Origin of the sequence: Actinacidiphila paucisporea (genome assembly GCF_900142575.1) — a bacterium.
In the GTDB taxonomy this organism is placed as follows: Bacteria; Actinomycetota; Actinomycetes; order Streptomycetales; family Streptomycetaceae; genus Actinacidiphila; species Actinacidiphila paucisporea.
Genome location: NZ_FRBI01000012.1, coordinates 1 through 54,598, shown reverse-complemented (window position 1 = coordinate 54,598; position 54,598 = coordinate 1). Strand labels below are relative to the sequence as shown.

Below are 54,598 nucleotides of genomic sequence, written 5' to 3'. Positions count from 1 at the left end.
AGCCGTGGGCGGCGCGACGGCGCTGCGGCTGGCCCGCACCATCGCCAGGCAGCGCGTCCGCGGTGAGGGCGACGGCAGCAGCTGGCACTTCCTGCTGTGCATCGACCCGGACGGCGCGGCGCTCAACGAGCCGTGGCTGTCGGGTCCGTACACCCTGCGCGACCACTACGAGCATTTCTTCCGGCCCTGCACGGCCGAGCAGCCCGAGTGGCTGCCGCACGACGGCGACGGCCGCTGCCCGGCGCTGCCGGAGACCCGGGCCCTGGTCGGCGTGCTCGACAGGCTGCGGCCCGTGCTCCAGTGCTCGCTGCACGCCATCGACGTCGGCGGCAGCTTCGTCCAGCTCACCAGCGAGGTGCCAGGGGTGCCGGAGCGGATCGGCAAGTCGGCCGCCGAGCTGGACATCCCGCTGGAAAGCGGCTCGTCGGACGCCTTCCAGTGGCCGAGCCCCGGTCCCGGCGTCTACGTCATGCCGCCCCGCGGGGACCCGGCGGCCGGCGACGGTGCCCACTCCACCTGGGTGCACGCCAGGCGCTACGACGGGGTGACGGCGGTCGTGGAGGTCCCCATGTGGGCCTGCGACCGCAGCGCCGACACCACACCGCACCCCGACCCCGACCGCGCCCTGCGCACCGCGGGCGCCGCCCTGCGCCGCGACCTGCCCACCGTGGCGCGGCTACTGGACGCGGTACGCCCGCAGCTCAAGGGCACGGACTGCGCCCTGCTGCGCACCGTGCGCGAACTGGTCGGGCTCGGCCCGGCACTCACCGCTGACTGGGACCCCGCCGTCCGCGTGCCGGGCGCCGCGCCGCTGCCCGACATGACCACCGCCCTGGTGACCAGCATCGAGGTCTACGCCCAGCGCATCCCGCTGCGGGCCGCCGCGATGCTCCGCCAGGTCGCCGACGTCCCCCTGATCGCCCGGCTGGTCGACAGGTGGTGCGAGGCCTACGAGCGCGCCTACCGCCCGCGCTGGGTGCCGGTCACCGACCAGGTCGAGCAGCAGGCCCGCAGCGTGATGGCCGTCTACGAGGAATTGCGCGCCTGACCGCGCCTAACACCCGCCCTCACCCGTACGGAGCAGTATCCGCAGGCACCCGGCGCCCTTCCCGGGGATCATGAGCCGCACGGAGACGGGCAGCCGACAGCAGGAGGGCGTCATGACTTCCGAAAAAGCCACCGGCCGCGGCCTGCGCGACCGGCTGACACCGGGCAGGGTCGTCGTCCTGGTGCTCGGCGCGCTCGCGCTGGTCTTCATCTTCGAGAACACCCAGGACGTCCGCATCCGGCTGCTGGTCCCCGAGGTGACCATGCCGCTGTGGCTCGCCCTGCTCGCCACCTTCGTCGTCGGCTGGCTGTGCGGGCGCTTCCTGCGCGGCTCCCGGCGGCGCTAGCAGGACTCAGTCCTGCGGGTCCACCAGCGACTTGCCCAGGCACACGCTGAGGTCCTGGTCGCGGTAGTAGCCGAACTTCTTCACCGGCCGATAGCCGCACGACTCGTAGAGGGATATCGCCTCGGGCTGCCGCAGCCCGGTCTCCAGCACCATCCTGGTCCGCCCGGCCGCCGCCGCGCTCGCCTCCAGCTCCGCCAGGATCGCCCTGGCCAGCCCCCGCCCGCGGGCCTCACGCACTACGAACATCCGCTTGACCTCCGCGTCGCCGTCGTCGTGCCCCTCCGGCGAGGCGTCCTGGGCGCGCCAGCCGCCGCTGGCGACCGGTTCGCCGTCGGCGTCGTAGGCCACCAGATACAGCCCGTGCGGCGGGTCGAAGTGGTCGGCGGCCATCGGGGTGGCGTCCCCGTCGCCGTACCGCTCGACGTACTCCCGCTGCACCAGGTCGTTCAGCCGCACCGCGGCCGGCTCGTTGTACCGCGTCTTCCTGATCTCCACGCCGTCATTCTACGTGGTCACCACACTTAAACCTCGCACTTGTGTGCGATACGAGTTCCTGCCACGGCGCCACTGCGGGTATCGTCCCTGCGGTGCTGACCGTGACCTCCGTGAACGTGAACGGGCTGCGGGCCGCTGCGAAGAAGGGCTTCCTGCCCTGGCTGGCGGCGACCGCGGCCGACGTCGTATGCCTGCAGGAAGTCCGCGCAGAACCGGACCAGCTCCCCGACGAGCTGCGCGACCCCGACGGCTGGCACGCCTACCACGCCCCGGCCGCCACCAAGGGCCGCGCCGGCGTCTCCATCTACTCCCGGCAAGCGCCCACCGCGGTGCGCGTCGGCTTCGGCTCGACCGAATACGACGCGTCCGGCCGCTACATCGAGGTCGACCTGCCGGGCGACGGCAAGGCCGCCGGGCTCACCGTCGGCAGCCTCTACCTGCCCACCGGCGAGGCGGAAACCGAGCGCCAGACCGCGAAATACCGCTTCATGGCCGAATTCCGCGCCCACCTCGACGCCCTGCGCGAGCGGGTCGAGGGCGGCGCAGGCGGCCACGCGCTTGTGTGCGGCGACTGGAACATCGCCCACCAGGAAGCCGATCTGCGCAACTGGCGCGGCAATCTGAAGTCCTCCGGCTTCCTGCCCGAGGAGCGTGCCTGGCTCACCGACCTCCTCGACTCCGCGACCGGCTGGACCGACGTCGTCCGCCGCCTGCACCCGGGAGTGGACGGTCCCTACTCGTGGTGGTCCTACCGCGGCAAGGCGTTCGACAACGACACGGGCTGGCGCATCGACTACCACATGGCCACGGCGAAGCTCGCCGCCGCGGCCGCCACCGCCGTGGTCGAGCGCGCCCCCACGTACGCCGCCCGCTGGTCCGACCACGCGCCGGTCACGGTGACCTACACCACCTGAGGCCCGCGGCGATCGCGCGGCCGGCCATCAGGACGCGCGGACGAACGAAGAGCGGCAGGTGCCGGGCTGCTGGCATTGTGACGCCGTGACCCGACCAGAAGTGACCGTCAAGATCCCGGCGGAACTGCACTTGTTCGTCCCCGCCGACCGCCGCGCCGCCTCGTCGACGCTGACCACGGACGGCTCCTCCTCCCTCGGCCACGTCGTGGAATCGCTGGGTATCCCGCTGACCGAGGTCGGCGGGCTGGCCGTCGACGGCCGCGACGTGCCGCCGGGGCACGTACCCGCCTCCGGCGAGGTCGTGGAGGTCCGCGCGGTGTCCCGGCCGCAGGCCGTCCCCGGCGCGCCGCTGCGCTTCCTGCTCGACGTTCACCTCGGCACGCTCGCCCGCCGCCTGCGCCTGCTCGGCGTCGACGCCGCGTACGAGAGCGAGGACATCGGCGACGCGGCACTCGCCGCCCGGTCGGCGAAGGAGCGCCGGGTGCTGCTGTCCCGCGACCGCGGCCTGCTGCGCCGCCGCGAGCTGTGGGCGGGCGGCTACGTCTACAGCGACCAGCCGGAGGAGCAGTTGCAGGACGTGCTGAGCCGGTTCGCGCCCGCACTGGCCCCGTGGACCCGCTGCGTCGCCTGCAACGGCCCGCTCGCGGACGCCGACAAGGAATCCGTGAGGGACAGGCTCGCGGACGGCACCAGCAAGACCTACGACGTCTTCGCCGAGTGCGCCGACTGCGGCCGCGTCTACTGGCGGGGCGCCCACCACACCCGTCTCGCCACCATGGTGGACCAGGTCATGCGCGACTACGGGGAGCGCCGCCGGTACATCGCCGACTGACCGGCTCACGGCCCTTCCCGTTCCACCGACTCAGCGACTCGCCGACAAGTTTTGTCCCCTGGACAAGAAAAGTTTTCGGTGGGAGGGTGGGGCCATGTTGGACGTGAGCGTGATCGAGGACGCCGAGGCGGCCGCCGTCTCCCTTGACCCGATACGGGCCCGGCTGCTCGCCGAGCTGGCCGCGGGGCCCGCCTCCGCGGCGATGCTGGCAGGGCGGGTGGGCCTGCCCCGGCAGAAGGTGAACTACCACCTCAAGGCGCTGGAGAAGCACGGCCTGGTCGAGCTGGCCGGCGAGCGCAGGAAGGGCAATGTCACCGAGCGGCTCATGCAGGCCACCGCGGCCTCGTACGTCATCTCGCCGCTGGCGCTGGCCGCCGTGCAACCCGACCCGGCCCGCTTCCGCGACCAGCTGTCCGCGCGCTGGCTGCTGGCGGTCGCCGCCCGGCTGGTCAGGGACACCGGCGCGCTGATCACCGGCGCCGACCGGGCAGGAAAGCGGATCGCCACCTACGCGCTGGACGGCGAGGTCCGCTTCGCCTCCGCCGCGCAACGGGCCGCCTTCGTCGAGGAGCTGACCCGAGGCGTCAGCGGACTCATCGCCAAATACCACGACGAGGACGCGGAGGGCGGACGGCCGCACCGGATCGTCGTCGCGCTGCATCCCACGGTGAAGCGGACGACCGCGGTGGCGGAGGCCCGCCCCGAACTGTCCGACCAGCAGACCGCGCAGACCGCGCAGACCGCGCAGACCGCACAGACCGCACCGGCCGCCAGTGCCGACGAGAACGAGGAGCAGCCGTCATGAGGAAGCTGATCGTCAGTGAGTTCCTGACCGCGGACGGCGTCATGGAGGCGCCCAACGAGTGGCACGGGCCGTACTTCGACGACGACATGGCCCGTACGGTCAGCGCGCAGATGGCGGCCACCGACGCGCTGCTGCTCGGCCGCGTCACCTACGAGGGCTTCGCCGCCGCATGGCCGGAGATGATCGACGAGCCCGGTGGCGCGCACATGAACGGCGTCGCAAAGTACGTCGTCTCCCGCACGCTCGACAAGGCCGAGTGGAACAACTCCACGGTCATCGGCGCCGACCCGGTCGAGGCCATCACCCGGCTCAAGGAGCAGGACGGCGCGGACATCACCGTGGCGGGCAGTGCCACCCTCGTCCAGTGGCTGCTGGGCAAGGGCCTGGTGGACGAGGTCGAGCTGCTGATCGACCCGGTCGTGGTCGGCCGCGGCAAGCGGCTGTTCCAGGACGGCCTGCCCACCACCGCGCTGAAGGTCGTCAGCTCCGAGATGTTCGGCTCCGGTGTCCACCACGTCGTCTACGCCCCCCAGCACGCCTGACCCCGAGGAAGAGTGGTCCGTCATGTCGAAGCCGTTCGAGATCATCCGCGAGTTCGAGGTCGAGTCGGCCCCTGAGGAGGTCTTCGCCGCCCTCACCACCGGCGCCGCCGGCTGGCTGTGGCCTTCGGAGTACGAACCGAAGACGGGTGGCGCCGCGCCCTTCGGCGCCACCATCACCGCGTGGGACCCGCCGACCCGGCTGACCGCGCGCGCCGAGATGCCCGACGGCGTGCACGGGCAGACCCTCAACCAGCTCGACCACCTCATCGAGCCCCGGGACGGCGGCGGTTCATGGGTGCGCTATGTGCACAGCGGAATCTTCGTCGACGACTGGGACAACCAGTACGACGGCGCCAACCGCCACACCGACTTCTACCTGCACACCCTCGGCCAGTACCTGGCGCACTTCAACGGCCGCGCCGCCGCCTACGCCTCGGTGACCGGGCCGGCCGGGTCCGGCACCCCCGATGCCCTCGAGCGGTCCTGGCTGGCGCTCGGCCTGCCGGCCGGCGCGACCCGGGGTGCGGCGGTCGACGTCGACCTGCCCGGCGCCGGCCGTGTTCCGGCCGTGGTCGACTACCGGGACGAGTATTTCTTCGGTCTGCGCACCGGCGACGCGATGTACCGCTTCTTCGGCCGCAACCACTGGGGCGGCACAGTCGGCGTGGCCGTCCACGACTTCGCCGCTGGTGCGGACGGCGACCGCATCGGGGCCGACTGGAGCGGCTGGCTCGGCCGGGTGTACACATGACGGGCCCGGCTCGCGCCCGCCCGCGCGCAAGCGCGCTACGGTCTGGGTCATGGCGACGTACATCCTCGTACCGGGTGCCGACGGCACCGCCTGGTATTGGCATCTGGTAGTACCGGAGCTCCGCGACCGCGGCCACACGGTGGTCACCGTCGACCTGCCGAGCGACGACTCCGCGGGGCTCGACGCGTTCGCGGACGCGATCGTCGACGCCGTGCGCACCACGGCACCCGACCCGCAAGGCCCCGTCGTCCTGGTCGCCCAGTCGCTCGGCGGCTTCTCCGCGCCCCTGATCTGCGACCGCGTCCCCGTCGACCGGATCGTGCTCGTCAACGCGATGGTGCCGCGTCCCGGTGAGACCGCGGGGGACTGGTGGGGCGTCACCGGGCAGGCAGCGGCCAGATCCGCGTACGCGGAGGCGATCGGCCGCGGCGCGGACGCCGAGTTCGACCCGCGCACGGACTTCTTCCACGACGTGCCGGCCGATGTCACCGACGAGGCACTGGCGGCCCCCCAGGCCGGGCCGCCCGCTGCCCTCTTCGCCCAGCCTTGGCCCCTGAAGGCCTGGCCGGACCTGCCCACCCGCTTCCTCCAGGGCCGCGACGACCGCTTCTTCCCGCTGGAATTCCAGCGGGAAGTCGTGCGCGAAAGGCTCGGCATCGACGTCGAGGTGCTGCCCGGCGGCCACCTGCTGGCGCTCAGCCGTCCGCGCGAAGTCGCCGCGGAACTGCTCAAGGAGGCGTGAATCCGACGCGGTGGGCGTCGCCCGCCGCTCTTACGAGGCATACGAAATGCGGATGTGCGGGATGAATCGGGCGTCTGTGGGGGCTGGGTGACGGATGAGAACCGGGTGTTTGCGAGGATCATGCCGATGAGTGCCACACCCTCCGACGCATATGCCGACCGCAGGCCGACACCGGCGAACGGTCCCGACGCCGACGGCGGCCGCGACCGCGACGCCGAAGGGCGCGACCGCAACCGGCACCGCCGGCCCCGCCGCAGGCGGCGCACGATGGCCCTGGTGGCGGTCGGCGTGGCCGGGCTCGCGATGGTGGGCGCCGGCTACGCGGTCGTGGCCCGGCACAGCGGCACCGCTGCCGCGGACACCGCGGGCCGTGCGAACGCCGGTGCGCCGGGCGCTTCCGCACCGCCCGGCGCTGCCGCGGCGCACGCGAACCAGGCCGCCCCCGACGGCTCGTCGGCGACGATCGCCGGTCTCGGCCCCAGGACCCGCGCGGCGATCCCCGCCACCACCCGCCAGGTGCTCGTCGCCTCTGGCAAGGCGAAGAATTCCTCCGACACCGTGGTGACCCTGTGGACCAGGACCGGTACCGGCCGCTGGCGTCCGGGCACGGCCTGGGCCGCGCACAACGCGCTGCGCGGCTGGACGGCCGGGCACCACGTGGGCGACCTGCACAGCCCCATCGGGGTGTACACGCTCAGCGACGCGGGCGGTTTCGACCCCGACCCCGGCGCGAAGCTGCCGTACCATCAATCCGCCGACTTCCGGGCGGGCGGCGTCGGCTTCGACGGCGAACCCCTCGACGAAGCCTTCGACTACGTCATCGCGATCGACTACAACCGCGTCCCCGGCAGGTCGCCGCTCGACAGTACGCAGCCGCTGGGCGCGGGCCGCGGCGGAGGCATCTGGGTGCACGTGGACCACGGCGGCCCGACCCACGGCTGCGTCAGCATCTCGGCCGCCCACATGGTCGACCTGCTGCACACCCTTCTGCCCGCCGACCACCCGGTGATCGTCATGGGCGACCGCGGCTCGCTGGCGACCTGAGCCCGCCGTCGCGGGGCGCGCACCGGCCGTTACTCCCGGGGGAGTACGCCATCAGGGTGCCGGCGCTGACCGCGGGAGTAGGCGGAAGACCTACCGCAGGTCGATGTCACATCCGTGCCGTTGCGGGAGTCTAGAGGGCAAGAGGGATCGTCCGACTCTCCCCGCGTGCAATGGAGGCAACGGCATGGACGACGACCGGGGGCTGGCCGACTTCGCGCGGCGGTGGACCGAAGCCGAGCGGCTGGGCGACGTCGCCGCACTGGACGCGCTGCTCACCGACGACTTCACCGCGGTGGGTCCGCACGGCTTCGTCCTGGACAAGAAGCAGTGGATCGACCGCTATGCCTCCGGCGCGCTCATACACGACGACTTCACCTGGGAAGAGGTCACGGTCCGCAGGCACGGGCGGGCGGCGATCGCGGTGGGTGTGCAGGGCCAGCAGAGCATCTACGACGGGCGGGACGCGGACGGCCACTTCCGCGTCACCCAGATGATCGTCGCGGACGGCGCCGACTGGAAGCTCGCGGCGGTGCACCTCAGCCCGACCGCCTGCCGGCCGGGCCCCGAGGCGTAGCCCCGGCGGAGCCGGCCGGGCCCGCGGTCCCGCCGCCCGCGTGCGGATCGGCCCGTGCGCCCCGCGGCGGACCGACCACCGCGGGGCGCTGTCAGGGGCGGCGAATCGCCGGATGGCCGGCTCAGCCGCGCGGCAGCACCAGCGACTGGACCTGGGGCAGGCCCTTCCAGTCGTTGGAGGCCACGGTGGCGTGTGCCTTGGCGAGTTGCGCGACCCTGGCCTGGGCGTCGGCCGGCGCGGGGTTCACGTCGTCCAGGGCGGGCGCCACGTTCTGCGAGTCCGTCATGAAGAGCAGGTAGTGGTGGGTGTCGTACCAGCCCGTGTCGATACTGCCGTTCAGATACGTGGCGGCGTCGCCGTCGAAGGCCACGAACCACGGCCGCAGGGAGGTGTCCGAGTAGCGCGTCCTGGGGTCACCCGCCTGGGCGTTGTGCACCGACGGGAAGACGTTCGCCTGCGCGGTCTTCCCCTGGTTGTGCAGGTCCCGCAAGTAGCCCGCGTATTCGCTGTCGGTCCACAGCGAGTCGGTGGGGTTGGCCTCCTCGACCGTGCCGGGGATGACCTCGAGTAGCACCTTGCCCGCGAGCTGGGCGCGGGTGGGCCAGTTGCCGGCGCTCGCGGCCGCGTCGAGGGTGGCGTACTGCCCGCCGCCCGGCTTGTTGAGCAGGTCGTTCGGCTTGAACACCAGGGTGCCCAGATGGGCGCTGATGGACTGGTCGAGCTTGGCCGGGCTCATCCCGAAGGTGGCCTGGAAGCCCGCCTTCATCTCCAGCTTGATGATCAGCGGGCCGTGCCCGGGATGCGCGCCGAGCCACACCCGCACGTCGTCGAGGCAGCTCTCGAGGTTCTTGTTCGCCCCGCCGGTGTAGAGCTGGGCCGCGGAGGAGGCGTTGACGCAGTTGTTGCTGTTCCCGGTCGGGTTGGAGTGGCTGACCTTCCATTCCTGGGTCAGGAAGTCGTCCCACACGTCCAGTTCGATCATGGATGTGCCCGAGTCCAGGGCCTGCGCCAGGTAGCTGAACGCGGCGGGGTCGTAGGTGTTGTGCAGCCCGGACGTGGTGGTGCCGGAAAACGGCAGCGCGCCGGTGTCGGCAGCCGACGCGCTGCCGGGGCCGGCCACGGTGAAGGCGAGGCATGCGGCGAGCGCGCCGAGCGCGGCGGTGCGCGCGATGGCGCGCGGGCGGAACGTCGAACGGCGGGTCAGCGGACCGGTCACGGGTGTCCTCCTGTGGGGGTGGCTCTCCGTCAGGACGGTGACGTCCGCGTATGAAGCGACGGAGACATGACACGTAACACGGCCTGCATTCCTGCTGTCACCTCTGAGTTCGGCCACCTTGCCGCCGATCCCGCGGCCCGCGGGTTCAGGGCATGCCGAGCAGCCGCAGAGCGGCCGTGGTCGCCGCCGCGGCGAGGACCACCACGAGGAAGGGGGCCTTGCGCCAGGCGCACAGCGCACCGACCGCCACTCCGGCGGGCCGGGCGGGTCCTGCGAAGCTGTGCGCGTCGGTCAGTGCCGAGGTGGCGACCAGGGCGGCGAGCAGCACCACCACCGCGACCGTGAGCAACCGCTCCGCGCGGGCGGGCAGCGCCACCCGCGAGCGCAGCACGGGACCCGCGAAGCGGAAGGCGAAGGTGCCCGCGCCCAGGACCGCGGTGGCGACGACCAGGTCGGTTCCGCTGCTCATTGCGGGCTCCCGGCGGCGACCGACTGCCCGTCGCGCTCCGCCCCGGCCACCGCGACGCCGGCCAACGCGAGCAGTACGGGCAGGCCGGCGGGCAGGAAGGGGGTCACGGCCAGCGCGATCAGTGCCCCCGCGAGTGCCGCCCGCCGGGTCCGCGGCGTCCCCAGCGACGGCAGCAGCAACGCGAGCAGCACCGCGGGGAAGGCCGCGTCGAGACCGAGGGCGTCGGTGTCGCCCACCGCCTGCCCGCCATAGGTGCCCAGCACCACGCCGGCATTCCAGCTGAGGAACAGCCCGGTCCCGCAGAGCCAGTACGCCGTACGCCGGCGCGCCGGCTCGTGCTGCGCCAGCGTGAAGGCCACTGTCTCGTCGACCATCAGGTGGCTGCCGACGATCCGCCGCAGCCATCCCGTGCCGAACACGTCGCCCACTGCGAAGCCGAACGGCACATGACGGGCGTTGACCAGCAAGCCGGCGGCGACAGCGGCGATCGGACTGCCGCCCGCGGCCACCAGGCCGACGAAGAGGAACTGCGCGGCCCCGGCGAAGACAACCACCGACATCAGCATCGGCAGCCAGGGGGGCAGGCCGAGCCCGACTGCGATGGCGCCGAAGGAGGCGCCGACCACCGCGTCGGCGGCGCACACCAGGGCAACATCCGGCGTCAGTCCGTACATTGACGCTCTTTTTGTTCGCCATATCGAACGCATCGCCGCCTATACTGAACACCGAGGAAGTCGTTCGTCAAGACGAACACATCGACTTCTGTGGCGAACGAAGGAGCGGGTGTGGCACACGACGAGAACTCTCCCGGCGGACCCCCGCGTGCCGTCATAGCCGCCTCGCTCCAACGCGAACGGCGGCGCGCGGGCCTGTCGCTCGCCGAGGTCGCCCGCCGCGCAGGCATCGCCAAGTCGACACTTTCGCAACTCGAATCCGGCACCGGCAATCCGAGCGTGGAGACGCTGTGGGCGCTCAGCGTCACCCTCGACGTCCCGTTCGCCCAGCTCGTGGAACCACCGCGGCCCCGGGTGCAGATCATCAGGGCCGGCGAAGGCCCCGCCTTCAGGGCGGAACGCGCCGATTACGTCGCCACCCTCCTCGCCTCGTCCCCGCCCCACACCCGGCGCGACATCTACCTGGTGTCCGCCGAGCCCGGCACCGCCCGCGAGTCGGACCCGCACATGCCCGGAGTCGTCGAGCACGTGGTGCTCAGCACCGGCCGCGCGCTGGTCGGCATCGCGGAGGACCCGGTCGAACTCGCCCCCGGCGACTACGTCGCCTATCCGGGCGACCTCGCCCACGTCTTCCGGGCGCTGGAGCCGGACACCCTCGCGGTGCTCGTCTCGGAGCACCGCTGATCCGCAGGCCGGACGGAGCCGCCACCATGCCGCAACCATCCCAGCCGCGGGACGGCCGTGGGCCGACCGTGCGGACCGTGCGCAAGGGCGCGGTGACCACCGTCGTGCTGTCCCGGCCCGCGGCCCGCAACGCCGTGGACGGCCCCACCGCACGGGCGCTCGCCGACGCCTTCCGCGCCTTCGACGCCGACGACGAAGCGGCCGTCGCGGTGCTCTGGGGCGAGGGCGGCACCTTCTGTGCGGGCGCGGACCTCAAGGCCATCGGCACCGACCGCGGCAACCGCGTCACCGACATCGCTGCCGCGGACACCCTGGGCTCGGTACATAGCGGAGCCTCAGCGTATGGCGAAGGCTCGGTCCATAGCGAAGACTTGGCACATGGTCACGCGGCGGCACACGGGGGTAACGTGGCGGATGGCGACGGTCCGATGGGGCCGACCAGGATGCGCCTCGGGAAGCCGGTCATCGCCGCCGTGTCGGGCCACGCCGTGGCGGGCGGCCTCGAACTGGCCCTGTGGTGCGACCTGCGGGTCGCGGAGGAGTCCGCGATCTTCGGCGTCTTCTGCCGCCGCTGGGGCGTCCCGCTGATCGACGGCGGCACCGTACGGCTGCCGCGGCTGATCGGGGCGGGCCGCGCCATGGACCTGGTCCTCACCGGCCGCCCGGTCGACGCGGCTGAGGCACTGGCCATCGGTCTCGCCGACCGCGTCGTCCCCACGGGCACCGCCCGTGCCGCCGCCGAGCAGCTCGCCGCGCAGATCGCCGCCTTCCCGCAGACCTGTCTGCGGCACGACCGCCTGGCCCTGCTCGAAGGGCAGGGCCTGCCCGAGGACGCCGCCCTGGCCGTGGAATTGGCCCACGGCCGTATCTCGCTGGCCGAGGCGGCCAGGGGTGCGGCCCGTTTCGCCGCCGGCGAGGGACGGCACGGCGCCTACGGCGGCTGACGGGGCCGGGCCGCGGCCTGGTCAGTGCCGGAAGAGCCGCAGCCTGGTGTGCGCCAGGGCGATGCCGTGCTCGCGGCAGGCCTCCGCCACGTCACCCGAACGGATGGATCCGCCGGGCTCGGCGATCCAGCGCACCCCGTGGCGGGCCGCGTGGTCGACGTTGTCGCGGAAGGGCAGGGCCCCGTCGGACGCGAAGGCCACACCGGTCAGCCGGGCGCCCCATTCCCGGCGCTGCGCGTCGGTGAGGGGGTCGGCGGGGGCCACCAGCGCCCGGTCGAAACGGATGCGCTCGTCGTCGGTCATGTCCCCCTCGATGAAGCGCACGTGCCAGTTGACGCGGTCCTGGCGGCGTATACCGGGCGCGAAGTCCAGGGCCGAAACCGCCGGATGCCGTCGCAGCCACCAGCTGTCGGCCTTCAGCCCCGCCAGCCGTGTGCAGTCCACCCGCGCCTGCTGCCCGGCTCCTATGCCCAGCGTGACGCCGTCACGGACGTAGCACACCGAGTTGGACTGGGTGTAGCGCACCACGGCGAGCCCCAGCAGCAGGTCCTCCACGGCGGCCTCGGGCAGCGGTCCGCCGCACACCACGTCATCGAGCAGCGACGCGTGCAGCGGTACGTCGTCGCGCTGCTGGGTCAGCCGCAGCCCGTGCACCTCGCGGTCCTCCTGCGTCGGCGCCACGAACTGCGGGTCCGCCTCCAGCACCAGGAAGCGGCCCTTCTTCTTCCGGCTGAGGGCGGCCACCGTGCCCGGCGCATAGCCCGGCGCGACGACGCCGTCGCAGACCACATGGGCCAGCAGCGCGGCCAGTTCCTCGTCCACCGGGTGCGACACGGCGGCGAAGTCACCGTAGGACGACTTCGGGTCGGCGTCCCTGGCGCGTACGTAGGCGCTGGTCAGCGGGCCGGCATCGGGATCGGCGCGGTAGAGGGCGGCGGTGGCGGGGTCGAGCGGGCCGGCGAGCGCGGCTCCCGCCGGCGAGACGTGCTTGAACGACGCCGCCGCGGGCCGCCCCAGCGCCCCGGCCGCCTCCCTGACCAGCTGCCAGCCGCTCAGCGCGTCCAGCAGGTTGATGTACGACGGCTCGCCGTTGAGCACCCGGACCGGCCATGCGCCCGCGCTCACCGGCGCGGCGCTCGCCGTGTGCTGCTGAGGGTTGGTTCCGTACCGCAGTTCCACGTCCCGGCCTCCTCGGTCCGAGCCCGCGGCCCCGCAAGGACGGGGCGGACGGGCTGCGCTGACGGGAGGCGCCCAGGCGGTCGACGCTCACGGATGCGGACGGCCGCTCCCCGGTGGTGGTCCACCCTCGCCAGTCGCGACCGCCACCGACTCTAGCGGAGCCGGCGCGCGACGGCGTGTCACGCGCGACCACTGGCGCCCGCCGCCCGCAGTGCCCACGCCAGGCAGCCGAGCGCGCCGGTGGTGACGAGCGTCCGCGCGATGTTCCAGTGCACCCAGGCGGACTCGAACTGCGCGCGTACAGCCGCTGGATCGTGGATGCGCTCCAGTGCTCCCGCGTCCGCCAGGCGGTTGTTGAGCGGCACGCTGAAGCCCATCGTGATCACCAGCGAGGCGGTGTAGAGCACCACGCCGGCGATGATCCACGGCAGGGCGGGCCGCCCCTCCCCGCCGCGGTGCAGCACCGCCGCGAGCACACCCAGCACCAGGGCGCCGCCGAAGGCGAGGGTGAACCAGCCGTTCAGGATCGCCACGTTGACCCGCTGCATCGTCTCGATGAAGGCGCGGTCGCCGGCCCGCGCGAGACCGGGCATCACGGCCACGGAGAAGGCGAAGTACAGCCCGGCCATCAGGCCGGTCGTGAGCGTGGCGGCAAGCAGCACCAGGCTGCGGAGATCGCCGTTCATGGCACTTCCTCGGATCGGGCGGTGTGCGGGATGCGGTGCCGGGACGTAGGGGCCGGGGGCGAGGGGTGCGGGAGGCGTCTGCTGCGTCATGGGCTCAGTGAATCCGTGCGGCGCGCGGCTCGGCCATCGCTGAAAAGCTCATCCCCATATGCGGGCGTCCACGCCTAGGCTGTGGTCCATGGACGCATTGGCCGACCTGCTCGACGGTCCGCGGGCACGTGGCGCGTTCCTGCTGCGGTCGGTCCTCGCTCCGCCCTGGTCGGTCAGGATCGCCGACCTGGCGCCGCTGACACTGGTGTACATGGTCAGGGGCGACGCCTGGATCCGGACCGACGACGGCCGGGCGCGACCGGTGCGCCCCGGCGACATCGCGGTGATCCGGGGGCCGGAGCCGTACGTCGTGGCCGGCGACCGGGAGACCGAGCCGCGGATCGTCATCAGGCCGGGTCAGGTCTCCACGGACGTCGGCGGCACCGAATTGTGCGACGAGATGGACCTCGGTGTGCGGACCTGGGGGACGACCCCGACGCGGTGGTCGCACCCGGCGCCGGGACCGACCGCGGATCGCCCGCGTCCGCCGTGATGATCAGCGGGACCTACCAGATGCGTGGCGAGATCAGCAGCCGGCTGCTGTCGGCGCTGCCGCCCGTCCTGGTGCTGGCGGGCGACGCCTGGTCCAGCCCGCTGCCCGCGCTGTTGAGCGACGAGATCGTCCGGGACGAGCCTGGCCAGGAGGTGGTGCTCGACCGGCTGCTCGACCTGCTGCTGATCGCCGTGCTGCGGACCTGGTTCGCCCGGCCGGAGGCCGCCGCCCCCGGCTGGTATGCCGCGCAGGCCGACCCGGTCGTGGGTCCGGCCCTGCGGCTGCTGCACGACGACCCCGCGCACCCCTGGACCGTCGCGGACCCGGCCGCCAGGACCGGCGTGTCGCGGGCCGCGCTCGGCCGGCGGTTCACCGACCTGGTCGGCGAACCGCCGATGGCCTACCTGACCGGCTGGCGCCTGTCCCTGGCCGCCGACTTGCTGCGGGAGCCCGACGCCACCGTCGCCTCCGTCGCCCGCAAGGTCGGCTATGGCAGCCCCTTCGCGCTCAGCGCGGCCTTCAAGCGTGTCCGAGGGGTGAGCCCGCAGCAGCACCGGGAGCGCGCCGCGGCGGCTTGCTGACGGCAGTGCGTCTCTCGCATAGGGAGAACGTTCGGCCGGTAAATGTTTAGGCTGGCTGCATGAAGGATTGGGACCTCCGCAAACTGCAGATCCTGCGCGCACTGCACGACACGGGCACCGTCACGGCCGCGGCGGGTGCGCTGCGAATGACCCCGTCGGCCGTGTCGCAGCAGCTGGCCGCGCTGTCCAAGCAGGTCGGCACACCCGTCATCGAGGCGCGCGGCCGGGGCGTGCGGCTCACCGGAGCCGCCCACGTCCTGCTGCGGCACGCCGAGATCGTCTTCGCGCAGCTCGAACGCGCCGGGGCCGAGATTGACGGCTGGGTGCAGGGCGAGGCGGGCGTGGTGCGGATCGGGACCATCGCCACCGCGATCACCCGGCTGGTGGTGCCCGCCGTGGCGCTGCTGCGCCGCAGCTCGCCCGGCATCACCGTGTCGGTGCGGGAGGCGGAGGCCGCCGAGGTCTACGAGCAACTGGCCGCCGGCGACGTCGATCTGGCGCTGTCGCTCGCGGTCGACGCGCCCACCGCGGGGGACCCGCGCTTCGTGGTCTTCCCGCTGCTCACCGACCCGCTCGACATCGCGCTGCCGCCCGGCCACCCGCTGGCCGCCGCGCCCGCGCTGCGGCTGGCGCAGCTCGCGGAGGAGCCGTGGATCTTCGGCAGTCGCGGGCCGTGGCGCGACCTGACCCTCGCGGCCTGTGCCGACGCCGGATTCGTGCCCGAGCAGGCACATGCGGCGGCTGACTGGCCTGCCATCTTCTCGCTGGTCGCGGCGGGTATGGGAATCGCACTGGTGCCGCGGATGGCGACCGCGGGCGGCCTGCGGCAGGAGGTGGTGGTCCGGGCGCTGGAGGCGGACCGGCCGCGGCGCCGGATCGTCGGGGCGGTACGCGGCGGAGCCCAGGACGCGCCGCTGCTGCGTCGGACGCTGGACGCGCTACGGCAGGCCGCCGACCTCGACCCATTGTATAGCTCAACTGAAAGTTCTGTTCAGTAAGTTTCGATGGACGTGAACGATCGTGGGAGCGGAGAGTTGAGGCAGAACGGATCGGAGCACGCGAGAGAGAGGCGGACAGGCGATGACGAGCACAGGGGCGAGCACAGCGGTGGTTGCGGGTGCGAGCGCGGGGGGCGCCGGTGTGGGGGCGGCGTTCACGGCGCTGACGAGTTTCACGGGGGATGCGCCTCCCTACGCGGGGGGCAATCCGTTCGCCGACTACCGAAGTACGGACCTGGGCGCGGCAGGGCTCGCCGGACTTTCGGACCTGGCCGACCGCCGGCTCGGTGCGGGGGTGATCGCGGCCAATGACGAGTTCTTCGCCGAGCGGGAGAATCTTCTCGTGCGGGGCCTCGCGGTCTTCGATCCCGAGCGCTTCGGGCACAAGGGCAAGATCATGGACGGCTGGGAGACCAGGCGGCGGCGCGGCGCGTCCGCGGAGGTCCCGCACCCCGCCCCGACCGACCACGACTGGGCGCTGATCCGGCTGGGGACGCCCGGGGTGATCCGTGCGATCGTGGTCGACACCGCCCACTTCCGGGGGAATTACCCGCATGCGGTGTCGGTGGAGGCGGTGGCCGCGTCACCGTCGGCCTCCCCGGAGGAACTGCTGGATCCGGCGCTGCCCTGGACCGAGGTGATAGCGCGCAGCCCGGTCGGCGGCCATGCGCAGAATGCCTTCGCGGTGCATGTGGAGCGCCGCTTCACGCATGTGAGGCTTCGGCAGCATCCCGACGGGGGCATAGCGCGGCTGCGGGTGCTGGGCGAGGTGGTCCCGGACCCCGCGTGGCTGGCAGGGCTCGGGACGTTCGACCTGGTCGCGCTGGAGAACGGCGGGGCGGTGGAGGACGCCTCCGACCGCTTCTACTCACCGCCCGAGCACACCATCCTGCCGGGCCGCTCGCAGAAGATGGACGAGGGCTGGGAGACCAGGCGGCGCCGCGACAGCGGGCACGACTGGATCAGCTACCGGCTGGTGGAGCAGGGCGAGATCCGCGCCGTCGAGATCGACACCGGATATCTCAAGGGCAATGCGGCGGGCTGGGCGGAGCTGTGGACCCGGGACGGCGCGGCAGTCGCGGAGGGCGGCGCGACCGACGGCGCGGAGCCGGCAGGAAGCGGGCAGCGCGCGGGAGATGGCACGGGCTGGGTCCGGCTGCTGGACCGGGTGCGGCTGCAGCCCGACACGGTCCATCGGTTCCTGGTCGATGCCCGGCCGGCCACCCACGTCAGGATCGACATCTTCCCCGACGGGGGAATAGCGCGGCTGCGGCTCCACGGTTCGCTGACCGAGCGGGGTGCGGACAGGCTCGCCCGCCGCGCCGCGGACATAGCCTGACCGGACGTCATGTCCCGCTCGGCCCGGAGAGGGTCACCCGATGCGGAAAAGGGTGAGCAGGTCGTCCTTGCCGAACAGCCGGGCCGCGTCGACGGCGGACGGAGCGCCGGCAGTCGGGTCGGCGCCGGCCTCGACCAGGGCGCTGATCACGTCCCGGTGGCCCTTGAAGACCGCACCGGCCAGCGGGGTCTGACCGTGGTCGTTGGCCCGGTCGGTCTCCGCGCCGCGCTGGAGCAGTGACCTGACGGTGTCGGTGTGTCCGTGGTAGGCGGCAAGCATCAGCAGCGTGTCGCCGCTGTCGTTGGCCAGATTCGCCGGGACGCCGGCGTCGATGTAGGCGGCGAGTTTCGCGGTGTCGCCCTCGCGGGCGAGATCGAAGACCTGCCCCGCCAGTTGCAGCACCTCGGGGTCATGGGCGGGCTCTTGCTCGTCGTCGGGCTCGGGACGCTGCCCAGGGGTCGGCTCGGTCATAGGCCCACCCTATGCAGGGCACCGGCCGTCGAAGAAGGAGATCACCACTCGCTGCGGCGCGGCGTCACCCACCCGGATGTCCAGCGGCACGCACGCCCTGCCGTCACCCGCCACGAAGAAGGCGCCGAGATAGGAGGTCGCCGCATCGGCACACGCGTAGAAGGTCACCGCGGGCGCGGGAGCCATGCTCTGGCTGCCGCCGAATTCCAGACCTGCCCGGGCGCGCTGCTCGGCTCCGATCGTGACGGTCACCGCCCCGCCGTCACGGACGGATGCGGCGATCAGATAGTGCCAGCCATCGGCATTGTGCACGCCATGGGCGTCCTGGTCGCCACCGGACAGGCCGCGCAGGCCCTCCAGCGTCAGCGGGCCGACCGTGACGTCGTTGTGCCCCGCGCCGGCCGACGGCGAGGCGGGCGGCGACCAGGGGCGGCCGGCGGTGGCGGTCGGGTCGTTCGGCTGGGCCGGCTCGGTGATCCGGCTCGGCGGCGGAGTCGCACCGTCCGTGCAGTCGACGGGACGGGGGTGTTCGATGCTGCCGACCGGTGGGCCGGGGGCTTCGGTGGGATCGGCGTATGCCGGCGGGTCCTTGTGGCCGCCCCAGGCACAGCCCGCAACCAACAGCAGAGCCCCACCCGTCACACCGGCCGCTTGCCACGCTCGACCTGACATGGGCATCACCCCTTTATCAGGACGGTACGTCCTCAGTCGACCGGCGGCCAGACCACCAACTGCCGTACGAGGGCTGCGTCCCCGGTCACCCGCAGGGTCCCGCCGTCCCAGGGCGCCCGGCGGTAGAGGGCGAGCAGCAGATCGCTCGCCGGGGCCGACACGGTCGCGTCGGCCTCGGGCCGGCCCTCGCCCGCGGCGCTGCGGACGGCGGAGGCGCCGGTCGCGTCCAGGATCAGCGTCCAGGACCGGCCCTCGTCCGCGACCAGCGCGACCCGGGCGGGGGAGTGCGGCCAACCGTCCATCGAGCCGAAACCGATGTGGAGGAATTCATCGACAGCATCCATCGCCAGTCCGGACGGCAGCGGTTCGGGGACGCCTGTGGCGTCCTGGACGTCCCTGACATGGACCGCGACCTCCTGCACGTGGTGCCGGGCGACCGCGCCCGCCGTGGAGGCGTTGCCCGAGTCCGCCCACCAGGTCCAGCACGGCGAGTCCGCACCCGCGGCGCGCAACGAGGCGAGCAGCGCCGCTGTGGACTGCGCCGACCACTCCAGCACCTCACCGGTCGGCGTCCGGTCCGGCACCTGGCCGTCCGACGGCGGTCGGGTCGCGGGGCCGGCCGCGACGGCGGCGGCCCAGAAGCGCTGGATCCCGCCGACGTAGGCCAGCAGGTCCGGCACCGTCCAGTCCGGACAGGCCGGGATCCTGGCGTCGGAGGGCGCCTTACGCGCGGCGGAGCGCAGTGCGGCGGACCGCTCGGCTATCAAGTCCAGCCACTCATCGAACCGCGGCGCCGGCGAAGTCGTCATGGGCTCCGTTGTAGCAGCGAACACCGACAACCAACCCGGTCGCGGGCGAGTCCGACAAGCCGGCTGCCATGGTGACCGATTACGGCAGTTTTGCCCAACCCTGACTGAGGCGGGGCCTGTTCAGAGCGCGTCGGAGGCTGTTCCATGGTGATCGTCAGAACCGTCAGTCCCGCACCCCCGACGACGGCCCGCCGCACACCGCGGCGGCCGGCCCGTACCCGACGAACCGGATGAGGTGGCCTTGGCTACGACCGTGCGCAGTACGAAGGTGAGCATTCCGGCCGCCCCGCTCGGACCGGAGAATCCGCTGCCCGCGCTGCGCCCGCAGGGCGAACTGCACCGGCTCGACCCGGCCGACCTGGAGGGGCTGCCGGCCGACATGGTGCGGCAGATCGGGTACGCACCGTTGCGGACGGTCCTCCCGGCGCGGCTGCTCGACGGCTACGGGCGGGACCGCGAGCCCGCCGCGCTCGACGCGCTGGTGATCGAGAACAGCCGGCTGCGCGCCACCGTGCTGCCGGGCCTCGGCGGCCGGCTGTACTCGTTGTTCCACAAGCCGACCGGGCGCGAACTGCTCTACCGCAACCCGGTCTTCCAGCCCGCGGACTTCGCGCTGGCCGGCGCCTGGTTCTCCGGCGGGGTCGAGTGGAATCTCGGCGCCACCGGGCATGCCGCGCACACCTGCGCCCCGCTGCACGCCGGCCGGGTGCCGGCGCCCGACGGCGGCGAGATGCTGCGGTTGTGGGAATGGGAGCGGCTGCGCGACCTGGCCTTCCAGATCGACCTGTGGCTCCCGGAGGACTCCGACTTCCTCTACGTCGGCATCCGGGTCCGCAATCCGCACGACCGCACCGTCCCCGCCTACTGGTGGTCCAACACCGCGGTTCCCGAGACCGACGCGACCCGCGTGCTGGCGCCCGCGCAGGCCGCCTGGCACTTCGGACACCAGCGTGCGCTGCGCCAGGTCGGGCTGCCGGTCCCGGTGGCCGGCGGGCCCGACGTCAGCTATCCGGCCGGGTCGCAGCACCCCGCCGACTACTTCCTCGACATCCGTGGCGACGACCGCCGCTGGATCGCCGCACTGGACGGCGCCGGGCACGGCCTGGTCCAGACGTCCACCGACCTGCTGCGCGGGCGGAAGGTCTTCTGGTGGGGCCGGGGCAGCGGCGGCCGGCGCTGGCAGGAGTGGCTCACCGAGCCGGGCACCGGCGGCTATCTGGAGATCCAGGCGGGCCTGGCGCGCACCCAGTTCGAGCACATCCCGATGCCCGCGGACACCGACCTGTCCTGGCTGGAGGCCTACGGCCCGCTCAGCGCGGATCCGGAGCTGGTGCACGCCGAGGACTGGGCCGCGGCCCGCGCGGAGGCCGCCGGCCGGCTGGAGGCGGCGCTGCCGCGCGCGGCCGTCGACACCGCCTATGCCGACTGGCTCGCACAGGCCGACGCCGAGCCCAAGGACATCCTGGCCACCGGCTCCGGCTGGGGCGCCCTGGAGGCCGAGCGCGGCCACATCCGGCTCCCGGGCACCCCCTTCGAGGCGACCACCCTCGGCGACCAGCAGAAGCCCTGGCTGGAGCTGCTGCTGGCCGGCGTCTTCCCCCGGCCCGCCGCGGGCTCCCCGCCGGGCCCGTGCCTGGTCTCACCGCAGTGGCGCGAGCTACTGGAGTCCGCCGACACCTACCCGGGCAACGAGTGGTTCCTCGACTACTACCTCGGCATCGCCCAGTGGGCCGCCGACGACCGTGCGCAGGCAGTGCGCAGCTGGGAGCGTTCGCTCGCCGCCCACCCCTCGCCCTGGTGCCACCGGGCGCTGGCCGTCGCCGACAGCGTCGCGGGCAGGGTCGAGCAGGCCGCCGAGCACTACGTCGCGGCGTGGGAGAGCCTGCGGGCCGCCACCGCGGAGTACGGGCAGCAGGCGCGGACCGTCCAGCGCGCCTTGCTGGTCGAGGCGGTGCCCGTGCTGCTGGAGGCGGGCCGGGCCGAGGAGGCCGCGCGCCTGCTGGCCGTGCCGCTCGACGACGGACGCGTCCGGCTGCTGCGCGCCCGTACGGCGCTGGCGCAGGGGGACGCGGCCGCCGCCCGCGCCCTACTGGACGCCGGGATCGTCGTCGCCGACCTGCGGGAGGGAGCGGAGGAGCTGAGCGAGACCTGGCACGCCGTGGCCGAGCGGCTGGTGGCCGGCGACGGCGAGATCACCGACGCGGTGCGGGCCGCGGCCAGGGCCGAGCACCCGCTGCCCGCCCGCTACGACTTCCTGATGCGGCCCGACACCATAGGCCCGGCCGGCTGAACGAGCCGGCCGCGGGGCGGATCAAACCGGTGGCCCGGCCTGTGCGCTTGCCGCCACAGTGGTGCCGCGCCCCTGGTCACGGGGGTGGTCACGGGACCGACGGGGGAGTCGGGGGAAGGGGACAGCCATGTCCACGCTGCGGGTGACAGCCGAGCAGCTGACCGTTGTGGAGCACCCGAACGCCGATGCGCTGGAGCTGGCACAGGTCGGCCTGTATCGCGCGGTGGTCGCCAAGGGGGCCTACCGCACGGGGGAGTTCGCGGTGTACATCCCCGAGCAGGCGGTGCTGCCCGACCCGCTGATCGCCGAGTTGGGCCTGACCGGTCGGCTCGCGGGCGGCGCGGCCAACCGCGTGCGGGCGGTACGGCTGCGCGGGGAGCTGTCCCAGGGCATCGTGTGCCGCCCGGCCGCGCTCGACGGCACCGACCTGGCGAGCGCGTCGGCCGCCGACGAGGACTTCGCCGAACGCCTCGGCATCACCAAATGGGTGCCGCCGGTGCCCATCTCGATGAGCGGCGACGTCGAGTCCGCGCCCGACCTGCTGCCGTGGATCGACATCGAGAACCTCAAACGCCACCCGGACATCTTCGCGGCCGGCGACCTGGTCACCGTCACCGAGAAGCTGCACGGCACCGCCTGCTGCCTGACCTACCACGCCGGCACCGGCGCGATCCACGTCACGTCCAAGGGCCTGGGCTCGCAGCGGCTGGCCCTCATCGAGTCGCCCGGGAATCTCTACTGGCGTGCCGTGCGCGGCTACGGCCTGCCGCGGCTCGCCGCGGACCTGGCCGGCACGCTCGGCGCGACCAGGGTCGGCATCTACGGCGAGGTCTACGGCGGCGGTGTGCAGGACCTCGGCTACGGTGTCGACGCCCGCCGCGACCTACCCGGCTACGCCGCCTTCGACGTGTGCGCGGAGATCGGCGGCCGGCTCAGCTGGCTCGACCCGGCCGACCTGCCGGTCGGCGATCTGCCGCTGGTGCCGCGCCTCCACCACGGCCCCTTCGACCTGGACCGGATACTCGATCTGGCACAGGGCCGCGAGACCGTCTCCGGCCGGGGCGCGCACATCCGCGAGGGGGTCGTCGTCCGCACCGCCGACGGCACCTACAGCCCGGTCATCGGCGGCCGGGCCATCGCCAAGGTCGTCGGCGACGCGTATCTGACCCGTAAGGGCGGCACGGAATACGAGTGACGGGCCCGACGGCATGGACCGGCGAGGGCTGGGCAGGCGCGGGGTTCAGCGAACCGAGACCGTATTCGCGCGACGAGCCCCCGCGGCGAGAGGACACAGAAGCGATGACCGACGACATCAGTCCCAACGGCGCGCTGCCCCCCGCGCAGCGCGCGCTGCACGAGATCGCGAACGGCAGTGAGAACGTCATCGCGCTCAGCACCCTCGCGGTCAGCGAGGTGCTGCTGCCGGTGCCGGCCGTCGACGACCTCCCCGAAACGGTGGACGGCACCGAGCCGACCCCGGAGATCCAGCTGCCGGTCTTCGAGCAGGAGGACGGCAGGCAGCTGGTGCCGGTCTTCACCTCCGAGACGCGGATGGCGGAGGCGCTGCCGACGACCCGCCGCTACCGGCTGGTGCAGCTGGCCGCGCTCAGCGGCGCCTGGCCGTCCGACGAGCTGATCCTCTCGATCGACACCGGCAACGAGGACTCGCTGAGCATCTCCGGCGAAGGCGTACGCGCTCTGGCCGGGCTGGTCGGCGGCACCAACTGATCCGTTGCCGGCCTGGGGTCGGCGGCACCAACCGGTCCCAGGCCGGCTCGCGTGCCCTCAGCGCGGCCCGCGGTAGACCACGAGTCCGCCGGCCGCCTTGTCGAGCAGCAGCTCCCGTGGCGCGGGCGCCACCTCGCCGTCGCAGGCCAGGTGGACGCCCGTGCCCGGCACGCGCACCCGCAGCCGCGGCACCTCCGCCGTCTCGTAGACCGGAGACCTGGTCAGCACCCCGGTCAGTGCCGCGCCCAGCAGCCGGGTCCTGGCGAACGGGCCGCCGTCCACGATCCGCACGTCGAGCCGGCCGTCGGCGAGGTCGCGGCGCCGCACCGGCGCCAGGCCCACGCTCGAATAGCGGCAGTTCCCCGCGAAGAGCAGCCACACCGAGCGCGGCCTGCCGTTGATCTCGATGTCCACCGGTTCGCAGGTGCGCAGCACGTGCACCGCCGCCAGCATGCTCGCCGGCCACGACCCGACCCGCCGCGACCAGCGCTCCCGCACCCGCACCAGGTCCGGGTAGGAACCGATGCTGAACGTGTTGAGGAACGGCTCCGCAGCTCCGTCCGGCGTGTCGAGCACGGTGGTGCGGGCGACGTCCACCCCGGCGGCCCGCCGGTCGAGCACCGCCCGCGCGGTGTCCTCGACGGTGCGCAGGCCCAGGTCGAGCGCGAAGTGGTTGCGCGTCCCGCCGGGGAAGACCGCGAGCGGCAGCCCGTGCCGCATCGCGACCGCCGCCGCGAGCCGCACGGTCCCGTCGCCGCCGCACACTCCCAGCGCGCCGCCCACCTCGACCGCGGTACGCGCCGCCTTCTCCATCAGCTCCGCGAGGTCGTCGTCCTCCGTGCACTCGGTGACCTCGGCCTGCGGCAGCGCCGCGGCGATCCGCACCTCCGGCGGGGTCAGCAGCGGCGGCGGCCCCGAGGCGGCGTTCACCACCACCTGGAGCCCGCGCCCCTCCGGCAGCGACGGTGCCGGCGCCACCGGACCCGACCGCGGAACACCCGGTGCGGGAGGCAGCAGCGCCCGGATCGTCAGCGCCGCGCCCACCCCCAGCGCGCAGCCCACCAGCACATCGCTCGGGTAGTGCACCCCTGTGTAGACCCGGGAAAAGGCCACGCTGGCAGCCAGCGGCGCCACCGCCGCACCCCAGCCCGCCGACTCCAGGGCCGCGCCGACCGCGAAGGCCGCGGCGGAGGCGGAGTGGCCGGAGGGGAAGGACGAGGTGACCGGCTGCCGCTGCAGCCGCCGTATGACCGGCACGGCGTCCAGCAGCGGCCTGGCCCGGCGGACCGCGCCCTTGCCCACGGTGTTGACCGTCAGCGACGCGAGCGCCAGCGAGCCCATGCCGCGCAGGGCGGCCCGCCGCCCGTCCCTGCCGCCCGCCACCGCCATGCCGGCGGCGACCGCGCACCACAGCCGCCCGTGGTTCGCCGCCCGGCTCAGCCGCGGCAGCACCGGCTCCGCGCCGGGCCAGTTCCGACCCGCCACCTCGGCGAAAAGCGCCGCGTCCCAGCTCTTCCAGGGGTATGCCATGCCTGCCGGTTACCCTGTGCCGGGCCGTGCAAGCTCGCTGTACGCTCGCCGGGTGAACGCCACCCGTCCCGAGCCCCCCGACCTGGTCGTCTTCGACTGCGACGGCGTCCTGGTCGACAGCGAGAAGATCGCCGTCGCGATCGACGTGCGGATGCTCGCCGAACTGGGCTGGCCGCTGTCGCAGGACGAGGTCGTGGAGCGCTTCGTCGGCCGTTCCTTCGCCGACATGGGCGCGGAGATCGCCGCCCACCTCGGGCGGCCGCTTCCCGACGACTGGGACGCCCGCTACCGGCAGCTCTACCGCGACGCCTTCGAGGCGGCCCTCACCCCGGTCGACGGCGTCGTCGAGGCACTCGACGCGCTCACCGTGCCGGTCTGCGTCGCGTCCAGCACCAGCCACCGCGGGTTGCGGCACACCCTCGGCCTGACCGGGCTGTACGACCGCTTCGCCGGCCGGATCTTCAGCGCCGAGGACGTCACCCGCGGCAAGCCCGCGCCCGACCTGTTCCTGCACGCGGCCCGCACCCTGGGCGTGGACCCGGCGCGCTGCGCGGTGGTCGAGGACAGCCCGTACGGTGTCGCCGCGGCCCGCGCGGCGGGCATGCGCGCCTACGGCTACTGCGGCGGCCTCACCCCGGCGCACCGCCTGGAAGGCCCCGGCACCACGGTCTTCGACGACATGCGCAAACTCCCCGCCCTGCTCCAGGGCTGACCGCCGCGCGGGCTGCTGGTGCGGGAAGGCCCGCGGCGGGGGAAGGTGGGCGTAAGAGGGCGCCCATCAGCGGAGGTGCGCAATGCCGATCAACCTGCCGCACGACGTGAGGCCGGAGCCCGGCCTTCCGGTGCCCGCGTACTGGCACGCCCACCTGTCCGCGGTCGCGCCCGGCACCGAACCCGCGGGCGGCGGGCCGCGGTTGCTGGAGGCCGCCTGCGGCTACTTCACCCGGCGCGGCATGTGGAGCGGGCCGGGCCAGGTGCTCGCCGCCCCCGGCGCGGAACCGCTGCTGCTCGCGCTGCTCGCCGCGTCCGGCGGCGACCCGGTGCTCGCCCGGCCGGCCCCCGCCTGGCAGGCGCCGGTCGCGGCCCTGGTCGACCGGCCCGTGCACGCGGTGCGCAGCGCGCCCGAGGGCGGCGGCGTGCCCGACCCGTTCGCGCTGCTGGAGACGGTCCGCAGGGCCAGGGCGGCAGGCGCCGATCCGCGGCTGCTCGTGCTGTCGGCCGCCGACGACCCGACCGGCACGGTGACCGCGCCCGAACTGCTGCACGAGACCTGCGAGGCCGCCGCCGAGGCCGGGCTGCAGATCGTCTCCGACGAGACCTACTCCGACACCCTGCACCACCGCGCCACCGTGCTGCTCAGCCCCGCCGAGATGCTGCCCGACCACACGGTCGTCCTCACCGACCTCGGCGCGACCCTGGTGCCCGCGGCCGTGCCCGTCGCGATCGCCCGCTTCCCCGCGACCGCCCACGGCACCGCGTGGCGGCAGCGCACCGCGGCGGCACTGGCCGCGCTGCGCGCCGTCCTGCCCACGCCGGTCGCCGCCGCCACCGCATACGTCCTCACCGAGCCCGCCGAGGTCGTGGAGCGCGCCGCCGCCGCGAACCGCCTGCACGCCAGGACGGCCGCCGCCGCCTACCGGGCCGTCACCGGCACCGGGGCGGTGTGCCGCCCGCCGCAGGCCGGCTTCCAGCTCTACCCGACGCTGCGTACCCCGGACCTCGACGCGGCCGCCCTGGAGGAGCGCCTCAGCGCCGCGCTCGGCAGGACCGTGCCCGGCGGGCACCGCTTCGGCGACGACCCGGCCGAGCCCCGGGTGCGGATCGCCACCGGAGCCCTGCACGGCGGCACCGAGGCCGAACGCCGTATCACCCTGGCCGCCGCCGACCCGCTCGCCGTCCCCCATGTGGCCGCCGCACTGGACGCCCTCACGGCCGCCTTCGCCGCGCTGACCGGCCCTGATGTGGTCAGCGGTTCGGCCGACCTGGGATCGCGGGGCGCGGCGGGCTGACTTACGTTCGAGGCGTCGCCCCCTGACCCGCGATCTCCCGGCCGGTCGCAGCACAGGCCGTACGGACCGCACGGACGGAGCCCCGATGACCGATCAGAGCGAACGGACCCTGGCCGCGCCCCGCCCGCCCGGTGAGCACCGCGTCTGGCCCCGGTCCTTCGCCGACCGGCTCACCGAACCGCTGCCGGGGCTGCGCACCCTCGTGCGGGCCGTCCGCGAGTGCGTCGTCCGCCCGCCCGCGTACACTCTGCGACAGGTGCCGCTGCTGCCCGTCGAGCCGGGCCCGCTGCCCGAGTCCGGGCCGGGCGCGATCGGCGTCACCTGGGCGGGGCACGCCAGCTGGGTGCTCAGCGTCGGCGGGCTGACGGTGCTGACCGACCCGGTCTGGTCGCGCCGCATCCCGGGCACCCCCGCCAGGATCACGCCGGTCGGCGTGCCGTGGGAGGCGCTGCCCCCGGTCGACGCGGTCGTCATCAGCCACAACCACTACGACCACCTCGACGCCCCGACCCTGCGGCGGCTGCCGCGCGACACCGCGCTGCTGGTCCCGGCCGGCCTCGCCACCTGGTGCCGCCGCCGCGGCTTCACCCGGGTGACGGAGCTGGACTGGTGGGAGGCCGCCGAGATCGGCGGCGTCCGCTTCGACTTCGTCCCCGCGCACCACTGGAGCCGGCGCTCGCTCACCGACAGCTGCCGGTCGCTGTGGGGCGGCTGGGTCGTCACCGACCCCGCCGGGCCCAGCGTCTACTTCGCCGGCGACACCGGCTACGGCGAATGCTTCGCCGAGATCGGCCGCGCGCACCCCGGGATCGACCTGGCGCTGCTGCCGATCGGGGCGTACGCGCCGCGGCGGCTGCTGCGGGCCGTCCACACCGACCCGGAGGAGGCGGTCCAGGCCTTCCTCGACGTCGGCGCCGCCGTGATGGCCCCGATGCACTGGGCCACCTTCCTGCTTTCCAGCGAGCCGCCCCTCGAACCTCTCACCCGCCTGTACGCCGCCTGGGCCGCGGCCGGCCTCCCGCGCGAATGCCTCTGGGACCTCCCGGTCGGCGCCTCCCGCCGCCTTGCCCGCCAGACGCCGGGGTAGTTCCCGCCCCTCAGGGCGGCGACGGCCTTCCCGCCGCCACGCCTGCTCGCGCCCCCGCGTGCGGCCGCCGCGTCGCCGGGAGCGCGGTGCCCCGCCTTTCAGGGTCGCGCGCACTTGCGCGACAAGCCCCCAGGCGCCGGCAATCCGGGTCCGCAGCCCGCTGGGGAGTGGCGGGGTCAGGGCTGCCGGCGCAGGTGCCGCACGACGGACGGCCCCGCGGCGATCGCGAAGGTGAGGGCGACGGCGAGGGCGACGCCCTGCCAGGGCTCGGGGAAGAGGGAGCCGCCCAGGATGCCGATCAGCTGGTAGGTGGCCGCCCAGGCCAGGCACGCCGGGACATCGCCGCGCACGAAGCGGCGCAGCGGCATCTCGGAGAGCAGACAGGCGACCATGACCGGGAGGCGGCCCGCGGGTATGAGGCGGGACAGGACCAGCACCGCGGCCCCGTGCTCGTCGAGCCGGCGCTGGGCCGTGGCCAGGGTGTGTTCGTCCACGCGGTCCTGGAGGCGGTGGAGTTGGCGCGAGCCGCCGCGCGACCGTGCGCCGCGCTGCCCGAGCACGTACAGGCCGATGTCGCCGAGCGTCGCCGCGAAGGACGCCACGCAGAAGACGCCGAGCAGGGCGAGCGGGTCGCTCTGGTGGAAGGCGACGACGGCCGCGCTGGAGACGATCGCGCCGGTCGGCACCACCGGTATCAGCGAGCCCAGCACCACCAGCAGGAACAGGGTCGGATAGCCGACCGCCTGTTGCGTGCCCTGCGAGGACGGCGGGTTCGCCGCGGCCGAGGCCAGGAAGGCGATCACCCGGCGGTCCCCCGCTCGGCGGCGCCGGTGTCCGCGACCGTGACGCTCTGGCCGTGGTCCAGCCGGTGCACGGCGACCCGCGGGGCCGCGTGCGCGGCGAGGCGGACGAACTCCTCGCCGGGGGTGTGGAATTCGTGCGGCCGCACCGCGTCCATCCCGATCGGCCAGAAGGTGCCGTAGTGCACCGGCACGGCCGCCCGCGGCGCCAGCCGCGCCAGCACCTGTGCCGCCCGGGCCGCGTCCAGGTGGCCGTGGCCGAGGAAGGGCCCCCACCCGCCGACCGGCAACAGCGCGATGTCGCACTCGCCGACCGCCTCCGCCATCCCGTCGAACACCCCGGTGTCGCCGGCGAAGTACGTCCGCGCGGCGCCCTCCACCACGTAGCCGAGCGCCGGCGCGCGCTGCGGCCCGTACGGGAGCCGCCGTCCGTCGTGTGCGGCCGGCACGACGCGGACGGTCAGCGGGCCGAAGTCGAGTGACTCGCCCGCCTCCACCTCGGTCAGCCGCAGCCGGTCGCGTACGCGGCGCAGCCCGGGCACGGCCGCCTGGGCGCCGCGCGGCAGCAGGACGGGGGTGCCGGGGGCGAGCCGGGCGAGCGACCCGACGTGCAGATGGTCGGCGTGCAGGTGCGAGACCAGCACCAGGTCGGCCGCCGCCGCGGCGGGCGGCGGCACCGGCCCGCGCCGGCGGCGCAGGTGCGCGAGCCTGCGGGCGAACAGCGGGTCGGTCAGCACCCGCGTCCCGGAGTCCCGCACGGTCACCGTGGCATGCCCCCACCACGTGATCTCCACTGTCACCGCAGCTGTCCCTTCCCCGCCGTGCGCCTCCCCGCCGATGCCGAGCGTATGCCCTTCGTTGCAGGTCCGGCCGGGTGGGTATGGCAGGGTAAGGGGATGCCTCAGCCCGGAGAGAGTCGGAGACGGCCCGCTGGGCGCAGTGCGCTGCGGGCCGCCGGCCGGGTGCTCGCGGTGTGGATGGTGGCCAGCGCCACGCTGGCGCTGCTGGCCTGGCTGCTGCCCGACTTCCGCATCGAGGCGCAGAACGGCGACAGCCCCACCCAGATCGCGGTGACCGCGGCGATCGGCGCGGGCGCCTTCGGCGTGCTGAGCGCGCTCGTGTGGCCGCTGCTGGTCAGGGCGTTGCTGCTGGTGCCCGCTCTGGTGCTGGGCGCGCTGGTCTTCTTCCTCAACGGCTCGCTGCTGCTGGTCGCGCTGCGCTTCACCCCGGACGGCAGGGGAGAGGTCACGCCGGTGACGGCCGTGGTGATCGCCGCGGTGATGTCGGCGGCGTCGTCGGCGACCAGCACCGCGCTCGCCGTACGCGACGACGCCGCCTACGGGCGCCGGCTGGCCCGGCTCGCCGGGCGGCGCCGGCGCCGCATCGGCGACCCGCCGCTGCCGACGACCCCGGGCACCGTCTTCCTGCAGCTCGACGGCGTCGGACACGACGTGCTGTGCTCCGCGCTGGCCGGCGGCGCTCCCGCGATGCCGACGCTGGCCGGCTGGCTGGGCAGCACCCACCGGCTCACCGGGTGGCAGACGGACTGGAGCAGCCAGACCGGCGCGAGCCAGCTGGCGATCCTGCACGGCAGCAACCACGACGTGCCCGCCTTCCGCTGGTTCGAAAAGGAGACCGGGCAGGTCATGGTCTGCAACCGGCCGTCCAGCGCCGCCGAACTGGAGCGCAGGGCGGTCGAACGCACCGGCTGCGGCGGCCTGCTCGCCGCGGACGGCGCCAGCCGCGGCAACCTCTTCACCGGCGGTGCCGACCAGTCGGCGCTGGTGATGTCGGTGGCGGCGCAGCGCGGGAAGTTCAGCCGCTCCAGGTCCGGCTACTTCGCCTACTTCTCCGACCCGGCCAACGCGGTGCGCACCGCCTGGTCGTTCGTCGCCGAGGTCGGCAGGGAGGTCGCGGAGTCCACTGCGTCACGGCTGCGCAGGGACCGTCCGCGCATCAAGCGCGGCGGCCTCTACCCGGTGCTGCGGGCCTTCGCCACCGTCGTGGAGCGGGACGTGGCGGTGGCCGCGGTCGTCGGCGACATGCTCGCCGGGCGCACCGCGGTCTACGCCGACCTGGTCGCCTACGACGAGGTCGCCCACCACTCGGGCCCGGGCAGCCGCGACGCCCGCAAGGTCCTCACCCGGCTCGACCGCTCGGTCCGGCTGATCGCCGACGCGGCGCGCTACGCCCCGCGGCCCTACCGCATCGTGCTGCTGTCCGACCACGGCCAGAGCGCCGGCGAGACCTTCGAGGACGCGTTTGGCACGGGCCTGCGCGAGCTGGTCCGCACCGGGTGCGGGCTGCCGCCGGCCGGGCGGGAGTCCGGGCGGCGGGCCAGGCGGCGTGCCGGCGCGGAGGCGCGGGCCGCGGCCCGCAGCGCCCTGCGCCGCCCGGAGAAGGGCCGGCGGGCCGCCGAGGAGGCCGCGTGCGAGGGGCCGCCGTCCGACCCGGTCGTGCTGGCCTCGGGCAACCTCGGCCTGGTCGCCTTCCCCGACATCGCCGGGCGGGCGACGCTGGAGGAGATCGGGCGGCGCTGCCCCGCCCTGCTGCCGACGCTCACCGCGCACCCGGGCATCGGCTTCGTGCTGGTGCGCAGCGAGCGGCGCGGCCCGCTGGTCCTCGGCCCGGACGGCGGCGAGAACGAGCTGGCCACCGGCCGGGTGAGCGGCCCCGACCCGCTGGCGGGCTTCGGTCCGGGCGCGGCGGCCGCGGTGCTGCGCACGGACGCCTTTCCGCACACCGCCGACCTGATGGTGAACTCGGCCGTCGACCCGCGCACCGGGGCCGTGCACGCCTTCGAGGACCAGGCGGGGTCGCACGGCGGCCTCGGCGGACCCCAGTCCCGCCCCTTCCTGCTGGCCCCCGCCGACCTGCCGCTGCCCGCGGAACCGGTGGTCGGAGCGGAGGCGCTGCACGCGCTGTTCCACGGCTGGCTGGATTCCGCCGCCCTGCCCCCGGCACCGGCGGCCGCGGCCGTGCCGGTCCCGCGCCCGCGGCGCGGGCTGTCGCGTACGCGGCCCTGAGGCGTCAGCGGAAGCTGCCGGCGTGGGCCCGCGCCCAGTCCTCGAAGGTCCGCGGCGGTCGCCCGGTGATCTCCGCGACGGCCGGCAGCTGCCGCGGCTGCCCGTTCCTGACGGCGCTCGTGGAGATCCGCGGTCCGGCCCATCCCGCGCACCGCGCCGCCGCCGGTACAAAGGGCGGGGTCAGGTCCCGCCGCGCGAAGCCGGCCGCCGCGGCAGGGGGCGCCGACCCGGACGGAAACGAGGCCAATCGTCAACTACGGGTTGACGATGAGACTCCGTCAACCTACGGTTGACGCATGTCTCAGCACCCGGTTCGCCTCAGCGACCTCATCGACTACGTCAAGCAGCAGCACCCAGACAGCGACCCCCTCGCCGACCTCGAACACGCGGTGACCGTCGCCGCCCACCTGGACGACGTCGCCGACCACCTCATCGGCCACTTCGTGGACCAGGCCCGGCGGGCGGGCGCGTCCTGGACCGACATCGGGCAGCACATGGGGGTGAGCAAGCAGGCGGCGCAGAAGCGTTTCGTGCCCAAGATCCCGGAAGACCTCGGGCTCAACGTCGAGGCGACCTTCGGCCGCTTCACCGAACGCGCCCGCAAGGCCGTCGGCGTCGCGCAGGAGGAGGCCCGCGTGGCGCGGCACAGCGCCATCGAGCCGGAGCACCTGGTCCTCGGCCTGCTCGACGAGCAGGACACCTTCGCGACCCGCGCCCTCACCGACCTCGGCGCCACCCGCGAGGCGGTACGCGCCGCCGTCGTCACCCAAGGGACGGAGAAGAAGCCGCTCACCGGCCACATGCCGATCAGCCCGGCCGCCAGGAAGACCCTGCAACTGGTCCTGCGCGAGGCGCTGCGCCTGGGCCACAACTACGTCGGCACCGAGCACATCCTGCTCGGTGTGCTCAGTGACGACCAGGACCCCTCGGCGCGGGCCCTCACCGACCTCGGCGTCACCCACCAGCGGGTGGAGGAGTGGCTCGTCGCCGCGCTGGCCCAACTCAAGCCCTGAAGCGGACTCGTCGCCTCGCGCGTCAGCCCGTCTTGCGCAGCGCCAGCAGCCGGTAGACCGGGTCCGCGCGGGGCACGTCGGGATTGGGCAGGTCGGAGAGGCGACCGGCCAGCGCCGAGGTCTGGGCCTCGTCCAGGGACAGCGCCGAGGCGAAGTAGCCGCTGCTCACGTCCCCGGCGGCGCGGCTGGGGGACCTGCCCTGGCCGTGGCCGGTGAAACGGGCCTCGCCGACCCGGCGCAGGCCGTGCTCGCAGGCCGCCGCCTGGACCCGCGGCGCCGCGTCGAAGGCCCGCTGGACGCGGTAGGGGGCGAGCAGCTGGTCGACGTCGCTGTTCATGTCGTGCCCGGCGTCCTTGTCGACGGTGGTCACGAAGACCCCGCCGGCCCGCAGCACCCGGGCGCACTCGGCGACGACGGTGAGCGCGTCGGGCAGCAGATGCAGCAGCCACACCGCGCTCACCGCGTCGAGCGACTCGTCGGCGAACGGCAGCCGGTGGCAGTTCCCGCGCACCACCGTGGTGCCGATCCGGTCGGCCGCGGTACGCGCCATCCCGGCCGCCGCGTCCATCCCGAAGACCCGCAGGCCGGGACGGGCCAGCCGCTCGGTCACCAGACCGGTCCCGCACCCCACGTCCAGCAGGGTGCGGGCCCGCTCCGGCACGAGCGCGAGCACGGCCCGCGCTGCCGCGTGCGCCCGCGGAACTCCGCCGCGCGTCGCGTCGTAGCGCGCCGCCTCCACGTCATAGTCCAGCATGCGGCCGATGCTAGAGGGCGCCGATGAACAGCAGCCTGCCCGGGAGCTTGCGCTGCTGTTACGTGTGGGATCAGCCGAGGGTGTCGGGATCGGGGCCGAGCCGGGTGCCGTCGTCCAGTGCCGCCAGCTCCGCGAGGTCGGCGGGCGACAGCTCGAAGTCGAAGACGTCGATGTTCTCCCGGATCCTCGACGGCGTCACCGACTTGGGGATGACGACGTTGCCCAGGTGCAGGTGCCACCTCAGCACCACCTGTGCCGCGGTCCGCTCGTGCCGGGCGGCGATCCCGACGATCACGGGGTTGTCCAGCAGACCCTTGCCCTGGCCCAGCGGCGACCACGCCTCGGTCGCGATGCCGAGCTGCGCGTGCAGGGACCGCAGTTCCTGCTGGGCCAGCTGCGGGTGCAGCTCGATCTGGTTCACCGCGGGCACCACGTCGGACCCCTCCGCCAGCCGGCGCAGGTGCGCGGGCTGGAAGTTGGAGACCCCGATGGCCCGGGCCCGGCCGTCGGCCGCGATCCGCTCCAGGGCGCGCCAGGTCTCCGTATACGCGTCGCGCCGCGGCTGCGGCCAGTGGATCAGGTACAGGTCCACGTAGTCCAGGCCCAGCTTGGCCAGCGAGCGGTCGAAGGCCCGCAGCGCCGGGTCGTAGCCCTGGTCGGGATTGCCCAGTTTGGTGGTGACGAACAGCTCCTCGCGCGGCAGGCCCGAGGCCGCCAGCGCCCGGCCCGTGCCCTCCTCGTTGGCGTACAGCGAGGCGGTGTCGATGCTGCGGTAGCCCGCCTCCAGCGCGGTGGCGACGACCGAGGCCGCCTCGTCGTCCGGCACCTGCCATACGCCGAAGCCCAGTTGGGGCATCCGCACGCCGTTGTTGAGGGTGATGGCGGGGGGGATCTTGCTCACGGGCCGTCGATCCTTACGTCGGGGGTACGCGGCGAGCCTGGGCACGCCGCGACGATGCGTCGGGCCGGCCGGGGGTGCGCCGGCCCGGGCGTACAACCCGGCGACCGATCGGCGCATTCCCGCGCCGCGCGGCCACCGAGCCGATAACCTCACTGGCCGGGACCCGGGGCCGAGGCCCGGGCGGGCGAGGGGAGCGGGGCCGATGGCGGGCCAGGACGGGCCGGTGGCGGCGGCCGGAGCACCGGCGGCGCGTCGCCGCGGACGGCGGCGCGGGAACCTGGAGCCGCAGCCCTTCCCCGACGTGCCCGCCGCCGTGGCCGTCGACCCTGCCCTGCAGCGCGAGACGCTGGCCGGGCTGCGGGCCTGGGCCGAGCAGGAGGCCGAGGCCGCCATCGACTGGTATCTGCGCGACAAGCGCGCCAAACGCGTCGGCTCCCGGCTGCTCCAGGGCCTGGCCATCACCTTCGCGGTGGCCGGCACGGCGGTACCGCTCGGCACGGCCGCCTCCGGCGGCTCCGGGCAGGGCTGGGGCTACGTGCTGCTCGCGGTCGCCGCGGGCTGCAAGGGCTTCGACCACTTCTTCGGAGTGTCGGCCGCCTGGATGCGGGACATCGTCGTCGCGCACTCCCTGCGCACCGAGCTGAACGCCGTACGCCTGGAGTGGGCCACCGACGTGCTGCGGGCCGGCCCCGGCGCCGACGTCCCGGGCAGGCTGCTCGAACCCGCCGAGGTCGAACGGCAACTGGCGCTCATCCACCGGCTGTCCGGCGCCGTCCGCAGCCACGTCGACGGCGAGACCGCCGACTGGCAGGCCGAGTTCAGCTCCAGCACCCGGCAGTTGCAGGGCCAGGGCACGCTTCCCGGCGTGGACCGCTGAGCGGGGTCGCCGGGACCGGGGCCCGACGATCCGGCCCCGCCCGTCCGGACGCCCCGCAAGGAGGGAGGCGGGCGCCCGCGTGGTCCGCCGCGGCTCACGCCCGGTAGAGCGCCTCGATCTCCGTCGCGTAGAGCGCCTCGATCGCCCGCCGCTTGAGCTTCAGCGACGGTGTCAGAGTGCCGCGCTCCTCGCTGAACTGCGCGGCCAGTATCCGGAAGGTCCTGATCGACTCGGCCTGCGAGACCAGCGTGTTGGCGGCGACGACCGCCCGCCGTATCTCCATCTCCAGGTCCGGGTCGTGCAGCAGCTCCGCGGGCCCGAGACGCGGCTTGCCCCGCATCGACAGCCAGTGCGTCACCGCCTCCGGATCCAGCGTCACCAGGGCCGCCACGAACGGCCGGTCGTTGCCGACCACCACGCACTGCCCCACCAGCGGATGCGCCCGCACCCGGTCCTCCAGCGCGATCGGCGAGACGCTCTTGCCGCCGCTGGTCACCAGGATCTCCTTCTTGCGCCCGGTGATCGTCAGATAGCCGTCCTCGTCGAGCGCGCCGATGTCGCCGGTGGCCAGCCAGCCGTCCCGCAGCACCTCGTCGGTCGCCTTGACGTTGTTCAGGTAGCCGGCGAAGATCTGCCCGCCGCGCAGCCAGATCTCGCCGTCCTCGGCGATCAGCACCGTCGTCCCCGGCACCGGCAGGCCCACGGTGCCGAAACGGGTCTGCTCGGGCGGGTTCGCGGTCGCGGCCGCGGTGGTCTCGGTGAGGCCGTAGCCCTCGTAGATCGTCACGCCCGCGCCGGAGAAGAACAGCCCGATCCGCCGCTCCATCGCCGAGCCGCCGGAGATCGCGTGCCGCACCCGGCCGCCGAGCGCGTCGCGCACCTTGCTGTAGACCAGCTTCTCGTAGAGCTGGTGCTGCATCCGCAGCCCGGCGCTCGGCCCGGGACCGGTGCCGAACGCCTTGGCCTCGACCGCCTCCGCGTGCCGGACCGCGACCTCCACGGCCTTGTCGAAGGGGCCCAGCTTCCCGCTGCTCTCCGCCGAGCGGCGGGCGGCCTGGAAGACCTTCTCGAAGACGTAGGGCACGGCCAGCACGAAGGTCGGCCGGAAGCCGGCGAGCGAGGGGATCAGGTCGGAGGCCGCCATGCTCGGCTGGTGGCCGAGCTTGATCCGGTGCCGCACGCAGGCCACCTCGACCATCCGGCCGAAGACGTGCGCGAGCGGCAGGAAGAGCAGCGTCGACGGCTCCTCGCCCGGCTTGTTGGAGAAGACCGGCTCCCAGCGGGCCACCACGTTGTCGGTCTCCGCCATGAAGTTGGCGTGGGTGATGAGGCAGCCCTTGGGGCGGCCCGTGGTCCCCGAGGTGTAGATGACCGTCGCGACCGCGTCCGGCGTCACGGCCAGCCGGTGCCGCTCCACCACGTCGTCGCCGACGTGCCGGCCGGTCTCCGCCAGCTCCTCGACGCACCCGGCGTCCAGCTGCCAGAGCCGGTTGAGCCGGGGGAGTTCGTCGACGGCGGCGCCGATCGTCATCGCGTGGTCCTCGTGCTCCACGACCGCCGCGACCGCGCCCGAGTCGTGCAGCATCCAGCGGACCTGCTCGGAGGACGAGGTCGGGTAGACCGGCACCGACTGGGCGCCGATCGCCCACAGCGCGAAGTCGAACAGCGTCCACTCGTAGCGGGTGCGGGACATGATCGCGACCCGGTCGCCGAAGCGGACGCCCTGGGCCAGCATGCCCTTGGCGACCGCCAGCACCTGGTCGCGGAAGTCGGCGGCGCTGACATCGTGCCATTCGCCGTGCTCGTCGGCGCGCGACAGCACCACCTGGTCGGGGGTCTCCTGGGCGTTGCCGAAAACGGCATCCGCCAAACCGCCGGCCTGGGGTGAGGTGGCCAGTGGGGGGATGCTGAACTGACGCAACGGGTGCTCTCCTAGGACCGCTCAGTGCGGGGCCGTAAGTTACCCGATCCGCCGGGCCTGCGGGAGGGGCCGAAAATTATCGGTGATTCGGACGTCTGTGCTGGTCGTGCGGTGTTCTCCGGCTGTGACAAGGGAGTCGGCGGAATCCGGCCTTCAGCCGCGGTGCCGCCGCGGGCCGGGATCTCCACCAAATCTGCCCGTCCCGGTCACGGTCGCTCCACCCTCTCGGTCCTCTCCCGTCCCCCGCGTCCCAGCCGGTGCGGCGGGTCCAGGTGGCCGGATCACGGCCGCTTTCCGCCGGTCACGGCAGCGGCCGGTGCAGCAGGTCGCCGCCCGCCAGGACGGCGTCGGCCAGCGCGTCCGCCGCCTCCTGGGCGCGGGAGTCCCGCCGGCCGTGCAGCAGTACGAAATCCACCCCGCCGAGGTCCGGCAGCCCGCAGGCCCGCGCCGGGACCCGTACCAGACCGGCCGGAATCAGCCCTTGCGCGTGCGCCATCACCCCGAGCCCCGCCCTGGCCGCCGCGACCAGGCCGCTCAGCGACCCGCTGGTGCCGGCCACCCGCCACGCCCTGCCGTGCCGCTCCAGCACGTCGAGCACCCGGGCCCGGGTGATCCCCGGTGGCGGGAAGGCGATCAGCGGCACCGGGTGCCGCGGGTCCAGCCGCAGCCGCTCGCCGCCGATCCACACTAGCTTGTCCCGCCACACCAGTCGTCCCGGCCCCTCGGGACCGTGCCGCTTGGCCAGGCACAGGTCGAGCCCGCCCTCGTCGAGCCGCTGGTGCAGGGTGCCGGACAGCTCGACGGTCAGTTCGAGGTCCACCTCGGGGTGGTCGCGCCGGAAGGCCGCCAGGATCTCCGGTAACCGGGTCGGCACGAAGTCCTCCGACACCCCGAACCGCAGCGGCCCGCGCAGCCGGGTGCCGGCGAAGAAGGCCGCCGCCCGTTCGTTGGCCTCCAGGATCGGGCGGGCGAAACCGAGCATCGCCTCGCCGTCCTCGGTCAGTTCCACCCCGTGGGTGTCCCGCAGGAAGAGCCGGCTGCCCGCGGCCTCCTCCAGCCGCCGCACGTGCTGGCTGACCGTGGACTGCCGCAGCCCCAGCCGGTGCGCCGCCTGCGTGAAGCTCAGCGTCTGCGCGACGGCAAGGAACGTACGCAACTGGACCGGCTCGAACATGGCGGCACGTTATCGCGGTACGTGATGGCGGTCAGGGCGGTAACCGGCCAACCTGATCGCGCCCCTTCACGAGCCCACCGCGGCCCCGGCGTCACCGCCTCCGGCGGTTCACAGCCGCAGCGCTCCACCACCAGCACGGTCGGCGCCCACGACGCGAACAGCGCGTACGCGAACAGGTCGCGGCCGGTCGGGTGGCCGGGGATCAGTGTGCCCGGTCGGACGCCAGTGCGATACGGTCCTCGCCCGCGTAGACGTTCATCGAGTCGCCGCGCAGGAAGCCGACCAGCGTCAGCCCGCTCTCCCTGGCCAGGTCCACCGCCAGCGACGACGGCGCCGAGACCGCCGCCAGCGCCGGGATCCCGGCCATCACCGCCTTCTGCACCAGCTCGAAGGAGGCCCGGCCCGACACCATGAGGACCAGGTCCGCCAGCGGCAGCCGCCCTTCCCGCAGCGCCCGCCCGACCAGCTTGTCCACCGCGTTGTGCCGCCCGACGTCCTCCCTGAGGTCGAGCAGCTCGCCGTCGGCGGAGAACAGCGCGGCCGCGTGCAGCCCGCCGGTCCGCTCGAAGACCGCCTGCCCCTCCCGCAGCCGGTCCGGCAGGGCGGCCAGCAGTCCGGGAGTCAGCCGCGGCAGACCGTTGCCGGCCACCGGCAGCCGGGTCGCGGTGCGGACCGCGTCAAGGCTGGCCTTGCCGCACAGCCCGCACGAGGAGGAGGTGTAGACGTTGCGCTCCAGGCTGATGTCCGGCACCGGCACCCCGCGGGCGAGCGTCACGTCCACCACGTTGTACGTGTTCGCGCCGTCCGCCGCCGCGCCGGCGCAGTAGACGACGTTCGCGACCTCGTCGGCCGCGGCGAGCACCCCCTCGCTGACCAGGAAACCCGTGGCCAGCGCGAAATCGTCACCCGGCGTCCGCATGGTGATCGCCAGCGGGCGGCCGTTCAGCCGGATCTCCAGCGGTTCCTCGGCGACCAGGGTGTCGGCCCGGTGGTCGACCGCCCCGCCGCGGATCCGCAGTACCCGGCGCCTCTCGGTGACCCGTCCCATCCGCCTCAGTCCCTCCGTCGCCCTGCCGCCCCGGCCCTGCACCTGACGAGGGTGTCATAGGGTGATCGGGACCGTGCAGCCGTGCACCACGGACCTACCAGGATGGCAGACCGAGATGAGCGACCAGCCGACCGCCGAGCACACCCTGGTGGGTGACGAGCAGGCACTGCGGCGCCTGAGGGAACTGCGCGGCAGCATCGACAACCTGGACGCCGCCCTGGTGCACCTGCTGGCCGAGCGGTTCAAGTGCACCCAGCAGGTGGGCGAGCTGAAGGCCGCCCACGACCTGCCCCCCGCCGACCCGGCGCGCGAGGCCGACCAGATCGCCCGGCTGCGCCGGCTCGCCGAGGACGCCAGGCTCGATCCGGCCTTCGCCGAGAAGTTCCTGAACTTCATCATCGACGAGGTCGTCCGCCACCACCGCGCCATCGCCGCCCGCCCCCAGCCGGGCAGCGGGAATCGCAGGTGAGAAGCACTGCCGATCCTTGGTATCGTGGACCATGTCACCACGACCCGGGCGGTCGCGGCGGCACACCCGGTCCGGGTGGCGGAATGGCAGACGCGCTAGCTTGAGGTGCTAGTGCCCTTTATCGGGCGTGGGGGTTCAAGTCCCCCCTCGGACACCAGTACAGGTGCTGACTGATCCAGGTCGGCACCTGTCGTGCTTTCTGCCTGAGCCTGCCTTCCGCCTTTCCGCCTTGTGCCGACGCGATCAGCGCAGGTCGGTGATCTCCGGGGCGTAGATCGTGCCGAGCGGCTCGGGGCCCACGTACTGCTGGCAGTTGCACTGCTGCGGCTCGAACTGCAGCGGCTTGCGGTCGGCGTCCCACAGCGACGGGGCCTCGACCACCTCGTGGCACTTGCCGTCGCCCTTGTTGTGCATCGCCAGGTGGTGCGTGCATCCGCAGACCGGCTCCGGCGGCCGGTTGGCGGCGGACAGCGCGCGCTGCTGCCGCTCCTGGACCTTGATGAGTTCGAGCTTGCGCTTGTGCCGCGCTTTGCTCACGGCACTCACCTTGTCGCCGATGGCGCCGCTGCCGAACAGCACCAGCGGAATGATCCACCACAGATTGTGCACGCCCGCCCCCGTCCCGTCGTGACTGCCAGCATAACGGCGCCGGTGCACGGCCGTTCGCGATGCGGCGCCGGTCAGGACGGGCGCCCTGGGCGGCCGCCGACCACCGCGACGGCCTCGGCGCCCGCCCGGCAGCCGGCTGCCAGCGCCGCCGGGAGGTCCGCACCCGCCAGGCGGGCCGCGAGCAGGCCGCCGGTGAAGGCGTCGCCCGCCCCCGTGGTGTCCACAGCGGTGGCCGCGGCGGCGGGCACGCGGGCGGTGATACGCCCGCGGTCGGCGGCCAGCGCGCCCGCCGCGCCCAGCGTCACCACCACGGTGGCGCCCCGGCGGCTCAACTCCGCCGCGGCGGCGGCGGGTTCGTCCGCACCGGACAGCAGCGCCGCCTCGGCCGCGTTGGGCAGCAGCAGGTCCGCGTCCGCCACCAGGCCGAGGAAGCGCGGCACCCCGAGGCCGCGCAGGAAACCCGCCGACGCCGGGTCGACGCTCACCGGCAGGCCGCGGGCGCGGGCCGCCCCGGCGGCCACGGCGGCCAACTCCCGGCCCGGGTCGCAGAAGAACAGGTAGCCCGACAGGTGGAGATGGCCGACCCCGTCGAGCAGCGCCTCGTCCCAGTCGGCCGGGCCGAGCCGGAAAGCCGCGCCGCTGTCGGTGACCAGGGTGCGCTCCGCGGCCGCGTCGACCAGGGCGATCACCACCGCCGTGGGCTGCTCCGCGTCGACCCGCAGCACCGGCTCGACGCCCGCCGCCACCAGGGCCGCGCGGTGCCAGTCCGCGGAGTCCGCGCCCACCCTGGCCAGCAGCCGCACCCCGGGGGCGCCCCGGTGCGCCGCCCAGCACGCCACGTTGGCGCCCGCGCCACCGGGCAGCACCGCGATGCGGGCCGCGGTGTCGGTGTCCGGCGCCAGCGGCTCCGCGTGCCGGGCCACCACGTCGGTCACCACGTCGCCGACCACCAGCAGTCCGCGGCCCGCCCCGCTCACGGCTGCCGCGACCAGGCCACGGCGATGTCCCCGGCCAGCGCCACATTGCCGCGGACCGCGGCGAGATTCGCCTCCAGCGAGGCGCCGCCGGTGTGCTCGGTGAGATACGCCAGCAGGTAGGGCGTGATCGCCTGCCCGGTGACGCCCTCGCGCTCCACCGCAGCGAGCGCCTCGGCCAGGACCCGGTCGTGCAGGGCGCGGTCCAGCTGGTCCCGCGCCGGCACCGGATTCGCCACGATCAGCGCGCAGTCGTGGCCGCCGAGCGCGTCCTGGCCGCGCATCACCGCGGCCACCTGCCCGGCGTCCCGCACCGTCCAGTCCACCGGCTCACCGGAGTCGGTCAGGTAGAAGCCCGGGAAGCGGTCGGTGCGGAAGCCGACGACGCCGACGCCCAGCGTCTCCAGCCGCTGCAACGTCGCCGGCACGTCCAGGATCGACTTCACGCCCGCGCACACCACGGTGATCCGGGTGCGGCCCAGCAACGCCAGGTCGGCGGACTCGTCCTGAACGTCCGTCCAGCCGCGGTGCACCCCGCCCAGCCCGCCGGTTGCGAAGACCCGGACGCCGGCCCGCGCCGCCAGGAAGGCGGTGCCGGACACCGTCGTCGCCCCGCTCACCCCCGCAGCCATCGCCGGCGCCAGGTCCCGGAAGCCGAGCTTGCGCATGTCCGGGTCCTCGGCGACCCGCTCGACCTCCGCGTCGTCCAGCCCCACCCGGGGCACCCCGTCGATGACGGCGACGGTCGCCGGCACCGCCCCGGCCTTCCTGACGACGGCCTCCAGCTCGCGGGCCACCCGCAGATTGCGCGGCCGCGGCAGACCGTGCGCGATGATCGTCGACTCCAGCGCCACGACAGGCCGCCGCCCGCTGAGCGCGTCCGCGACCTCGTCCGAGACCACGACCCCGGCCCTCTCCTGTTTTCCCATGCCCCCTACCTGGCACTGCGCGCCTGCACGCAAACCTCCCCGTGGACGATGCCGCCGCGGACCGGCCGCGTGGGGGGCCGGAAAACGGTTCGCCGCCGCCCGCCTCGCCCAGTACGGTCGCGCGAGTGTCCTCACCGCCGGGAGCCCTGCCCCTTCACGCGGGGCCGGCCCGGCGGTCCCCTCACAGAGAGCAGGTTTCGACCATGGCAAGCCGGATCAGTGAACTCGTACTCGGTTGCCGCGACCCCGAGGCGCTGGCGCGGTTCTGGTGCGAGGTCCTCGACTTCGTGGTGCTCGGTCGCGAGGACGACGGGAGCATGGAGATCGGTCCGCGCGAAGGGTTCGGCGGTGCGCAGCCGACGCTCTTCCTCAGCCGCAGGGACCGGCCGGAGCCGGGGTTGACCCGGCTGCACATCGACGTCAACGCGACCGACCGCGATCAGGACGCGGAACTCGAACGCCTGCTGGCGCTCGGCGCGCGCCCGGCCGACATCGGCCAGACCGGGGAAGAGTCCTGGCACGTGCTCGCCGATCCGGAAGGCAACGTGTTCTGCCTGCTCAGGAGGCGCCTCGCGCCCCTGTGACACCCCTGGCCGGGGAGGCGGGGCGGAATGGATTTGGCGTGAGCGCGCCCAACGCGTAAAGTGATGTTCACCGACGCGGGGTGGAGCAGCTCGGTAGCTCGCTGGGCTCATAACCCAGAGGTCGCAGGTTCAAATCCTGTCCCCGCTACTAGCACGGAAAGGCCCGGTGCCCCTCAGGCACCGGGCCTTTCCGCTGTCCAGGGACTCAGCGGCGCCGCGGGGCCCCGCGGTCCCGTTCGTCCGCGGGCCGGTAGGGCGGGATGTCGCGCCCGGGCTGGTAGTGCGGCCCCTGCCGCATGTGGCGGACGACGATCAGGCAGTCCGCGGCGGCCACCGCGGCGATCGCCGCGCAGAAGCCGGCCCAGCCCGGCTGGTCGTAGGCCGCGAAGCCGATGGCCGCGGCGATTCCCCAGACCAGCCCGCACACGGCCAGCCCCAGCCGCAGCCGCAGCGGGCTGCGCGCCTGTGTCGGTTCGTATCCGGTTCTGCGCATGTCGCGGCTCCTCCCTTCCCTTCCAGCATCCACCCGGCGGCCGCTTGCCGAAACGGCCGCGCAGGCGGAAGCGGGTGGGGTCGGGACCTGCGACGGGCCGGGATCAGCCGTGCAGGGCCTGCTCCAGCATCGCGGCCCACTGCCGCACGATCCTGGCGCGCCGGGCGGAGTCGTCGCTGAGCAGGTTGGCCAGGCCGAGGCCGCGGGCCATGTCCAGCGTCGCCTGTACGGTCTCGCGCACGCCCGGGCGTGACTCGTCGGCGCCGAGGAAGTCGACGGCCAGGCGGTGCGCCTCGCGGCCGATGCGGGCTTCGAGCGCGGTCACGCCCGGTCGCAGCCGCTCCTCCGCGGTGGTCGCCGTCCACAGGTGGAGGGCGGCGCGGAAGAGGGGGCCGGTGTGGACGGCGACGAGCATGTCGACGACCGCGTAGGTGCGGTCCGGGCCCTCGCGGGGGAGGGCGAGGGCGCGTTCGCGTACCGCGGTCAGCCACTGGTCCGCCACGTGCGCGATGGCCGCGGTGAAGAGTTCCTCGCGGGTGGGGAAGTGGTGCTGGGCGGCGCCACGGGAGACGCCGGCGCGGGCGCAGACGACCGCGACCGTACTGCCCGACCAGCCGTGTTCCGCGAGGCAGGCGACCGCGGCCTCCAGGACGCGCAGCCGGGTGGCGCGGCTGCGGTCCTGCTTGGGCTCGCGCTCCCGCCCGGGCGCCGGGTCCGCCACCTGGCCGGTCAGATCGCCCACGGCGGGTTCCTGCGTTCCAGCGCGGCCCTGACGCCCTCCGCGGCCTGTGCGGACTCGAAGAGCTCGCGGCTGCGCAGGGCGAGCCGGTCGCCTTCCGCGGCCAGGGCCTGCCTGAGTGCCGCCGTGGTGATCTCCTTGGTCGCCGCCAGGCCCTGCGGGGAGGAGGCGCGCAGCCCGGCGAGGATACCGTCGAGCGACTCGTCCCACGCCGTGACCAGGCCGATCCTGACCGCCTCCGCGGTGTCGAAGGCCTCACCGGTGAGCAGGTAGCGGGCGGCGGCCCGCGGGTCGGTCCCGGCCAGCACCGGGATCGACGCCACGGACGCGGCGAGCCCGAGGCGTACCTCGGTGAAGGCGAAGGTGGCCGCGCTGCCCGCCACCGCGATGTCGCAGGCCGCGAGCAGGCCGAGGCCGCCGGCTCTGGCGTGCCCGTTCAGCCGGGCGACGACCGGCTTGGACAGCTCGGCGATCTGCCGGATCAGCTCCACCAGCAGCTTCGGCCCGCTGCCCACACCGTCCGCCTTGAGGTCGGCGCCCGCGCAGAAGGTGCCGCCGGTGTGGGTGATCAGGACGGCCCGCACCCGCGGGTCGGTGTCCGCGCTGTCGAGCGCGGCGGACAGTTCGGCGATCAGCGCGGCGGACAGCGCGTTGCGGTTGTGGGGTGAGTCCAGGGTGAGTACCTCGATGGCGCGGTCGGTGTGCCGGCGCACCAGCGGTGCATCTGTCACGGCGGTCTTCCTTCACGTCGGCGGGCTGGCGGGCGTCACGGGTCAGTACGACTTGGGCAGCCCCAGGCTGTGGTGCGAGACGAAGTTGAGGATCATCTCCCGGCTGACCGGGGCTATCCGGCCCACCCGGGAGGCGGTGAGCAGCGATGCCAGGCCGTACTCGGCGGTCAGCCCGTTGCCGCCCAGGGTGTGCACGGCCTGGTCGACTGCCTTCGCGCACGCCTCCGCCGCCGCGTATTTGGCCATGTTCGCGGCCTCGCCCGCGCCCATGTCGTCCCCGGCGTCGTAGAGATACGCCGCCTTCTGCATCATCAGCCGGGCCAGCTCCAGTTCGATGTGGGCCTGGGCCAGCGGGTGGGCGATGGCCTGGTGGCCGCCGATCGGCGTGGACCACACCTGCCGGGTGCGGGCGTAGTCGACCGCGCGGTCCAGCGCGTAGCGGCCCATGCCGATCGAGAAGGCGGCGGTCATGATGCGCTCGGGATTGAGGCCGGCGAACAGCTGCAGCAGCCCCGCGTCCTCGTCGCCGATCAACGCGTCGGCGGGCAGCGCCACATCGTCGAGGAAGAGCTGGAACTGCTTCTCCGGCGCCGACAGTTCCATCTCGATCTGCCGGAAGTCGAAGCCGGGCGTGCGGCGTTCGACGAGGAAGAGGCACGGCTTGAGCTTGCCGGTGCGGGCGTCCTCGGTGCGGCCGACGATCAGCGTCGCGTCGGCGATGTCGACGCCGGAGACGAAGACCTTTCGGCCGGTCAGCAACCAGCCGCCGGTGTCCGGGTCGCGGCGGGCGGTGGTGGTGATGCGGTGCGAGTTGGAGCCCGCGTCGGGCTCGGTGATGCCGAAGGCGATACGCAGCGAGCCGTCCGCGAGCCCCGGCAGCCAGCGCCGCCGCTGCGCGTCGGTGCCGAACCTGGCGATCACCGTGCCGCAGATGGCGGGGGAGACGATGAGCAGCAGCAGCGGGCAGCCCGCCGCGCCGAGCTCCTCCAGCACAATCGACAGTTCGGCGAGCCCGCCGCCCCCGCCGCCGTACTCCGCGGGCAGGTTGACCCCGAGGTAGCCCAGGCCGGCCGCCTCCTGCCACAGCTCGTCGGTCTGCTCGCCGGCCCTGACGGCCGCCGTGAAGTAGTCGCGGCCGTAGCGGCGGCCGAGGGCGCCGACGGCTTTGCGCAGCGCGCGTCGCTCCTCGGTCTCCAGTAGGGCGCTGTCGAAGGTGCTGCGAACGGTGGTCATGATGCCTGCTCCTCCCTCTCCTCCTTGACGACGGCCAGTACGGCGCCGAGCTCGACCTGGCGGCCGACCTCGGTGGTGAGCTCGAGCAGCGTCCCCGCGGCCGGGGCGGCGATCACGTGCTCCATCTTCATCGCCTCCAGCCAGAGCAGCGGCTGCCCCGCCTCGACCCGGTCCCCGGCCGCGAACCCGGCGGTCCTGACGACGGTCCCGGGCATCGGCGCCCGCAGCGAACCGGGCGCCGCGGACTGTTCGGGGTCGGGGAAGCGCGGCAGGGCGGTGAGCGCGGCCGAGCCGGACGGCGAGTCCACGAAGGTGCGCTCCGGGTGGACGGCGACACGGTAGGTCCGCCGGACGCCGCCGACCTCCAGCACGACCCGGTCGGCGGCCGCGCTCACCAGGCGTACGCCGTCGAAGCCCTCAGCGGTCAGGCCGTCCCGGTCCAGCCGGTAGCGGATCTCGTACGTGTGCCCGTCCGGTTCGCTGCGGAAGCGCTTGAGCTGCGGCTGCGAGGGGAGGTTCCGCCATCCGCCGAGGCGCAGCGGTACGGGGGCGCCGGGCTGCGACGTACGCCGGGCCGCGTCCGCGAGCGCGGCGGCCAGCGCGGCGAAGCGCTCGGCGTCCCCCGGGGTCGTACCTGGATCCGCGGGCTGTCCTGTGCCGCCGGCAGGCGCCAGGCCCAGGTCGGCGGCATTGCGGTCGAGGAAGCCGGTGTCCAGCCTTGCCGCCGCGAAGTCGGGGTGCCGCAGGGCGCGGACCAGCAGGTCGCGGTTGGTCACCGGGCCGTGCAGCCGGGCCCGCTCCAGCGCGTGCGCCAGCTGGCGGACCGCCTCGGCGCGGGTCGGTGCCCAGGCGATCACCTTGGCCAGCATCGGGTCGTAGTGCACCCCGATCCGCTCGCCGCCGGTCACGCCGGAGTCCAGCCGCAGCCCCGCCTCGCGCCCCGGCGGCACGGCGAATTCCGCGTCGACGCCGAGGACTTCGAGCAGGCGCAGGTCGCCCGGCTGCGGCTGCCAGCCGCGCGCCGGGTCCTCCGCGCACAGCCGGGCCTCCACCGCGTGCCCGCGTGCGGCGGGCGGCTCGGGCGGCAGCGCCGCGCCCTCGGCGATCCTGATCTGCCAGGCCACCAGGTCAAGGCCGGTGACGCACTCGGTGACCGGATGCTCCACCTGGAGACGGGTGTTCATCTCCAGGAAGTACGGCCGGCCGTCCGCCGAGACCAGGAACTCGGCGGTGCCCGCGCCCCGGTACCCGATCGAGCGGGCCGCGCGTACCGCAGCCGCGTGCAACTCGGCGCGCAACCGCGCCGGCAGGCCGGGTGCCGGGGTCTCCTCGATCACCTTCTGGTGCCGCCGCTGCAAGGAGCAGTCCCGCTCGCCGAGCGCCCACACGGTGCCGTGCCCGTCGGCCAGCACCTGCACCTCGACATGCCGGGCACCCTCGACATACGGCTCGACGAAGACCTCGCCGTCGCCGAAGGCCGCCGCCGCCTCGGCCCGCGCCGACTCCAACTCCCCTTCCAGCAAGGCCAGATCACGCACCACCCGCATCCCGCGCCCGCCGCCGCCCGCGGCGGCCTTCACCAGCAGCGGCAGGTCCGCCGCCGTCACCGCCGCCGGGTCGAGCGCCGCGAAGACCGGCACACCGGCGGCCGCCATCAGCTCCTTCGCCCGGGTCTTGGACCCCATCGCCTCGACCGCGGCGGCCGGCGGACCGATCCACACCAGGCCGGCCGCGGTGACCGCCCGCGCGAAGCCGGCGCTCTCCGACAGGAAGCCGTATCCCGGGTGCACGGCGTCGGCGCCCGCGGACAGCGCCGCGGCCACCAGCAGGTCCGCCCGCAGATACGTGTCGGCGGGCGCGTCGCCCGGCAGCCGTACGGCGGCGTCGGCCTCCACCACGTGTGCGGCGGACGCGTCGGCGTCGGAATGCACCGCCACCGTGGCGATGCCCAGATCGCGGCAGCTGCGCATGACCCGCCGGGCGATCTCTCCCCGGTTGGCCACCAGCACAGAACCGATCGGCGTGCCCATCGGGCCGCCCCCTCCCTCTCACCGACGGACACCCGTCACATACGGAAGACCCCGAAACCGCCGCGCGCCCCCTCCACCGGCGCCCCGTGCACGGCCGACAGGCACAGGCCGAGCACCGTACGGGTGTCGCGCGGGTCGATCACCCCGTCGTCGTAGAGCCGCCCTGACAGGAACATCGGCAGCGACTCCGCCTCGATCTGCTGCTCCACCGCCGTCCGCAGTCCGGCGTCGGCCTCCTCGTCGTACGGCAGCCCGCGGGCCGCCGCCGACTGCCGGGCGACGATCGACAGCACCCCGGCGAGCTGGCTCGGCCCCATCACCGCGGACTTGGCGCTCGGCCAGGAGAAGAGGAAGCGCGGCTCGAAGGCCCGCCCGCACATCCCGTAGTGCCCGGCCCCGTAACTGGCGCCCATCAGCACCGAGATGTGCGGTACCCGGGAGTTGGACACCGCGTTGATCATCATCGCGCCGTGCTTGATGATGCCGCCCTGCTCGTACTGCCTGCCGACCATGTAGCCGGTGGTGTTGTGCAGGAACAGCAGCGGGATGTCCCGCTGGTTGGCCAACTGGATGAACTGCGCCGCCTTCTGCGACTCTGCGCTGAAGAGCACGCCCTGCGCGTTGGCCAGGATGCCCACCGGATAGCCGTGCACCTCGGCCCAACCCGTCGCCAGACTCGGCCCGTACAACGGCTTGAACTCGTCGAAGGCCGAGCCGTCCGCGATCCGCACGATCACCTCGCGCGGGTCGAAAGGGGTCCGCAGGTCGCCCGGCACGATGCCCAGCAGCTCCTCCGCGTCGAACAGCGGCGGCGCCGGGTCCGGGCGCGGACCGGGCCCGGGCTTGCGGATGTTGAGCCTGGCCACCACCCGGCGGGCGGTACGCAGCGCGTCCGGCTCGTCCAGTGCGAAGTGGTCGGCGAGGCCGGAGACCCTGGCGTGCATGTCGGCGCCGCCCAGCGACTCGTCGTCGCTCTCCTCGCCGGTGGCCATCTTCACCAGCGGCGGGCCGCCGAGGAAGACCTTCGCACGCTCCTTGACCATGATGACGTGGTCCGACATCCCCGGGATGTACGCGCCGCCCGCCGTCGAGTTGCCGAAGACCACCGCGACCGTCGGGATGCCGGCCGCCGACAGCCGCGTCAGGTCGCGGAAGAGGGCTCCGCCGGGTATGAAGATCTCCTTCTGGCTGGGCAGGTCCGCGCCGCCGGACTCCACCAGGCTCACCACCGGCAGCCGGTTGGCGAAGGCGATCTCGTTGGCCCGCAGCGCCTTCTTCAGCGTCCACGGGTTGCTCGAACCGCCGCGCACCGTCGGGTCGTTCGCGGTGACGACGCACTCGGTGCCCTCCACCACGCCGATCCCGGTGACCAGGGACGCGCCGGTGGCGTACTCGCTGCCCCAGCCGGCGAGCGGCGACAGTTCCAGGAAGGGGGTGTCCGGGTCGAGCAGCAGCTCCACACGCTCCCTGGCCGTCATCTTGCCGCGGGCGCGGTGCCGCTCCTGATACTTCGGGCCGCCGCCGGCCAGGGCGTCGGCGTGCGCCGCCGCCACCTCCGCCAGGCGTGCGGACATCGCGGCGGCCCGCTCGGCGTAGCCGCTCACCGAGCCGCGCCCCTCGACGGCGGCCGGGTGCTGCCGGGCGGCCCGGCGAAGGCCTGCACCACCGACAACCACGCGTCGGCGTCCGGCCCTTCGGCTCGCAGGTCCACGTCGTCGCGGTGCCGCCGCCGCACCGCCAGCAGGCAGAAGTCCAGCGCGGGCCCGGTCACCCGCTGCGTCGCCTGCTCCGGCCCGAACGTCCACAACGACCCGTCAGGGGCCGTCAGTTCGACCCGGAATTCCTCCGCGGGTGCGGGCAGCCCGTGCACCGAGAAGGCGAAGTCCCGTGCGCGGACGCCGATCCTGGCCACGTGCCGCAGCCGGGCGGTCGGCTCCCGCCGCACCCCGAGCGCGTCGGCGACGTCCTCGCCGTGCGCCCACGTCTCCATCAGCCGCCCCGTCGCCATCGATCCGGCGCTCATGGGCGGCCCGTACCACCGGAAGCGCACGCCGTGCGGCTGCGCCGCCAGCACCTCCGCGAGCCGGGCGCGGCCCGCCCGCCACCTCGCCAGCAACTCGCCCGGCGCCACGTCGGCGCCCCTGCGCGCGCCCAGGTCGACGTACGTGTCGAAGTGCGCCGCCGCCACCTCGGCCTCCCGCTCGAAGCCGTCCGGGTCGAGGACCGCCATCAGGGCGCGGCGGTCGGTCCAGGCCAGGTGGGCGATCTGGTGCGCGATCGTCCATCCGGCGGCCGGTGTCGTCCGACCCCAGCCGGCCGGCTCCAGCTCGGCCACCATCGCGTCGAGCCCCGCGCTTTCGGCGGCCAGGTCCGCCAGGACGGGCATATCCACGGCGTGCACCACCCCTCACGTAGACGTGCGACGAGCGTCGCAGCGCCACGCAAATCAATCAAGCCCGCACGCTTGATTCCGGCCCACGCCGCACCCCCGGCCCTCCGCGACCCCCTGGGGGTACCCCAAGTGCCCCTGGGGTGCTGCCGGGGGAAGGGCGCGCCGAGGTGTGGGGGTAGCCGGGGGGCGGCGGCGCCCCCGGGAGGGGCCGGCACCCCCCGGGCGCGGCGAGCGGCGGGGTAGGGGAGACAGCACCCCGCAGGGGATGGGCTAGGACTTGGCGCGCCGCGCCAGAAGAGTGGCGCGCTTGGTGTCGAAGCGGACGGCCTGCTCGTTGAGGCCGGCCATGAAGAGGCCGAGTTCCTCCTGGGCGCGCAGGCCCTCCGGGCCCAGCTCCGGGATGTCGAGGACCTTGAGGTGGCGCAGGACGGGCTGCAGCACGTCGTCGTGGTGGATGCGCAGGTTGTAGATGCCGCCGATGGCCATCCGCGCGGCGGCGCGCTCGAAGCCGGGCATGCCGTGGCCCGGCATGCGGAAGGCGACGACGACGTCGCGGATCGCCTGCATCGCGAGGTCGGGCGCGATCTGGAGCGCGGCGGCCAGCAGGTTGCGGTAGAAGACCATGTGCAGGTTCTCGTCGGTGGCGATCCTGGCGAGCATCCGGTCGCACACGGGGTCACCGGACTCGCGGCCGGTGTTGCGGTGGGAGACGCGGGTGGCCAGCTCCTGGAAGGCCACGTAGGCCACCGAGTGCAGCATGCTGTGCCGGTGGTCGTGCTCGAAGCCCTCCGACATGTGCACCATGCGGAAGCGTTCGAGCTCGACCGGGTCGACGGCCCGGCTGGTGAGCAGGTAGTCGCGCATGGCGATCGCGTGCCTGCCCTCCTCGGCGGTCCACCGGTGGACCCAGGTGCCCCACGCGCCGTCGCGGCCGAAGAGGGTGGCGATCTCGTGGTGGTAGCTGGGGAGGTTGTCCTCGGTGAGGAGGTTGACCACAAGAGCTATCCGGCCGATCGCGGTGACCTTGGACTGGTCGGGCGCCCAGGCCTCGCCCTCCATGACGCCGTCGAAATTCCGGCCGTCGCTCCACGGCACGTACTCGTGCGGCATCCATTCCTTGGCGACCCCCAGATGCCGGTTCAGCTCGCGCTCGACCACCTCTTCCAGAGCGTGGAGCAACGCTGCGTCACTCCAGACGTCCGATCGGGCGAGGTGGGGCGAGGTCACGGTCACGGGGGCTCCTGGGGGCGGGAGGGGGACGGACAGGAAGGGGCGGGGTCAGCGGGGACACCTACGCTGTCGTAAGTTACGCAACCGTAGGTTAAGGCGGCGTAAGAAGGCAACCCACACGCCCGCCTGCGGCGATGTCGGTGGCCGCGACCGGCGTTTTTCACCCTGTCGCCGCAGCTGCTGGCAGAGGATAGGATCCTTGGCCTCATGAGTGCCACCCTCGTAACCAGGAATCTCGCCGCGGGACACGGCGACCGCGCGCTGTTCTCCGGCCTCGACCTGGTGGTCGCGCCCGGTGACGTCATCGGGCTGGTCGGCGCCAACGGCGCCGGCAAGTCGACGCTGCTGCGGCTGCTCGCCGGTCTCGACACCCCGGAGGACGGCACGCTGCGGCTCAGCCCCGCCACCGCCACCGTGGGCCATCTGCCGCAGGAGCCGGACCGCAGGGACGACGGGGAGACCGTAAGGGACTTCCTGGCCCGCAGGACCGGGGTCACCGCGGCCCAGCAGGCGCTGGACGCGGCCACCCAGGCGCTGGTGGACGGGGCGCCCGGCGCGGACGACGCCTACGCGGTGAGCCTGGAGCGCTGGCTCGCGCTGGGCGGCGCCGACCTGGAGGAACGCGCCGAGGAGGCCACCGCGTCCCTGGGCCTGGGCATCAGCCTGGACCAGGAGATGTACGCGCTGTCCGGCGGGCAGGCGGCCCGCGCCGGGCTCGCCTCGCTGCTGCTCAGCCGCTATGACGTCTTCCTGCTCGACGAGCCGACCAACGACCTCGACCTCGACGGCCTGGAGCGGCTGGAGAAGTTCGTCACCGGCCTGCGCGCCGGCACCGTCCTGGTCAGCCACGACAGGGAATTCCTCACCCGTACCGTCAACCGGGTGGTGGAGCTGGACCTGGCGCAGCAGCAGGTCTCGGTCTTCGGCGGCGGGTACGAGGCCTACCTGGACGAGCGGGCCACCGCCCGCCGGCACGCCAGGGAGGAGTACGACGAGTACGCCGACACCAAGGCGGGCCTGGAGGCCAGGGCGCGCATGCAGCGCGGCTGGATGGACAAGGGCACCCGCAACGCGCTGCGCAAGGCGCCCGACAACGACAAGATCGCCCGCAAGGCGCGGGCCGAGGGCAGCGAGAAGCAGGCGGCCAAGGCCCGGCAGACCGACCGGATGATCGAGCGGCTCGACAAGGTCGAGGAGCCGCGCAAGGAGTGGGAGCTGCGGATGGAGATCGCCGCGGCGCCCCGGGCCGGCGCGGTGGTGGCCACCCTCGGCGGCGCGAAGGTCCGCCGCGGGGACTTCCGCTTCGGGCCCGTCGACCTGCAGATCGACTGGGCCGACCGGGTGGCGATCACCGGCGCGAACGGCTCGGGAAAGTCCACCCTGTTGGCCGCACTGCTCGGCCGGCTGCCGCTGGACGAGGGCCGCAGCGCGCTCGGCCCCGGCGTGCTGGTCGGTGAGGTCGACCAGGCCCGCGGCCTCTTCCGCGGCGACGAGCCGCTGCTGGACGCCTTCCGCGGCCCGGCCCCCGACCTGGACCCGGCCGCGATCCGCACCCTGCTGGCGAAGTTCGGCCTCAAGGCCGACCACGTGCTGCGGCCCGCGGCCACCCTGTCGCCCGGGGAGCGCACCCGGGCGGCGCTGGCGCTGCTCCAGGCCCGCGGGGTCAACCTGCTGGTGCTCGACGAGCCCACCAACCACCTCGACCTGCCGGCGATCGAGCAGCTGGAGGCGGCCCTGGAGGTGTATCAGGGCACCCTGCTGCTGGTCACCCACGACCGGCGGATGCTGGACGCGGTGCACACCACCCGGCGGATCGAGGTCGCGGACGGCCGGATCACCGAGGTCTGACCGCCGGATCACCCAGGTCAGACGGCCGGATCACCGAGGTCTGACGACCGGATCACCGAGGTCTGACGACCGGATCACCGAGGTCTGACGACCGGAAAGGGCTGACGGCCGCACGGGGGCGGGAACCCGATCGGTCCCGCCCGCGTCCCACCCTTGACCGCCGCGAAAGGGCCGCGGGGAGGAGGACGGTGATGCGCCATCGGATACGGGCCGCCGCCGTTGCGGGCGCCCTCGTCGTGCTGGCCGCGGCCTGCGACTCCGCGGCCGGGGTGCGGGTGGTGCCGCCCGGTCCGGCGGGCGGTACGGACATCTCGGCGGACTGCGGTGACGTCGTCCTCGACCTGTCGAGCACGGACACCCCGGGGGAGATCTGCCTGCGCGTCGGCAGCACGCTGCGGCTGCGCTTCGGTACGGGCGTGAAGGCCGCGGCGGAGTCGGGGGAGGCGCTGGCCGAGGTCTCGCCGGGTGTCTACCGCGGCGCCGCCCCGGGCGAAGCGACCCTCAGCGGTGAGCGGCGGGCCTGTCCCGACCGGCCGGGCAAGGTGTCCTGCCTGGCGATCGTGTCGTGGAAGGTGACCGTCGACGTCCGATGAGCACCCCGGGCGGCGGGTGCGCCCGGGACGGGGGAGGACCCGGGCCGGCAGTGGGGGCCGGCCCGGGTCCGCCGCTCATGACCGATACGGCAACGCCGGTGTCAGCTGACGTTGACGGCGGTGTCGTCGATCAGGAACGAGGTCTGCAGCGAGGCGTCCTCGGTGCCGGTGAACTTCAGGACGACGGT

Annotated in this window: 55 protein-coding genes, 2 tRNA genes, 1 pseudogene and 1 riboswitch (1 of these 59 cut by a window edge); of the genes and pseudogenes, 30 read left to right on the top strand and 28 right to left on the bottom strand. The window is 73.9% G+C overall.

Annotated elements, in window-relative coordinates; translation table 11 throughout:
• Nucleotides 1-1,048: the 3' portion of a M14 family zinc carboxypeptidase gene (locus BUE44_RS19075; RefSeq protein ID WP_235002256.1), read on the top strand. It extends 182 nt beyond the left edge of the window; the window shows 1,048 of its 1,230 coding nt (coding positions 183-1,230); its start codon lies beyond the left edge, outside the window; its stop codon occupies nt 1,046-1,048.
• A 112-nt stretch (nt 1,049-1,160) separates the two neighbouring features.
• Complete coding sequence (locus BUE44_RS19070) at nt 1,161-1,394, top strand: lipopolysaccharide assembly protein LapA domain-containing protein (protein WP_073500037.1); 234 nt, start codon at nt 1,161-1,163, stop codon at nt 1,392-1,394.
• Nucleotides 1,395-1,400: 6 nt separating this feature from the next.
• On the opposite strand, the gene BUE44_RS19065 is transcribed toward BUE44_RS19070, so the two are convergent.
• Nucleotides 1,401-1,889 (bottom strand): GNAT family N-acetyltransferase, encoded by a 489-nt coding sequence (locus tag BUE44_RS19065; protein WP_073500034.1) that lies wholly within the window; start codon nt 1,887-1,889, stop codon nt 1,401-1,403.
• A gap of 92 nt (nt 1,890-1,981) precedes the next feature.
• Between BUE44_RS19065 and BUE44_RS19060 the strand changes: the two genes are divergently transcribed.
• The 8 genes from BUE44_RS19060 to BUE44_RS19025 all read left to right on the top strand — a co-directional run bounded on the left by BUE44_RS19060 (nt 1,982) and on the right by BUE44_RS19025 (nt 8,093).
• The gene (locus BUE44_RS19060; RefSeq protein WP_073500032.1) at nt 1,982-2,803 is read left to right on the top strand and encodes an exodeoxyribonuclease III; all 822 of its coding nucleotides are present in this window, start codon (nt 1,982-1,984) and stop codon (nt 2,801-2,803) included.
• An 85-nt stretch (nt 2,804-2,888) separates the two neighbouring features.
• On the top strand, nt 2,889-3,635 hold the full coding sequence (locus BUE44_RS19055; protein ID WP_073500029.1) for a Mut7-C RNAse domain-containing protein: 747 nt from the start codon (nt 2,889-2,891) through the stop codon (nt 3,633-3,635).
• A gap of 94 nt (nt 3,636-3,729) precedes the next feature.
• Nucleotides 3,730-4,440 (top strand): ArsR/SmtB family transcription factor, encoded by a 711-nt coding sequence (locus BUE44_RS19050; RefSeq protein WP_079189869.1) that lies wholly within the window; start codon nt 3,730-3,732, stop codon nt 4,438-4,440.
• The gene (locus BUE44_RS19045; protein ID WP_073500027.1) at nt 4,437-4,982 is read left to right on the top strand and encodes a dihydrofolate reductase family protein; all 546 of its coding nucleotides are present in this window, start codon (nt 4,437-4,439) and stop codon (nt 4,980-4,982) included. Before BUE44_RS19050 ends, BUE44_RS19045 begins: the two co-directional genes overlap by 4 nt.
• 22 nt (nt 4,983-5,004) lie before the next feature.
• Nucleotides 5,005-5,733 carry an SRPBCC family protein gene (locus BUE44_RS19040; protein ID WP_073500025.1) on the top strand — a complete coding sequence of 243 codons (729 nt, stop codon included), beginning with the start codon at nt 5,005-5,007 and terminating at the stop codon, nt 5,731-5,733.
• Between the two features lie 49 nt (nt 5,734-5,782).
• A complete protein-coding gene (locus BUE44_RS19035; protein ID WP_073500023.1) occupies nt 5,783-6,475 on the top strand; it encodes an alpha/beta fold hydrolase in 693 nt (230 codons plus the stop codon).
• A gap of 126 nt (nt 6,476-6,601) precedes the next feature.
• On the top strand, nt 6,602-7,519 hold the full coding sequence (locus BUE44_RS19030) for a L,D-transpeptidase family protein (RefSeq protein WP_235002254.1): 918 nt from the start codon (nt 6,602-6,604) through the stop codon (nt 7,517-7,519).
• A gap of 184 nt (nt 7,520-7,703) precedes the next feature.
• Nucleotides 7,704-8,093 (top strand): nuclear transport factor 2 family protein, encoded by a 390-nt coding sequence (locus BUE44_RS19025; RefSeq protein WP_073500021.1) that lies wholly within the window; start codon nt 7,704-7,706, stop codon nt 8,091-8,093.
• 121 nt (nt 8,094-8,214) lie between these two features.
• Here the strand turns inward: BUE44_RS19025 and BUE44_RS19020 are convergent, their stop codons facing one another.
• The 3 genes from BUE44_RS19020 to BUE44_RS19010 form a co-directional block, all read right to left on the bottom strand.
• Nucleotides 8,215-9,309, bottom strand: coding sequence for a phosphatidylinositol-specific phospholipase C domain-containing protein (locus BUE44_RS19020; protein ID WP_235002253.1), 1,095 nt, complete (start codon nt 9,307-9,309; stop codon nt 8,215-8,217).
• A 145-nt stretch (nt 9,310-9,454) separates the two neighbouring features.
• The gene (locus BUE44_RS19015) at nt 9,455-9,778 is read right to left on the bottom strand and encodes an AzlD domain-containing protein (RefSeq protein WP_073500019.1); all 324 of its coding nucleotides are present in this window, start codon (nt 9,776-9,778) and stop codon (nt 9,455-9,457) included.
• A complete protein-coding gene (locus BUE44_RS19010; RefSeq protein ID WP_235002250.1) occupies nt 9,775-10,452 on the bottom strand; it encodes an AzlC family ABC transporter permease in 678 nt (225 codons plus the stop codon). The genes BUE44_RS19015 and BUE44_RS19010 overlap by 4 nt, the downstream gene beginning before the upstream one ends.
• 111 nt (nt 10,453-10,563) lie before the next feature.
• Here BUE44_RS19010 and BUE44_RS19005 point away from each other — a divergent pair, with 111 nt between their 5' ends.
• Together BUE44_RS19005 and BUE44_RS19000 are read left to right on the top strand one after the other, a co-directional pair.
• Nucleotides 10,564-11,136, top strand: a complete 573-nt coding sequence (locus BUE44_RS19005) for a helix-turn-helix domain-containing protein (protein WP_073500016.1) — start codon at nt 10,564-10,566, stop codon at nt 11,134-11,136.
• A gap of 26 nt (nt 11,137-11,162) precedes the next feature.
• Nucleotides 11,163-12,080 (top strand): crotonase/enoyl-CoA hydratase family protein, encoded by a 918-nt coding sequence (locus BUE44_RS19000; RefSeq protein WP_073500014.1) that lies wholly within the window; start codon nt 11,163-11,165, stop codon nt 12,078-12,080.
• Nucleotides 12,081-12,101: 21 nt separating this feature from the next.
• Here the strand turns inward: BUE44_RS19000 and BUE44_RS18995 are convergent, their stop codons facing one another.
• The gene (locus BUE44_RS18995) at nt 12,102-13,259 is read right to left on the bottom strand and encodes a phosphoribosylaminoimidazolecarboxamide formyltransferase (protein ID WP_073500012.1); all 1,158 of its coding nucleotides are present in this window, start codon (nt 13,257-13,259) and stop codon (nt 12,102-12,104) included.
• Between the two features lie 63 nt (nt 13,260-13,322).
• Nucleotides 13,323-13,407: riboswitch (ZMP/ZTP riboswitch) on the bottom strand.
• 31 nt (nt 13,408-13,438) lie between these two features.
• Nucleotides 13,439-13,945, bottom strand: coding sequence for an anthrone oxygenase family protein (locus tag BUE44_RS18990; RefSeq protein ID WP_073500010.1), 507 nt, complete (start codon nt 13,943-13,945; stop codon nt 13,439-13,441).
• A gap of 178 nt (nt 13,946-14,123) precedes the next feature.
• Between BUE44_RS18990 and BUE44_RS18985 the strand changes: the two are divergent.
• The 3 genes and pseudogenes from BUE44_RS18985 to alc all read left to right on the top strand — a co-directional run bounded on the left by BUE44_RS18985 (nt 14,124) and on the right by alc (nt 17,446).
• A pseudogene (locus BUE44_RS18985) lies at nt 14,124-15,109 on the top strand (AraC family transcriptional regulator).
• A gap of 59 nt (nt 15,110-15,168) precedes the next feature.
• Complete coding sequence (locus BUE44_RS18980; protein ID WP_073500008.1) at nt 15,169-16,107, top strand: LysR family transcriptional regulator; 939 nt, start codon at nt 15,169-15,171, stop codon at nt 16,105-16,107.
• A gap of 82 nt (nt 16,108-16,189) precedes the next feature.
• The gene (alc, locus tag BUE44_RS18975; protein WP_079189867.1) at nt 16,190-17,446 is read left to right on the top strand and encodes an allantoicase; all 1,257 of its coding nucleotides are present in this window, start codon (nt 16,190-16,192) and stop codon (nt 17,444-17,446) included.
• 33 nt (nt 17,447-17,479) lie between these two features.
• Here the strand turns inward: alc and BUE44_RS18970 are convergent, their stop codons facing one another.
• The 3 genes from BUE44_RS18970 to BUE44_RS18960 are packed head-to-tail and all read right to left on the bottom strand — an operon-like array spanning nt 17,480 to nt 19,398.
• Entirely contained in the window at nt 17,480-17,917 is a 438-nt protein-coding gene (locus BUE44_RS18970; protein WP_073500004.1) for an ankyrin repeat domain-containing protein, read from the bottom strand.
• A 9-nt stretch (nt 17,918-17,926) separates the two neighbouring features.
• Nucleotides 17,927-18,589, bottom strand: coding sequence for a hypothetical protein (locus tag BUE44_RS18965; protein ID WP_143172529.1), 663 nt, complete (start codon nt 18,587-18,589; stop codon nt 17,927-17,929).
• A 32-nt stretch (nt 18,590-18,621) separates the two neighbouring features.
• Complete coding sequence (locus BUE44_RS18960) at nt 18,622-19,398, bottom strand: maleylpyruvate isomerase family mycothiol-dependent enzyme (protein WP_073500001.1); 777 nt, start codon at nt 19,396-19,398, stop codon at nt 18,622-18,624.
• A 241-nt stretch (nt 19,399-19,639) separates the two neighbouring features.
• On the opposite strand from BUE44_RS18960, the gene BUE44_RS18955 reads away from it, so the two are divergent.
• The 3 genes from BUE44_RS18955 to BUE44_RS18945 all read left to right on the top strand — a co-directional run bounded on the left by BUE44_RS18955 (nt 19,640) and on the right by BUE44_RS18945 (nt 23,416).
• Nucleotides 19,640-21,688: a DUF5107 domain-containing protein gene (locus BUE44_RS18955; RefSeq protein WP_073500292.1), complete on the top strand. Its 2,049-nt coding sequence runs from the start codon at nt 19,640-19,642 to the stop codon at nt 21,686-21,688.
• A gap of 127 nt (nt 21,689-21,815) precedes the next feature.
• On the top strand, nt 21,816-22,883 hold the full coding sequence (locus tag BUE44_RS18950) for an RNA ligase (ATP) (protein ID WP_073499999.1): 1,068 nt from the start codon (nt 21,816-21,818) through the stop codon (nt 22,881-22,883).
• Nucleotides 22,884-22,987: 104 nt separating this feature from the next.
• Nucleotides 22,988-23,416, top strand: a complete 429-nt coding sequence (locus BUE44_RS18945; protein WP_073499997.1) for an SseB family protein — start codon at nt 22,988-22,990, stop codon at nt 23,414-23,416.
• Nucleotides 23,417-23,473: 57 nt separating this feature from the next.
• On the opposite strand, the gene BUE44_RS18940 is transcribed toward BUE44_RS18945, so the two are convergent.
• Nucleotides 23,474-24,946, bottom strand: coding sequence for a bifunctional phosphatase PAP2/diacylglycerol kinase family protein (locus BUE44_RS18940; RefSeq protein ID WP_073499995.1), 1,473 nt, complete (start codon nt 24,944-24,946; stop codon nt 23,474-23,476).
• Nucleotides 24,947-24,998: 52 nt separating this feature from the next.
• Here BUE44_RS18940 and BUE44_RS18935 point away from each other — a divergent pair, with 52 nt between their 5' ends.
• The 3 genes from BUE44_RS18935 (at nt 24,999) to BUE44_RS18925 (ending at nt 28,042) form a co-directional block, all read left to right on the top strand.
• The gene (locus tag BUE44_RS18935) at nt 24,999-25,658 is read left to right on the top strand and encodes an HAD family hydrolase (RefSeq protein ID WP_073499993.1); all 660 of its coding nucleotides are present in this window, start codon (nt 24,999-25,001) and stop codon (nt 25,656-25,658) included.
• Between the two features lie 82 nt (nt 25,659-25,740).
• Nucleotides 25,741-26,955, top strand: coding sequence for an aminotransferase class I/II-fold pyridoxal phosphate-dependent enzyme (locus BUE44_RS18930; protein WP_073499991.1), 1,215 nt, complete (start codon nt 25,741-25,743; stop codon nt 26,953-26,955).
• 85 nt (nt 26,956-27,040) lie between these two features.
• Nucleotides 27,041-28,042 carry an MBL fold metallo-hydrolase gene (locus BUE44_RS18925; protein WP_073499989.1) on the top strand — a complete coding sequence of 334 codons (1,002 nt, stop codon included), beginning with the start codon at nt 27,041-27,043 and terminating at the stop codon, nt 28,040-28,042.
• A gap of 176 nt (nt 28,043-28,218) precedes the next feature.
• Here the strand turns inward: BUE44_RS18925 and BUE44_RS18920 are convergent, their stop codons facing one another.
• A complete protein-coding gene (locus BUE44_RS18920; RefSeq protein ID WP_073499987.1) occupies nt 28,219-28,845 on the bottom strand; it encodes a DedA family protein in 627 nt (208 codons plus the stop codon).
• Nucleotides 28,842-29,642: an MBL fold metallo-hydrolase gene (locus tag BUE44_RS18915; RefSeq protein WP_073499985.1), complete on the bottom strand. Its 801-nt coding sequence runs from the start codon at nt 29,640-29,642 to the stop codon at nt 28,842-28,844. The genes BUE44_RS18920 and BUE44_RS18915 overlap by 4 nt, the downstream gene beginning before the upstream one ends.
• Before the next feature lie 96 nt (nt 29,643-29,738).
• On the opposite strand from BUE44_RS18915, the gene BUE44_RS18910 reads away from it, so the two are divergent.
• On the top strand, nt 29,739-31,868 hold the full coding sequence (locus BUE44_RS18910) for a phage holin family protein (protein ID WP_079189865.1): 2,130 nt from the start codon (nt 29,739-29,741) through the stop codon (nt 31,866-31,868).
• Between the two features lie 296 nt (nt 31,869-32,164).
• Nucleotides 32,165-32,881 (top strand): Clp protease N-terminal domain-containing protein, encoded by a 717-nt coding sequence (locus BUE44_RS18900; protein WP_073499981.1) that lies wholly within the window; start codon nt 32,165-32,167, stop codon nt 32,879-32,881.
• A gap of 22 nt (nt 32,882-32,903) precedes the next feature.
• Here the strand turns inward: BUE44_RS18900 and BUE44_RS18895 are convergent, their stop codons facing one another.
• On the bottom strand, nt 32,904-33,635 hold the full coding sequence (locus BUE44_RS18895) for a class I SAM-dependent methyltransferase (RefSeq protein WP_073499979.1): 732 nt from the start codon (nt 33,633-33,635) through the stop codon (nt 32,904-32,906).
• Nucleotides 33,636-33,705: 70 nt separating this feature from the next.
• Nucleotides 33,706-34,536, bottom strand: a complete 831-nt coding sequence (locus tag BUE44_RS18890) for an aldo/keto reductase (RefSeq protein WP_073499977.1) — start codon at nt 34,534-34,536, stop codon at nt 33,706-33,708.
• A 202-nt stretch (nt 34,537-34,738) separates the two neighbouring features.
• Between BUE44_RS18890 and BUE44_RS18885 the strand changes: the two genes are divergently transcribed.
• Entirely contained in the window at nt 34,739-35,413 is a 675-nt protein-coding gene (locus BUE44_RS18885; RefSeq protein ID WP_073499975.1) for an SLATT domain-containing protein, read from the top strand.
• A 94-nt stretch (nt 35,414-35,507) separates the two neighbouring features.
• Here the strand turns inward: BUE44_RS18885 and BUE44_RS18880 are convergent, their stop codons facing one another.
• The 3 genes from BUE44_RS18880 to fdhD form a co-directional block, all read right to left on the bottom strand.
• Complete coding sequence (locus BUE44_RS18880) at nt 35,508-37,334, bottom strand: AMP-dependent synthetase/ligase (RefSeq protein WP_073499972.1); 1,827 nt, start codon at nt 37,332-37,334, stop codon at nt 35,508-35,510.
• A 301-nt stretch (nt 37,335-37,635) separates the two neighbouring features.
• On the bottom strand, nt 37,636-38,508 hold the full coding sequence (locus tag BUE44_RS18875) for a LysR substrate-binding domain-containing protein (protein WP_073499969.1): 873 nt from the start codon (nt 38,506-38,508) through the stop codon (nt 37,636-37,638).
• A 202-nt stretch (nt 38,509-38,710) separates the two neighbouring features.
• The gene (fdhD, locus tag BUE44_RS18870; RefSeq protein ID WP_073499967.1) at nt 38,711-39,556 is read right to left on the bottom strand and encodes a formate dehydrogenase accessory sulfurtransferase FdhD; all 846 of its coding nucleotides are present in this window, start codon (nt 39,554-39,556) and stop codon (nt 38,711-38,713) included.
• A 115-nt stretch (nt 39,557-39,671) separates the two neighbouring features.
• Here fdhD and BUE44_RS18865 point away from each other — a divergent pair, with 115 nt between their 5' ends.
• Nucleotides 39,672-40,025, top strand: coding sequence for a chorismate mutase (locus tag BUE44_RS18865; RefSeq protein WP_073499965.1), 354 nt, complete (start codon nt 39,672-39,674; stop codon nt 40,023-40,025).
• Nucleotides 40,026-40,094: 69 nt separating this feature from the next.
• Nucleotides 40,095-40,182, top strand: a tRNA-Leu gene (locus BUE44_RS18860).
• Between the two features lie 86 nt (nt 40,183-40,268).
• On the opposite strand, the gene BUE44_RS18855 is transcribed toward BUE44_RS18860, so the two are convergent.
• The 3 genes from BUE44_RS18855 to BUE44_RS18845 all read right to left on the bottom strand — a co-directional run bounded on the left by BUE44_RS18855 (nt 40,269) and on the right by BUE44_RS18845 (nt 42,537).
• Complete coding sequence (locus BUE44_RS18855) at nt 40,269-40,625, bottom strand: hypothetical protein (RefSeq protein WP_073500291.1); 357 nt, start codon at nt 40,623-40,625, stop codon at nt 40,269-40,271.
• Between the two features lie 80 nt (nt 40,626-40,705).
• Entirely contained in the window at nt 40,706-41,611 is a 906-nt protein-coding gene (locus BUE44_RS18850) for a carbohydrate kinase family protein (protein WP_073499963.1), read from the bottom strand.
• Nucleotides 41,608-42,537: a pseudouridine-5'-phosphate glycosidase gene (locus BUE44_RS18845; RefSeq protein ID WP_073499961.1), complete on the bottom strand. Its 930-nt coding sequence runs from the start codon at nt 42,535-42,537 to the stop codon at nt 41,608-41,610. The genes BUE44_RS18850 and BUE44_RS18845 overlap by 4 nt, the downstream gene beginning before the upstream one ends.
• Nucleotides 42,538-42,740: 203 nt before the next feature.
• Between BUE44_RS18845 and BUE44_RS18840 the strand changes: the two genes are divergently transcribed.
• Nucleotides 42,741-43,121 (top strand): VOC family protein, encoded by a 381-nt coding sequence (locus BUE44_RS18840; protein WP_073499959.1) that lies wholly within the window; start codon nt 42,741-42,743, stop codon nt 43,119-43,121.
• 74 nt (nt 43,122-43,195) lie between these two features.
• Nucleotides 43,196-43,269 (top strand) — tRNA-Met (locus tag BUE44_RS18835).
• A gap of 57 nt (nt 43,270-43,326) precedes the next feature.
• Here BUE44_RS18835 and BUE44_RS18830 read toward each other — a convergent pair.
• The 8 genes from BUE44_RS18830 to BUE44_RS18795 form a co-directional block, all read right to left on the bottom strand.
• Nucleotides 43,327-43,614, bottom strand: a complete 288-nt coding sequence (locus BUE44_RS18830; RefSeq protein WP_073499958.1) for a DUF6343 family protein — start codon at nt 43,612-43,614, stop codon at nt 43,327-43,329.
• A 103-nt stretch (nt 43,615-43,717) separates the two neighbouring features.
• Nucleotides 43,718-44,356 (bottom strand): TetR/AcrR family transcriptional regulator, encoded by a 639-nt coding sequence (locus BUE44_RS18825; protein WP_235002248.1) that lies wholly within the window; start codon nt 44,354-44,356, stop codon nt 43,718-43,720.
• Nucleotides 44,344-45,084, bottom strand: coding sequence for an enoyl-CoA hydratase family protein (locus BUE44_RS18820; protein WP_073499956.1), 741 nt, complete (start codon nt 45,082-45,084; stop codon nt 44,344-44,346). The genes BUE44_RS18825 and BUE44_RS18820 overlap by 13 nt, the downstream gene beginning before the upstream one ends.
• Before the next feature lie 42 nt (nt 45,085-45,126).
• The gene (locus BUE44_RS18815) at nt 45,127-46,317 is read right to left on the bottom strand and encodes an acyl-CoA dehydrogenase family protein (RefSeq protein ID WP_073499954.1); all 1,191 of its coding nucleotides are present in this window, start codon (nt 46,315-46,317) and stop codon (nt 45,127-45,129) included.
• Entirely contained in the window at nt 46,314-48,347 is a 2,034-nt protein-coding gene (locus BUE44_RS18810; protein WP_073499953.1) for an acetyl/propionyl/methylcrotonyl-CoA carboxylase subunit alpha, read from the bottom strand. The genes BUE44_RS18815 and BUE44_RS18810 overlap by 4 nt, the downstream gene beginning before the upstream one ends.
• Before the next feature lie 35 nt (nt 48,348-48,382).
• Nucleotides 48,383-49,921 carry an acyl-CoA carboxylase subunit beta gene (locus tag BUE44_RS18805; protein ID WP_079189888.1) on the bottom strand — a complete coding sequence of 513 codons (1,539 nt, stop codon included), beginning with the start codon at nt 49,919-49,921 and terminating at the stop codon, nt 48,383-48,385.
• A gap of 26 nt (nt 49,922-49,947) precedes the next feature.
• A complete protein-coding gene (locus BUE44_RS18800) occupies nt 49,948-50,733 on the bottom strand; it encodes a TIGR03084 family metal-binding protein (RefSeq protein WP_073499951.1) in 786 nt (261 codons plus the stop codon).
• Between the two features lie 276 nt (nt 50,734-51,009).
• The gene (locus tag BUE44_RS18795; RefSeq protein WP_073499950.1) at nt 51,010-51,972 is read right to left on the bottom strand and encodes an acyl-ACP desaturase; all 963 of its coding nucleotides are present in this window, start codon (nt 51,970-51,972) and stop codon (nt 51,010-51,012) included.
• Between the two features lie 204 nt (nt 51,973-52,176).
• Here BUE44_RS18795 and BUE44_RS18790 point away from each other — a divergent pair, with 204 nt between their 5' ends.
• Together BUE44_RS18790 and BUE44_RS18785 are read left to right on the top strand one after the other, a co-directional pair.
• Nucleotides 52,177-53,817, top strand: a complete 1,641-nt coding sequence (locus BUE44_RS18790) for an ABC-F family ATP-binding cassette domain-containing protein (RefSeq protein WP_073499948.1) — start codon at nt 52,177-52,179, stop codon at nt 53,815-53,817.
• Between the two features lie 191 nt (nt 53,818-54,008).
• Complete coding sequence (locus BUE44_RS18785) at nt 54,009-54,410, top strand: hypothetical protein (RefSeq protein ID WP_073499946.1); 402 nt, start codon at nt 54,009-54,011, stop codon at nt 54,408-54,410.
• Nucleotides 54,411-54,598 lie beyond the last annotated feature (188 nt).

Bases quoted from the DNA above. Each gene is read 5' to 3' on its own strand.
- BUE44_RS18930 (WP_073499991.1), top strand. From the start codon at position 25,741: ATGCCGATCAACCTGCCGCACGACGTGAGGCCGGAGCCCGGCCTTCCG.
- BUE44_RS18990 (WP_073500010.1), bottom strand. From the start codon at position 13,945: ATGAACGGCGATCTCCGCAGCCTGGTGCTGCTTGCCGCCACGCTCACG.
- BUE44_RS19045 (WP_073500027.1), top strand. From the start codon at position 4,437: ATGAGGAAGCTGATCGTCAGTGAGTTCCTGACCGCGGACGGCGTCATG.
- BUE44_RS19015 (WP_073500019.1), bottom strand. From the start codon at position 9,778: ATGAGCAGCGGAACCGACCTGGTCGTCGCCACCGCGGTCCTGGGCGCG.
- BUE44_RS18940 (WP_073499995.1), bottom strand. From the start codon at position 24,946: ATGGCATACCCCTGGAAGAGCTGGGACGCGGCGCTTTTCGCCGAGGTG.
- BUE44_RS18950 (WP_073499999.1), top strand. From the start codon at position 21,816: ATGTCCACGCTGCGGGTGACAGCCGAGCAGCTGACCGTTGTGGAGCAC.
- BUE44_RS19050 (WP_079189869.1), top strand. From the start codon at position 3,730: ATGTTGGACGTGAGCGTGATCGAGGACGCCGAGGCGGCCGCCGTCTCC.
- BUE44_RS18945 (WP_073499997.1), top strand. From the start codon at position 22,988: ATGACCGACGACATCAGTCCCAACGGCGCGCTGCCCCCCGCGCAGCGC.
- BUE44_RS18805 (WP_079189888.1), bottom strand. From the start codon at position 49,921: ATGTCCGCACGCCTGGCGGAGGTGGCGGCGGCGCACGCCGACGCCCTG.
- BUE44_RS19000 (WP_073500014.1), top strand. From the start codon at position 11,163: ATGCCGCAACCATCCCAGCCGCGGGACGGCCGTGGGCCGACCGTGCGG.
- BUE44_RS18845 (WP_073499961.1), bottom strand. From the start codon at position 42,537: ATGGGAAAACAGGAGAGGGCCGGGGTCGTGGTCTCGGACGAGGTCGCG.
- BUE44_RS18840 (WP_073499959.1), top strand. From the start codon at position 42,741: ATGGCAAGCCGGATCAGTGAACTCGTACTCGGTTGCCGCGACCCCGAG.
- BUE44_RS18910 (WP_079189865.1), top strand. From the start codon at position 29,739: ATGCCTCAGCCCGGAGAGAGTCGGAGACGGCCCGCTGGGCGCAGTGCG.
- BUE44_RS19040 (WP_073500025.1), top strand. From the start codon at position 5,005: ATGTCGAAGCCGTTCGAGATCATCCGCGAGTTCGAGGTCGAGTCGGCC.
- BUE44_RS18900 (WP_073499981.1), top strand. From the start codon at position 32,165: ATGTCTCAGCACCCGGTTCGCCTCAGCGACCTCATCGACTACGTCAAG.
- BUE44_RS18980 (WP_073500008.1), top strand. From the start codon at position 15,169: ATGAAGGATTGGGACCTCCGCAAACTGCAGATCCTGCGCGCACTGCAC.
- BUE44_RS18815 (WP_073499954.1), bottom strand. From the start codon at position 46,317: ATGACCACCGTTCGCAGCACCTTCGACAGCGCCCTACTGGAGACCGAG.
- BUE44_RS19030 (WP_235002254.1), top strand. From the start codon at position 6,602: ATGAGTGCCACACCCTCCGACGCATATGCCGACCGCAGGCCGACACCG.
- BUE44_RS19010 (WP_235002250.1), bottom strand. From the start codon at position 10,452: ATGTACGGACTGACGCCGGATGTTGCCCTGGTGTGCGCCGCCGACGCG.
- BUE44_RS18875 (WP_073499969.1), bottom strand. From the start codon at position 38,508: ATGTTCGAGCCGGTCCAGTTGCGTACGTTCCTTGCCGTCGCGCAGACG.
- BUE44_RS18885 (WP_073499975.1), top strand. From the start codon at position 34,739: ATGGCGGGCCAGGACGGGCCGGTGGCGGCGGCCGGAGCACCGGCGGCG.
- BUE44_RS18895 (WP_073499979.1), bottom strand. From the start codon at position 33,635: ATGCTGGACTATGACGTGGAGGCGGCGCGCTACGACGCGACGCGCGGC.
- alc (WP_079189867.1), top strand. From the start codon at position 16,190: ATGACGAGCACAGGGGCGAGCACAGCGGTGGTTGCGGGTGCGAGCGCG.
- BUE44_RS18925 (WP_073499989.1), top strand. From the start codon at position 27,041: ATGACCGATCAGAGCGAACGGACCCTGGCCGCGCCCCGCCCGCCCGGT.
- BUE44_RS19070 (WP_073500037.1), top strand. From the start codon at position 1,161: ATGACTTCCGAAAAAGCCACCGGCCGCGGCCTGCGCGACCGGCTGACA.
- BUE44_RS19025 (WP_073500021.1), top strand. From the start codon at position 7,704: ATGGACGACGACCGGGGGCTGGCCGACTTCGCGCGGCGGTGGACCGAA.
- BUE44_RS18790 (WP_073499948.1), top strand. From the start codon at position 52,177: ATGAGTGCCACCCTCGTAACCAGGAATCTCGCCGCGGGACACGGCGAC.
- BUE44_RS18810 (WP_073499953.1), bottom strand. From the start codon at position 48,347: ATGGGCACGCCGATCGGTTCTGTGCTGGTGGCCAACCGGGGAGAGATC.
- BUE44_RS18800 (WP_073499951.1), bottom strand. From the start codon at position 50,733: ATGCCCGTCCTGGCGGACCTGGCCGCCGAAAGCGCGGGGCTCGACGCG.
- BUE44_RS19035 (WP_073500023.1), top strand. From the start codon at position 5,783: ATGGCGACGTACATCCTCGTACCGGGTGCCGACGGCACCGCCTGGTAT.
- BUE44_RS18785 (WP_073499946.1), top strand. From the start codon at position 54,009: ATGCGCCATCGGATACGGGCCGCCGCCGTTGCGGGCGCCCTCGTCGTG.
- BUE44_RS18970 (WP_073500004.1), bottom strand. From the start codon at position 17,917: ATGACCGAGCCGACCCCTGGGCAGCGTCCCGAGCCCGACGACGAGCAA.
- fdhD (WP_073499967.1), bottom strand. From the start codon at position 39,556: ATGGGACGGGTCACCGAGAGGCGCCGGGTACTGCGGATCCGCGGCGGG.
- BUE44_RS18960 (WP_073500001.1), bottom strand. From the start codon at position 19,398: ATGACGACTTCGCCGGCGCCGCGGTTCGATGAGTGGCTGGACTTGATA.
- BUE44_RS18865 (WP_073499965.1), top strand. From the start codon at position 39,672: ATGAGCGACCAGCCGACCGCCGAGCACACCCTGGTGGGTGACGAGCAG.
- BUE44_RS18965 (WP_143172529.1), bottom strand. From the start codon at position 18,589: ATGTCAGGTCGAGCGTGGCAAGCGGCCGGTGTGACGGGTGGGGCTCTG.
- BUE44_RS18830 (WP_073499958.1), bottom strand. From the start codon at position 43,614: ATGCGCAGAACCGGATACGAACCGACACAGGCGCGCAGCCCGCTGCGG.